Below are 55,240 nucleotides of genomic sequence, written 5' to 3'. Positions count from 1 at the left end.
CTCGGCGGCGGACGCCTCCGGGGCCGGATGCCCCGCGGGAGGCACCTCCCGGAACGGATGCCCGGCGGCGTACTCCCCCTGGGCCGGATGCCCGGCAGGGTCCGCTCCCCGGGGCGGATGGCCCGGGGCGGGTGCCGGTCCGGCGGGGGCCGCCTCCCGGGGCGGGTGTCCGGCGAGGGACAGCGGTCCGGCCGGGGTCGCCTCCCGGGGCGGGCGTCCCGCGGCGAGGGGGCGGCGGGTGGCGCGCCAGGGGGCGGGCGGGCGACGGAGGGCGTGTGCCGGGGTGGCGGGGCGGGCGGGGGTGCGGGAGGGCTCGTGGTCCGGGGAGTCCGTGCTCGTGGTCATCGCGCCTCTCCTCTCGTGACCGCCGGGCGGCGGCGCGGCCCGGCGGCCCAGCTCGGGGTGCGGTCGGCAGGGGGCGTACGGGGGACGGCGCCGCGGCGGCCGGGGAGATGGGTCTCGGCCGGGCGGGCGAAGGGGCGCGGGGTGCCGGGGTCGGGCTCCGGCCGGGCGTGGGCGAGGAGTTCGAGGTAGATGCCGCGGAAGGCGGTGAGGTGGCGGTCGACGGTGAAGAGTTCCAGGGCCCGGGCGCGGGCGGCGCCGCCGAGGCGGACCCGCCGGGCCGGGTCGGCGAGCAGGGCGAGAACGGCGTCGGCGAGGGCGTGCGGGTCGCCGGCGGGGACGACCAGGCCGGTGGAGCCGATGACCTCGCAGACCGCCCCCGCGTCGGCGGCGACCAGGGCCCGGCCGCTGAACATCGCCTCCACCAGGCCGTACGGGAAGCCCTCACCGGCGCCGGAGAGCACCACGACGGCGGCGGTGGCGTAGGCGCCGGCGACGGCGGACGCCCCGGGGGCGGCCGGTTCCTCGAAGCGGACCGGGCCCGGCGTCCCGGGGAAGAGCCGGTCGGCCAGGGCCCGGCAGTGGGCGAGGTAGGCGGCCGCGTCCGGGGCGTCGCCGGGCCGGCCGACGATCCGCAGGACGGCGCCGGGGACGGCGGTCCGGACGTGGGCGAAGGCGCGCAGCAGTCCGGCGAGGTCCTGGGACGGTTCGACGGGGCCGGCCCACACCAGGGTGGCGGCGTCGTCGGCCACGGCGTCGGAGGCTTGCAGGAACGGCCCGGCGGGGACCCCGGGGTGGACGGTGCGCAGCCGCTGCGGCGCCGCCCCGCACCGCTCCTGCCAGCGGCGGGCGTGGGCGGTGCCGGGGGTGATGAGCGTGGCGCGGGCGTACGTCTCGGCGGCCAGGGCCCGTTGGAAGGCGGCGAGGAGGGCGCGGGCGGGGGCGCTCAGCGGGGTGGTGGCGCGGTCGAGGTAGTGGGCGCGCAGCCCCGGGCCGTCCTCGCTGACCAGGAGCGGGGTGCCGAAGAAGCGTTTGGCCAGCACTCCGGCGAGTGCGGTGGGACCGGCGGCCGTGGCGTGGCAGAGGTCGACGGCGTCGAGGCCCGGGGCGCCGTCGCCGTACCAGTCGAGGGAGAGCGGGCGCAGCGCCTCGTCGAGGTGGCCGGCGACCGCGAGGAGGTCCGGGACCCGGACGGCGTGCGCGGCGGCGAGTGCGCCGGGGGCGCGGCAGGCGCGCTCCAGCAGGCGCAGGGCGGCCTCGGAGCGGAGCAGGGCGGGCAGATCGGCGCGGTCGCGGGCGAGTCCGGCGAGGCCGTGGAGACCGGCGGCGAAACGGTCCGCCTGGGGTGCGCCGCCGGCGGGTTCGGCGGTGAGGGCGGCGGCGAGGTCGGTGAAGTGGCGGGCGAAGCGGCGGCGGTCGGCGCGGTCCGGGGTGCGGGCCCGGCGGGCCGGGTCGCCGGACGAGGGGCCCGCGGGGAGGGCGAACTCGGTGAACTCGTGGCCGGGCAGCCCCTGGACGAGCCGGTCGTACCAGCGCGGTGCGCGACGTACCGCGCCGGTGCGGGCACCCTCGGTGAGCAGTCCGATGCGCACGTGTCCACCCCTGTTCTCCGGCCTCGGCGGGTAAGTCGTCCTCCGGCGGTACGGTGCGGGCCGCCGGTTGCGGAACGACGCTACGCAAAAGGCCCGGTGGCGCGGCGGACGGTTGTCCGTCGCGCCACCGGAAGGGGTGAACGGTCGTAACTTTCCGCCCCATGGGGCGTTCTGGTGCGCTATGCAGTGGGTTCGCCCGAGGCGGGTCCGCGGGGCCGCGCCGTCCGCCCCGCGCGGCCGGGGCGCACCGCCCGGCCGTGCGGCACCGGCGCGCGGCGCGCCGCCCGGCTCAGGAGCGGGCGCGCACCGCCCGGCGTTCGGCGGCCAGATGCGGATCGAGGACGGGTACGGCCGCCAGCAGGCCCTGGGTGTACGGGTGCTGCGGGTGGTCGTAGACGGTGTCGACGGGGCCCTCCTCGACGATGCGGCCGGCCCGCATCACGGCGACGCGGTCGCTGGCCGCGCGGACGACGGCGAGGTCGTGGGCGATCAGGACGATCGACAGGCCGAGATCGCGGCGGAGTTCGGCGAGGAGGTCCATCACCTGGGCCTGGGTGGTGACGTCCAGGGCGGAGACGGGTTCGTCGCAGACCAGCAGGCGGGGCCCGGGGGCGAGGGCGCGGGCGATGCCGACGCGCTGGCGCTGGCCGCCGCTGAACTCGTGCGGGTAGCGGTGGTACCAGGCCGGGTCGAGGCCGACGCGTTCGAGGAGTTCGCGGGCGCGCCGGACGACGGTGGCGTCGTCGGTTCCGCCCGCCGCGCGCAGCGGGTCGGCGACCGACTCCCCGATGGTGCGGCGGGGGTTGAGGGCGGAGACCGGGTCCTGGAAGACCATCTGGAGCTCGCCGCGCAGCGGCCGCAGGGCCCGCTCCCCCAGGGCGCCGAGGTCGCGGCCCCGGTAGCGGAGGGTGCCGGCGGTGGGGTCGAGGAGGCGGACCAGCATCCGTCCGACGGTGGTCTTGCCGCTGCCGGACTCGCCGACCAGGCCGAGCGTCTCGCCCTCGGCGACGGTGAGCGAGACGCCGTCGACGGCGACGGTGCGGTCCCGGCCGAGCATCGTCCCCAGGGGCCCGCCGCGGCCGAACTCCCGGCGCAGGCCGTGCGCTTCGAGCAGCGGGATGCCTGTGTCGTCGCCGTCGTCGCCGTCGCCCGTCGCGGGCCGGGGCGCGCGGTCGGTGGCGGTCGCGGCGGCGGTGCGGGCCGCGGGGGCGGCCGGGCGCGCGGGCTCCGTGCTCCCGGAACCGGCCGGGCCTGCGGGCTCGTCCGCGCCCTCGGGGCCGGACGGGCGCCCGGTCGCGGGCCCGCGGCGCGCGGCGCCGGCCCCGCGCCTCTCCCCCTCGTCGGCCGCCCCGGCGCGCGTCACGCCCTCGCGCGCCGTCTCGATCCGGGGGACGGCGGCGAGCAGGGCGCGGGTGTAGGGCTCGCGGGGTGCGCCCAGCACCTCGGTGACGGGGCCGTGTTCGACGGCGCGGCCGCCGCGCATCACGAGGACGTCGTCGACGCTGCCCGCGACGACGCCGAGGTCGTGGGTGACCAGCAGCAGTCCGGTGCCGGTCTCGGTGCGCAGGGTGTGCAGCAGGTCGAGGATCTGGGCCTGGACGGTGACGTCGAGGGCGGTGGTCGGCTCGTCGGCGATGATCAGCCGGGGTTCGCAGGCGAGGGCCATCGCGATCAGGGCGCGCTGGCGCATCCCGCCGCTGAACTCGTGCGGGCGGGAGCGGGCGCGGCGGGCGGCGTCGGGGATGCCGACCCGGTCCAGGACCTCGACGGCGCGGGCGCGGGCCGCGCGCCGGGAGACGCCGGGCCGGTGGACGCGGTGCACCTCGGCGATCTGGTCGCCGAGCGAGTGGTAGGGGTCCAGGGAGGAGAGCGGGTCCTGGAAGATCATCGCGGCGGTGGCGCCGCGCAGGGCGCGCAGCTCGTCCTCGGGCGCCGCGAGGACGTCTCTCCCGGCGACGCGGACGGTGCCCTCGGTCCGGGTGCCGGTGCCGCGGTGCAGGTCGAGGAGGGTGGCGGCGACGGTCGACTTGCCGGAGCCGGACTCCCCCACGATGCCGAGGGCGGCGCCGGGCCGCAGGGTGAACGAGAGTCCGTCGACGGCGCGTACGGGCTCGGCTCCCCCGGTGGCGGGGAAGGTGACCGTGAGGTCGCGGACCTCGGCCAACGGGTCGGCCGGTGCCGGGACCGGAGCCGGTTCCGTGGCCAGGGGGGCGGTCATGTCAGCGTCACCCTTCGGTCGGCGAGTGCGTAGAGGACGTCGGCGACGGCATTGGCCAGGACGACGGCGGCGCCGACGCCCAGGACGGCGCCGACGACGACGGGGAGGTCGACGGTGCGGACCGACTCGACGGTGAGCCGCCCGAGTCCGGGCAGCCCGAAGAGGGTTTCGGTGAGCATCGCGCCGCCGAACATGGTGCCGAGGTCGACGGCGTTGAGCGCGACGACGGGCGGCAGGGCGCCGCGCAGCGCGTGCCGTCCCACGATCCGGCGTTCGCGCAGCCCGTAGGCGCGGAAGGTGCGGATGTGGTCCTCGGCGAGCGTCTCCAGGGTGGCGGAGCGGGTCAGCCGGGCGTACTTGGCGGATTCCAGGAGGGCGAGGGTGGTCCAGGGCAGCAGCAGGTTCCACGCCCACTGCTCGGGGTCCTCGGTCAGCGGGACGTAGGTGGGGAACGGCAGCCACTGGAGGGTGGCGCAGAAGATCATCAGCAGCAGCAGGCCGGTGATGAAGACCGGGGTGGCGGTGCCGGTGAGGGTGAGGACCGTGAGGACGCGTTCGGTGGCGCCGCCGCGGCGCAGCGCGGAGAGCAGCCCGGTGCCGACGCCGAGCAGCAGCCACAGCACCATGGCGCCGATCGCGAGCGAGGCGGTGACCGGCAGCCGGGAGGCGAGCAGCTGGGCGACCGGCTGGTCGTTCTGGTACGAGAGGCCGAAGCAGGGCGCGGGGCAGTGCAGCACGCCGGTGCCGGTGGAGTAGTCCCGGCCGGTCACCAGGCCCTGGAGGAAGTGCAGGTACTGGACGGGCAGCGGTTCGCCGAGCCGGAGCTGGTCGCGGACCTGGGCGATCTGTTCGGCGTTGCAGCGCGGGCCGCAGGCGAGCTTGGCGGGGTCGCCGGGCGCGACGTAGAAGAGCGCGTAGACGGCGACGGAGAGCAGCAGCAGGACGAGGAGGGCGCCGCCGGTCCGGCGCAGGACGTAGGCGGTCATGGGGTGGCGCCCTTCTGCGGTGCGGCGGCGGCGCGGCGGGTGCCGACCGCGAGGCGGGAGCGTTCGCGCGGGTCGAGGGCGGTGCGCACGGCGTCGCCGAGGACGGTGCAGGCCAGCACGGTGACGAGCAGGCAGCCCGAGGGCAGCAGGACGTACAGCGGGTCGGCGCGGAACCAGGTGGTGGCGGTGGAGAGCAGCTGTCCCCAGGAGGAGGTGGGCGGGGTGACGCCGATGCCGAGGAACGACAGGGACGCCTCGACGACGATGTTGGTGGGGACCAGCAGCGCCGCGTAGGTGAGGACGGGCGCGGCGAGGGCGGGCAGCAGTTCGCGGCGGGCGATCTGCACCGGGGTGCGGCCGGCGAGGCGGGCCGCGGCGACGTGGTCGCGCCCGCGCAGCGACAGGGTCTGGGCGCGCACGATGCGGGAGGTGCCGCCCCAGCCCAGCAGCCCGATGACGAGGACCAGCAGCAGCGGGCGGGGGAATCCGTCCGGGACGATCGCGGTCAGCGCGACGGCGAAGACCAGCATCGGCAGGGCGAGCAGCACATCGGTGAAGCGGCTGAGGACGGCGTCGAGGAGGCGGCCGCCGGCGCCCGCGGCGAGGCCGACAGCGACGCCGAGCGCCACCTGGACGACGGTGGCGCCGAGCGCGACGAGCAGCGAGACGCGGGCGCCGTACAGCAGCCGGGCGAAGAGGTCGCGGCCGGTGCCCGGTTCGACGCCGAGCCAGTGGTCGGCGCTGATGCCGCCGAAGGAGCCGTAGGGGACGCCGCCGCGGGCGGAGTCGACGAGTTGGTCGTGGTACGTGGTGGGGTCCTGGCCCTCCAGCGCCGCGAGCAGCGGGGCGCCGAGGGCGAGGAGGGCGAGGGCCGCGAGCACGGCGGCGGCCACGACGGCCGAGGGGCGGGCGCGCAGCCGCCGCCATGCTCCGGTGTCCGGGGTGTCGCTCATGGTTCCGGGGCCTACTTGACCGCGACCTGGGAGATGTCGAGGACGCCGTCCCAGTCGCTGATCACGACGTTGCGGATCGCCTTGCCGTGCAGCCGCTTGTAGACGGGGTGGAACAGCGGGACGGAGAGGGCCTTCTCGCCGATCGTGTCGTCGAGGGCGCCCCAGCGCGCGGCGGCCTTGTGCAGGTCGGTGAGCTGGTTGATGGCGTCGATCTCGTGGTTGACGGCGGGGTCGTCGAGCTGGGCGTGGTTGAAGTTGTAGGCGTCCTTGACGATCTGGCGGCCGTCGAAGATCGGGGCGAGGAACGGTCCGCCGGAGGGCCAGTCGGCGCCCCAGCCGGCGAGGAAGAGGCCCGGTTCGTCCTTGAGGCTGTGGACGGTGTCCTTGTAGTCGTTGTCCTCCAGGCCCTTCAGCTCGACGGTGATCCCGGCCTTCTTCAGCGCGTCCTGGACGGCGGTGGCGACCTCCGGGCTGGTCGCGAAGTTCTTGGCGGTGGAGTGGGTGAGGGTGATCTTCAGGCCGTGCGGATATCCGGCCTTCTTCAGCAACTCCCGGGCCTTTTGGGGATTTCCGGTCCTTCCGGCCGGGAAGGGGTCGGAGCCGGTGTAGCCGAAGGTCTTCTGGTTGGGCAGGAAGGTGGTGGCCGGTTCGGCGAGGGAGGAGCCGCCGGCGGCGTTGACGACGCTGGTGCGGTTGACGGCGTAAGCGACGGCCTGCCGCACCTCGGGCTTGTCGAAGGGCTTCACCTTCGGGTTGAACGCGAGGTAATTGGTGTAGCCGAAGTGGCCGGTGCCGACGCGCTTTTCGAGTTCCTTGTCGCCGGAGATGCGGGCGAGTTCGGCGGGCCCGAGGTTGGTGTCGGTGGTGACGGCGGCGGCGTCCGGACCGGAGCCGGTGGCCAGGCGCTGGTTGATGACGGCGGAGTCGAGACCGGAGCGGACGTCGACGGTGTCCGGGTAGGCGTGCCGCTCCTTGTCACTCGCCTGCGACCAGTGCGGATTCCGCTCCAGCAGCAGGTGTTCGCCGTCCCCGGTGTTCTTGACGACCTTGTACGGGCCGGAGGAGACGGGGTGTTCCTCGTATTTCGTGCCGGTGTCCTTGGCGCGCGGTACGGGCGCGAACTGCGTCTGCGTGGCGAGCAGCGGGAATTCGCCCTCGGGCTTCTTCAGATGGAAGACGAGGGTCTTGTCGTCGGGCGTCTCGATGGACTTCAGCCCGTCCTTGGACTTGTCCTTGTAGGGGCCCTGGTATTTCTCGCCGCCGATCAGCCAGTCCCGCAAATAGGGCGCGCCGCCGGAGAGTTCGGCGGCGAAGGACCGCTCGATGCCGTATTTGATGTCGGCGCTGGTGATGGGCGTCCCGTCCTCGAACTTCAGCCCGCTTTTGAGGGTGTACGTCCACACCGTGGCGTTCTTGCTCGGCCGTCCGGTGTCGGTGGCGAGGTCCGGGACGACCTCGGTGCCGGCGGCGCCGTTGGCGCGCTTGCGGGTGGTGAGGGTGCGGAAGACGAGCGTGGGGACCTTGCCGCCGCCGGAGGTGTAGAGCCGGGCGGGGTCGAAGTCGGTCTGCGGCTCGGAGTTGAGGACGGTGAGGGTGCCGCCCTTGTGCGGTGCGGCGCCGGCGCCCGCGTCCGCGGCGTCCTTCGGGCCGCAGGCGGTGGCGCCGGCGGCGAGGGAGACGCCGATCGCGGCGGCGACGGCGCGGCGCGCGGTCAGCGGCAGCCGTCGGGGGCGGGCGGGGGCGGGGGCCGGTTCGGCCATGACGGGGTCGCCTTTCGCAGCAAGGCCGCGCCCGGCTGCGGGGCGGTGGGCGGGCGCGGTGCGCACGAGGCCACCCCGGCGCGGGCGTGCGGGAGGAAGAGTCACACGGTTCGCGGGGGAAGGAACCCGGCCCGGGGCCGCCGGCCGCGCGGCGGGTGCCGGGGCGAGGGGTCCGTGGCGCGGGCGGGCCTCAGCGACAGTCGATGTCGGCCACGGACTGCACGGACACGCCGATCAGCGCCAGCTCTATGGCGGCGGAGGCGGTGGCGTGACGGTGCGGCATGCGCAGAACTATGGAACGAATGGCCGAATCCTGGCAAAGGTGTCTCGCGATGAGAGACCGCGCGTCTCACACAGGGGGACGGCGCGCACCTGACCCGACGGGCCCGCCGTCCCGCCCGGCTCAGCTGCTTCCGGGATACGGCCAGGAGTTGGGGCGGCAGGTGGCGCCGTCCGTCGTCAGGAACTTCGTCTGCTGCATCATCACCGGCGCGATCGCCCCGGACCGCGAGCAGACCTCGTGGTTGCGGCCGAGCCGGTGGCCGACCTCGTGGTTGATGAGCATCTGGCGGTAGGCGTACATCTTGTCCGGCCCGTACGTCTTCGCGCCCTGCGCCCAGCGGTAGGCGTTGATCATCACGCGCGGGGTCGCCGCCGAGTCGCACGAGACGTTGTCCTCGGAGGTGTCCAGACCCGACTTGGCGCACCACACGTCGGTGGTGCCGGGGCTGGCCAGCGTGATGACGAAGTCGGCGTCACCGGAGGCGACCCGCTCGAAGGTCCGGGTGCCGCCGTGCGCCCAACTCCGGTCGTCGTTGAGGGTCTTGTGCACCGCATCGGCGAACAGCTCGCCGTCCAGCGGCAGCCCGGTCTCCATGTCGACGCGGTAGCGGACGACGTGCCCGCGCCCGGGCGCCTTCGCGGCGCCGCCGACCGGCACGAAGTCCCCGGAGGCGGTCAGCTTCGCATCGAGCGGGAACGGCTCGGCCATCCGCTGCGCGTACGAGGCGGGCTTGGCGTCCTGCGGCCGGTCCCCGGAGCGCGAGGCGCCCTCGCCCAGCGGGTCGGTGCGGTCGGGCCCGCCGCCGGAGTTGGTGGTGGTGTCCGCCCGCTGCTCGGCGACCTGACCGGCCACCACCACGGCGAGCACGGTGGTCACCGCGGCGGCCGCGACACCGGTGAAGGTGCGGCCCAGCCCGCCCTTGCGGGCGGCGGCGGACGCCGCGTCCGGCTCGTCGGGCGACTGCGGACCGGCGGGGCCGCCGCCGTCCGACGGCGCCGCCTCCCGCGCAAGGACCGTGGAAGTGTCGGTGCCCGCCGGCCCGCCGGCCGGAAACGCCCCGGCGCCCGGACCGTCGAGGACGTCCAGCGCGTCGAACGCCTCCAGATACTCCCGCCGGGGCCCGGCGGGAGCGCCGGGGCGGACCTCGGCGGTGGCCGGGTCCGGCAGCCGCAGGTCCGGTTCGGCCGCCGCGCGCGGGCGCGGCACCCGGGGTCCGGCGGCGGACGGCCGGGACGCGGCGCGGCGGACGGCGGGCGGGCCGGGCGCCGAGGCTCCCGGGACCGACGGCGGCAGCCCCCAGCCGCCGCCCGGCTCCCGCTGCTCGGGGTGGCCGCCGCGCACGCCCTCGCGCCCGGGGCCCGGGTGGGCGGCGCCGCGCGGGCGGACGGCGGGCTCCGGGTGCGGCCGTTCGCCGTCGCCCGGCCCGCGCCGGCGGCGGCCGGTGCCCGGCTCGCCGCCGTGCGGCAGCGCCGTCTCCGTCGTGTCGTGCCCGTCCTGTGCCGCGCCTCGGCTGTGCCGTCCCACGCTCCGTCAGCTCCTGCCCGTATCGGCCGCCGCCGTGTCGTCGATCAGTTCCCGGATGGCCCGCGCCACCGTCCGCGGGTACTCCATCATCGCCACGTGCCCGGCCTCGGGCAGCGTTACCAGCCGCGCCCCACGGAAAGCGGCGGCGGCCCGCCGCGCCATCCGGTACGAGACGAGTTGGTCGCGCCCACCGTAGACGAGGAGCGTCGGCGCCAGCACCCGTTCCGCCTGACGCCACAGATTGTGCTGCCCGCCGAGGGTGTACGCATTGACCAGCCCGCGGGCGGAGCGCTCCATCACCTCCCGGAAATACGGGAGTTCGAGCCGCCTGGTGTACTCGTCGACCGCGTCGCGGAAGCCCTCGGGGGTGACGTTGCCCAGGTCGCCGTAGCAGAGCGCCAGCACCCCGCCGGTGCGCTGCTCGGGCGTCCAGTCGCGGGTGAGGCGGGCGAAGAGGCGGCCCGCGCCGGGCACCGCGAGCAGCGCCGTGGGCACCGCCGTCAACTGCGGCCGCAGCTCCGGCAGGGCCGGGGAGATCAGCGTCAGGGTGCGGACGAGATCGGGCCGGGCGGCGGCCACCCGCGTCGCGGCGGCGCCGCCCATGGAGTTGCCGACGAGGTGGACCGGACCGCGCCCGGTCGCGTCCAGATACCGGATGACCGCACGGGCTTGGGCCGCGACCGAGTAGGTGCCGTCGTCGGGCGGCGGCGCCTCGCCGAAGCCGGGCAGGTCGAGCGCCTCGCCGTCGACCCGGTCGGCGAGCAGCGGCATCAGCGCCGACCAGTTCCGCGAGGAGCCGCCGAGCCCGTGGACGTACAGCGCGGGCTCCCGCTCCGCCGCCCCGCCCGGGCCGGCCTCCGGCAGTGGCGCCGGGGTGCGCACGCCGAGCGTCAGACCGGCGAGCGGCACCAGCCGCAGCGTCTCGGCCGCCTCCTGCGGCCCCGGCCGCCCGGGACCACCGGGCGGCACCGGAAGGGCTGCGGTCCTGGTGTCGGGCGACTCGGTCGAAGACATGCCGTCGATGTTACGAGATGATCACGCGCGTACCGATGTGTTCGCCGTCACACACCGCATCGCGCTGCCGCGCCCGCTCTCCTAGGCTCGATACGAAGGGCGCCCCGGCCCGCCCGCGGCCGGAGGATCCGGACCGCCCGGCCCGGGGCGAGGAAGGCACAGCGGCCCGAAAGACTCCTAGAAAGGGAGCACCATGCCGGTCGATCCGAGCGATCCGGACACCTTCGACGACGAGAACGGCACCGCCTTCTCCGACGAGGCCCCGGAGGCCGACGCCCAGGAGCAGCACGCGGACGTCGCACCCCACCGCGACGAGCCGCTGTCCGGCACCGACCCCGACGCCGCGAACGAGGCGGACCGCGCCGAACAGTCCCGCGTCGTGGAACTCAACGAAGACGAATACCGATGACCTGGGGTGTTATGTCACCTTCCCACAAGGGTGCGGACCGGATTTTCTCGGCTCCGACCGCCCACAGCCCGGTTACCCAAAAGTACGATGGCGGGCGCGGTGTGCCACCTTGCGTACGCCGCGTACGGAACGACTTCTGGGAGGCAGCGTGAGCGCCATCGAGCAGACCGAGGCGGCACGCCCGCGGGGCACACGCCTGCCGCGCCGAGCACGGCGCAACCAGCTTCTGGGGGCGGCACAGGAAGTGTTCGTCGCGCAGGGCTACCACTCCGCGGCGATGGACGACATCGCCGAGCGGGCGGGCGTCAGCAAGCCGGTGCTCTACCAGCACTTCCCGGGCAAGCTGGACCTCTACCTCGCCCTCCTCGACCAGCACTGCGAGGCGCTGCTGCACTCGGTGCGCACCGCGCTGGCGTCGACGACCGACAACAAGCAGCGCGTCGCGGCGACGATGGACGCCTACTTCGCCTACGTCGAGGACCCGGGCGGCGCGTTCCGGCTGGTCTTCGAGTCGGACCTGACCAATGAGCCGGCCGTCCGCGAGCGGGTCGACAAGGTCTCGCTGGAGTGCGCCGAGGCGATCTGCGAGGTGATCGCCGAGGACACCGGTCTCTCGCGCGACGAGTCGATGCTGCTGGCCGTGGGCCTCGGCGGCGTCTCGCAGGTGGTGGCGCGCTACTGGCTGGCGGCCGACAGCAAGGTCCCGCGGGACACCGCGGTGGGCCTGCTGACCTCTCTCGCGTGGAAGGGCATCGCGGGTTTCCCGCTGCACGGCATCGATCCGCACTGACCGTGTTCGCTCCCGGCGTGCCCCGGGGCGTCCTGCACCTTCCCGTACCGGGCTAATGTGTGCTGCGTACGGCGCGGCTGGCCGCGCACCCAACTGACCGTCGGAGGGACATCAGCCGTGGAGGTCAAGATCGGCGTGCAGCACGCGCCCCGCGAGATCGTTCTCGAGAGCGCGCAGTCTGCCGAGGAGGTGGAGGGCGCCGTCGCCGACGCCCTGAGCGGCAAGTCGCCGCTGCTGAGCCTGGTGGACGAGCACGGCCGCAAGGTCCTGGTCCCGTCGGACCGGCTCGCCTATGTGGAGATCGGCGAGCAGTCGGTCCGCAAGGTCGGCTTCGGCGCGCTCTGACACCGGGGCGCCCGCGGGCGCCCGCGGCAACCGCCCACGGCGGCCGGGATTTCCTCCCGGCCGCCGTCGGCGTTCTCCGGGCCCTCTTCCCGCTCCCGGCGCCCCGCCCCGGCACCCCGTTTCCGGTCCCTCCGGTTCCTCTTCCGGTTTCCCGCTCTCCCCGGCCACCGCCCGCTCCCCGGCCCGGAACCGCCCGCCCCCTCCGCCCCCCACGTCATCCCCGTTCCCTCCCGTCCGGCCCGGTTCGGCGGAACGGAGGCATGAGGGTTGCTGAGCGTGGCTGATGGGTACCACCGCCTACGACCGATTTGTTCGTCCGGTCGGTCCGGTCGTCAGCCGTTTACGCGGGAGGGAACACGCATGATCTGGGAAGCTCTGGGCGCCGTCGCGATCGGTCTCGCGCTCTCCTTCACCGCCACCCGCCGGCTGCCGGAACGGTTCCCCGTCCGCTCCCTGGCGCTGGCCACCGGCCCGGTCGCCGCCCTCCTCGGCGCGCTGCTGACGCGCTCGATCCTCGGCCCCGGCCACCCCGTCCAGACGCTCGCCGCCGCCGTCGCCGTCGGCGCCGCACTGCTCTCGGTGCTGATCCGCCCGGCCCGCACCACCCTCTCCGGCTCGGCCCCCGCCTGATCCATACGTCCGCTTGCCCCATACGTAACGGCGCGGCCCCGGACCGGTCGGTCCGGGGCCGCGCCGTTACGTCCGCGGTGTGCCGCCTACGCCGCCAGGCCCAGCGCCGCCATCCGCTTGGTGTGCGCCTCGGTGATCCGGGAGAACATCCGGCCGACCTCGGCCAGGTCGAAGCCGTCGGCGACGCCGCCGACCAGCATCGTCGAGAGCGCATCGCGGTCGGCGACCACCCGCTGCGCCTGCGACAGCGCCTCGCCCATCAGCCGCCGCGCCCACAGCGCCAGCCGCCCGCCGACCCGCGGGTCCGCCTCGATCGCGGCACGCACCTTCTCGACCGCGAAGGTCGCATGGCCGGTGTCGTCCAGGACGGTCAGCACCAGGTCCCGGGTGTCGGTGTCCAGCCGGACGGCGACCTCGCGGTAGAAGTCACTGGCGATCGAGTCGCCGACGTACGCCTTGACCAGGCCCTCCAGCCAGTCCGACGGCGCGGTCTGGCGGTGGAACTCGTCCAGCGCGGCGGCGAACGGCTCCATCGCCTCGTTGGGCTCCGCCTCGATGTCGGCGAGGCGCTGGCGCAGCCGCTCGAAGTGGTGGAACTCCGCCGACGCCATCTTGGCCAGTTCGGCCTTGTCGTCCATGGTCGGCGCGAGCTTCGAGTCCTCCGCGAGCCGCTCGAAGGCGGACAGCTCGCCGTAGGCGAGGGCGCCCAGCAGGTCGATCACGGCGGCGCGGTAGTGCGGCTCGGCGGATGCCTCCGACCAGTTCTGGGCGGCGATCCCGGTCGGTTCCGGCGCGTCGGCGGTGGCGGTGTCTGGCGTCTCCATGACCGGCACAATAGCCGCCGGACGGCCCCCGCAGCGCCGGGCCACCGCCTCCCGTGGCGCCCGCCCGGACGGGCCGGGATCTCACCCGGTCGCGCGGCGCGGGCGGCTTGTTCCCTTTCTCACCCGGACAAGCCTTCGGATGTCCCGGTGCATCCGGGGTACAGTGGTAATGCGCCCGCCGAGTATCGGTGGGTCGTTCCACGCATGCGGATGCCCGGTCGGTGGCCCGATCGGCTCCAACCCGACCGCCCTCCCCCGCGGCGCGTACGCGACGTACGCATCAGCAGGAGGGACACCGCTCGCGGCAGGAGTGCCTGAGCGTTGGCAGTGGTCCCGCGCCGCCGGCTTTGCAACCCGGCCCGTACACACCTCGTACGAAGCGCGGTACGACCCCCTTCGCCGCCTCGTGCCGCGTCTCACAGAAGAGGCAAGATTCTGTCTACGTTCCGAGAACTCGGGATTTTCCCCGAGACCGCCGAGGCCCTCGAAGCCGTCGGCATCGTTTCCCCCTTTCCCATCCAGGAGCTGACGCTCCCCGTCGCGCTCTCCGGCAGCGACGTCATCGGCCAGGCGAAGACCGGCACCGGCAAGACGCTGGGCTTCGGCCTGCCGCTGCTGGAGCGCGTCACCGTCCCCGCCGACGTCGAGGCGGGCCGGTCCACCCCCGAGCAGCTGACCGAGGCGCCGCAGGCGCTCGTCGTCGTCCCCACCCGCGAGCTGTGCCAGCAGGTCACCAACGACCTGCTCACCGCCGGCAAGGTGCGTAACGTCCGGGTGCTGGCGATCTACGGCGGCCGGGCGTACGAGCCGCAGGTCGAGGCGTTGCAGAAGGGCGTCGACGTCGTCGTCGGCACCCCGGGCCGCCTGCTCGACCTGGCCGGCCAGCGCAAGCTCGACCTCTCGAAGGTCCGCAGCCTGGTGCTGGACGAGGCCGACGAGATGCTGGACCTCGGCTTCCTGCCGGACGTCGAGCGGATCATCCAGCTGCTGCCGGCCAAGCGGCAGACCATGCTGTTCTCGGCCACTATGCCCGGCCAGGTCATCTCGCTGGCGCGTCGCTACATGTCGCAGCCCACCCACATCCGCGCCACCGCGCCGGACGACGAGGGCCAGACCGTCGCCAACACCACCCAGCACGTCTTCCGGGCGCACTCCCTGGACAAGCCGGAGATGGTCGCGCGGATCCTCCAGGCCGAGGGCCGGGGCCTGGCCATGGTGTTCTGCCGCACGAAGCGGACCGCCGCCGACATCGCCGACCAGCTCGCGCGGCGCGGTTTCGCGTCCGGCGCGGTCCACGGCGACCTCGGCCAGGGCGCCCGCGAGCAGGCGCTGCGCGCCTTCCGCAACGGCAAGGTCGACGTCCTGGTCTGCACCGACGTCGCCGCCCGCGGTATCGACGTCGAGGGCGTGACGCACGTCATCAACTACCAGTCCCCCGAGGACGAGAAGACCTACCTGCACCGCATCGGCCGCACCGGCCGCGCGGGCGCCAAGGGCACCGCGGTCACCCTCGTCGACTGGGACGACATCCCGCGCTGGAAGCTGATCAACAAGGCGCTGGACCTGCCGTTCGACGAGCCGGAGGAGACGTACTCCACCTCCCCGCACCTCTACGAGCAGCTGCACATCCCGGCCGGCACCAAGGGCGTGCTGCCCCGCTCGGAGCGGACCCGCGCCGGGCTCGCCGCCGAGGAGGTCGAGGACCTCGGTGAGACCGGCGGCCGCGGTCGCGGCCGCGGCCAGGCCCCGGCGGCCGCCGAGCGCCCCCAGCGCACCCGTACGCCCCGGCAGCGCCGGCGCACCCGTGGCGGCGCTGCCGTCGACGGCGGCGGCGCCCCGCAGGCGGAGGCCGTGCTGGACGCCGCCGAGGGCGCTCCGGCCGAGGCCACCGAGGCCCGGCAGCCGCGCCGCCGGCGCCGGACCCGTTCGGGCAGCCGCCCGGCCGAGGCCGTGACGCCGGCCGTGGACGCACAGCCCGCGGCTGCCGTCACCCCCGTCGCCGAGGAGGCGGAGGCCGCCCCGGCGAAGCCGCGCCGCCGCCGGACGCGCGCCGCGAAGCCCGCCGAGGCGCAGGCCGTGGTGGAGACCGTCGAGGCGCCCGCCGCGCCGGTCGCCGAGGAGGCCCCGGCCAAGCCGAAGCGGACCCGCAAGACCGCCGCGGCCAAGGCCGCCGAGGCCGTGGACGCCGCCGAGGGCACCGAGGCGCCCGCCAAGCCGAAGCGCACGCGGAAGACCGCCACGGCCAAGGCGGCGGAGGCCGTGGAGAGTGCCGAGGGCACCGAGGCGCCGGCGAAGCCGAAGCGGACGCGGAAGACCGCCGCCAAGGCCGTCGCGCCGGAGGCCGTCGCCGAGGAGGCTCCGGCCAAGCCGAAGCGCACCCGGAAGACCGCCGCGGCCAAGGCCACCGAGGCCGCGGAGTCCGCCGAAGGCGCGGAGGCGCCCGCGAAGCCGGTCCGCCGCCGCACCCGTGCGAAGGCCCCGGCCGCCGAGGCGACGCCGGAGAGCTGATCCGCGGCACACCCGACGGCCCGTTCCCGCCCACCCGGCGGGGGCGGGCCGTCGCCGTGTCCGGAGCCGCCGGGCCCCGCCCACCGGGCGAACGCCGGGCCGCCGCGGGCCGCCGCGCGGCGATCTCCCCGCCGCGGGCGGATAGCCTCGGGGGATGAGCAGGCCGCCGACACTTTCGCTGCCCCCGTGCGCCAGCGCGTACCGCCTCGTCACCGCGCGCGGGGAGTTCGCCGTGCACGACGCCCGGCCCGGGCGGACGCCGCTCGGCACGGCGCTGCTGGTCCCCGGGTTCACCGGCAGCAAGGAGGACTTCATCGCGCTGCTCGCGCCGCTCGCCGCGGCCGGGTTCCGGGTGGTGGCGGTGGACGGCCGCGGCCAGTACGAATCCCCCGGCCCCCGGGACCTCGCCGCCTACGGGCAGGGCGCGCTGGCGCAGGACGTGCTGGCGCAGGCCCGGGCGCTGGGCGGCCGGGTGCATCTGCTGGGGCACTCGTGCGGCGGGCTGGTGAGCCGGGCGGCGGTGCTGACCGACCCGGCGCCGTTCCGCTCGCTGACGGTGCTCAGCTCCGGCCCGGCGGCCATCGACCCGGCGCAGCAGACCCGCGTCCGGATGCTGATCGATGCGCTCGGTTCGCTGGACATGGCGACGGTCTGGCAGGCGATGCGGGCGATGGATCCGCCGGAGGCGGCGGATGCCGGTACGCCGTCGGAGATCGGGGAGTTCCTGCGGCGCCGCTGGCTGGCGACCGTTCCGGAGCAGCTGATCGCCACCGGGCGGCAGATGCTGGAGGAGCCGGACCGGGTCGACGAGCTGGCCGCGGTGCCGCTGCCCAAGCACCTGGTGTCCGGCACGGTGGACTACGCCTGGCCGGTGCCGCTGATCGACAAGATGGCGGCGCGGCTCGCCGCCCGCCGCACGGTCGTCGAGGGCGCGGAGCACTCCCCCAACGCGGAGCGCCCCCGGGAGACGGCCGCCGCGCTGGCCGCCTTCTGGGGCGAGCACTGAGCCGTCCGCCGGGGCGCGCGCCCGGTGGCGGCGCGGGCTGATCGTCTGCCGTACGAAGCGGTGTCCGGCGCGTGGTGACCGGGCCCGGAATCCCCTCCTCACCTGCAAATACTTAGACCATCGAAAAATTTCCTTAGCGTAGGGAATGTTTGCAGGGGGCCAGGACGTTGGACACGTAGAAGCTCGGGCAGCGACGCCCGCGCTCGCCATCCATCAGTTCTCCTGCAGGAGGATCAGACGAAGGGAAGCCGTATGCGCTTCGAGATCATGCGCCTGGACGATGTCGACGGCACCGCCGTGGACAGCACCGTCGTGGACGCCGCCTCCGTCAACCGGATCGTGCAGCAGGCCGCCGCAATCGGCCAGCGCATCTACATCCGCCCGGCCGACACCGTCGCCGCCCGGTAACACCGAAGCCGCCCCGCGCGGTTCGCACGGATGCGCCCCCGTACGGAAGTGCCGTACGGGGGCGCGACTGCGTTTCGGGCCGGACGCGGTCAGGCGCCCTGCACGACCTGGGTGACGCCGTTGATGATCTGCTGCACGGCGAGCGCGGAGAGCATCATCCCGGCGAGCCGAGTCACCAGCACCACACCGCCGTCCTTGATGACCCGGATGATCAGCAGCGAGAACCGCATCGCCAGATAGAGCACGACATGGATCGCCACGATGGCGCTCCACACCGACAGCTGCGCGGTGAAGCCGTGGGCGTGCTGGACGGCGAGGATCACCGACACGATCGCACCGGGCCCGGCCAGCAGCGGCATGCCCAGCGGGACCAGCGCGACGTTGACGTCCTTGGTCTGGGTGGGCTCCTCGGACTTGCCGGTGAGCAGGTTCAGCGCGACCAGCAGCAGGAGCAGACCGCCCGCGATCATCAAGGCGGGGGTGCTGATGTGCAGCCGGCCCAGGATCTGGCGGCCGAAGAGCCCGAAGACGGCGATGACGCAGAACGCGACGGTCGCCGCCTGCCAGGCCATCCGGCGCTGGACCTTGGCGGGCCGTCCCGCGGTCAGCCCGAGAAAGATCGGGGTGATCCCGGGGGGATCCATGATGACAAAAAGGGTGACGAAGAGAGTACTGAAGGCAGCGACGTCGAACACGGTGATGATTGGCCTTGCGGTGGAGGTGGAGCGGGGGAACGGCGCACCGGCAGGGCGGCGCGCGGGCGCACCGCACGGACGCGGGCGCCGGAAGGAAGAAAGAGCCGCCGGACTCCGGCGGCAGGGGCTCAGCCGCCCGCGCCGGGGACGGGGAAGGCGCCGGTGGCCCGGCGCACGATCTCGCCGTAGATCTCCGGGTCGGTGGTGTATTCGCCCAGCTCACAGGTCTTGTGGCTGCCGTGGTAGTCACTGGACCCGGTGGTCAGCAGCCCGGCTTCGGCGGCGAGGGAGCGCAGCCGGGCGCGGGTCGGTGCGTCGTGGTCCATGTGATCGACCTCGATGCCGTCGAGACCGGCCGCGGCCAGCTCGCCGAGGGCGCTCTCGGGCACACAGGCGCCGCGCTTGACGGCGGCGGGGTGCGCGACGACGGCGACGCCGCCCGCGCCCTTGATCAGCCGGAGCGCCTCGAACGGGTCCAGCTCGTGCTTGTCGACGTACGCGCGGCCGTCGTTGGCCAGCCACTGCGCGGTGAACGCGTCGGAGACGGTGGGCACGACGCCCAGGTCGACCATGGCGGTGGCCACGTGCGGCCGCCCCACGGCGCCGTCACCGGCGATGGCGGCGACCTGCTCCCAGGTGATCGGCACGCCCAGCTCGCGGAGCTTGGCGACCATCCCCTGGGCGCGCGGCACCCGGTCGTCGCGGAGCAGCGCCCGCTCACGGGCGAACGCGGGCTCCTCCGGGTCGAAGAGGTAGGCGAGCATGTGCAGCCCGGTGCCCGCGATCCGGCAGGACAGCTCGGCGCCGGTGACCAGCGTCAGCCCCGCGGGCAGCGCGGCGCGCGCCGCGGCGTGCCCGGCGACGGTGTCGTGGTCGGTCAGCGCGACGACGTCCAGCCCGCGGGCGGCGGCATTGGCAACCAGCTCGGCGGGGGTGTCCGTACCGTCGGACGCGGTGGAGTGGGTGTGCAGATCGATGCGCACGACGCTGAACTCCCCCCTGCGCTACGGGACGGTGACCGGACGGCGCCCGGCGCGGGCGCCACGGGCGCGCCACAGGGCGTCGCGCCAAGGATACCGGGCCGCGGAAGAACCCCGGCCGCCTCGGGGAAAATGCCCGGGACCGGTCCGGGCCTTCAGGACAGCAGCCGCGGGGAGAGCGCCCCGCACGGCAGCAGATCGATCTCGGCGCCCGCCTCGCGCAGATCGGTGAGGACCATCTCGTCGTACATCAGCAGACCGGACTGCTCGGGCCAGACGATCGCCCACAGCCAGAGCCCGCGGGCCTCCCCGGCGAAGACCACGCGGTCGGCCGGGGAGCCCTCGACGTGCCACATCGGGGTCGGGCGGCCGGAGGCGAGGATCTTGGTGTGCGGGGCGGTGTCGACGCGCATGCCGGGGCCGGGGTCCGGGCCGTCGATCCCGGCGTAGCGGGCGCCGAGCCCGACGCCCAGCTCCTCGGCGATCAGCAGGAGTTCGCCGGGACCGCCGAGCGGGCCGGGGCCGGAGCAGGCGACGGCGGTGGCGCGGCCGCCGCTGCGGTCGTCACCGGCGCAGGCCACGCCCGTGAAGAGCCAGCCGACCGGCAGCGGCCAGGGCATCCACACCGGGACCTGCGAGCGGTTCACGACGACGCCGAGCGCCTCGACGCTCGGCGGGACGACCGGCTGGAGCGGCTGCACGGTGCCGTGCACGGCGCACTGCCAGGAGTCGGAGAAGAGACCGGGCGCCCGGACGCGGCCACCGCACTTCGGGCAACTGGGTTCACCCCTCATAGGGATCCACGGTCCTCCAGCCGCGCGGCCGCGTCAAGGACGATCACCCGACCGGTCGGAATGTTTCACGCACCGGACCGGGGCCCGGCGCACACCCGGGCACGGCCCGCCGGACGCCGTCCGGGAGCCCGCCACCCGCCGGCCACCGGCCCCGGCGGCGGCTCCCCGGACCGGGCCCCCGGCGCGCCTCACGTCAGGTCCGCACCGCCGCGCAGCGGGTCCCGCAGATCCGTGCCCTGCGCCAGCCACCGCTCCTGGAGCGCCTCCGCGCCGTGCACCCGCTTCCAGGCCGCCTCGTTGGGCGTCATCGGCAGCAGCGGCAGGAAGCGCACCGGGTCCAGCGGCGCGTCCAGCTCCAGATCCTCGACGAGGCCGCCGGACGCGGCGACCAGGACGGAGGTGAATCCGGCGCCGGGCCAGAGCGGTTCGCCGGTGTCCAAGGAGGCACCCGGCGCCACCACCACGCCCTCGACCTGCGGCGACGCGGCGAGCACGGCGAGCGGCCGCAGCACCTTGTCGATGTCGGCGCGGCCCGGCCGCAGCGTGATCAGCAGCTCGGCCCGGGGCCCGGCCACCGGGTCGGCGAAGACCACCGACGGGGGCGCGCCCAGGCCCGGTGCGGCGCCGGCGGGGTCCGTCATCGGGTGGGCGGACATCCCGAGCGTCGCGTAGCGGACCACGCCGTCACCGGCGAAGCGCAGCACCTCGATGCGGTCGGTGCCGAGGAAGGTGACGGCGGCGCGGGCGTCCGGCTCGCCCAGGGCGGTGCGCAGCCGGGCCTCGACCAGAGCGAGAACGTCAGACATGGGGCGAGCATAGAGCGGCCCCGCGGGGCGCCCGGAGGGGCGGTCCGGCGGCGTTGCCGCGCGGCCCGGGGCGCGGCCGCGGACCCGGCTGCGGGCGCGCCGGAAAACAGCATGAATCGGCTTCGTATCGAACAGGCAAAGCGGCGCGGCGGCACCACGGGCGGCTGATAGCCTGCCATCTGGTCAGGGAATGACGCTGTCCCCCAGCGGGGACCGGCCGGAGGAGGTGGGGCTGCGGTGGATCCGAGTCGACCGTGCAGTACCGATAGTTCTCCTGTCATCCCTCTCGCGCAGCGAATCTTCTGACGCCGAAGGCTTCCGTACCCCGCGGCCCAGCGGCGAAACATGTGAAGTTCCTTCGCGTCGGACGGAGATGACGGAAGAGCGCCTTCGCCCCTCTGTTCCGTATCTCTCAGCGAATTCCTCGAATTCTCCGCGCGCCGTCAGTGCCCCGGCACGGAACGCTGCCCGCTTTGCGGACGTACGGCCGATGTCGCCTCGTACGTCCACGTTCCGGGTTGCGTTACGCCCCGCGCACGCCGCTGACGGCCGGCCCGTGAAGGAGCTTGCCATGTCGATGATCCGTGACCTGCGCGCCGCCGTCCGCCCCTCCCGCCGCCGTGATGCCGCCCCCTTCGGCTACGAGAAGTCCGCCCCCGCCTGTGTGAACAGCGCCATCGTCGACTGCGCCGTCTACCGCGAGGGCCGCCGGGCGCAGGAGGCGTGCACCCCCGCCGAGGCGATGGCGGCCGTCCGGACCGAGGGGGGCTTCGCCTGGATCGGGCTGCACGAGCCGTCGGAGGCCGAGTTCGCCGGTATCGCCGCGGAGTTCGGGCTGCACCCGCTCGCGGTCGAGGACGCCGTCCACGCCCACCAGCGGCCGAAGCTGGAGCGGTACGACGACACCCTCTTCACCGTCTTCAAGACCGTCCACTACGTCGAGCACGCCGAGCTGACCTCGACCAGCGAGGTCGTGGAGACCGGCGAGGTGATGTGCTTCACCGGGCGGAACTTCATCGTCACCGTCCGGCACGGCGGCCAGGGCTCGCTGCGGGCGCTGCGCCACCGCCTCCAGGACGACCCGGAGCTGCTGGCCAAGGGCCCGTCGGCGGTGCTGCACGCCATCGCCGACCAGGTCGTCGACGGGTACATCGCGGTCGCCGGCGCCGTCCAGGAGGACATCGACGAGGTGGAGATCGACGTCTTCAGCTCGGGCACCGGCCGGGGCGGGACGCGGGGCGGCGACGCCGGGCGGATCTACCAACTCAAGCGCGAGGTGCTGGAGTTCAAGCGCGCGGTGTCGCCGCTGCTGCGGCCGCTGCAGCTGCTGAGCGAGCGGCCGATGCGGCCGGTCGACTCCGACATCCAGAAGTACTTCCGCGACGTCGCCGACCACCTGGCGCGCGTCAACGAGCAGGTCCTCTCCTTCGACGACCTGCTCAACTCCATCCTCCAGGCCAACCTCGCGCAGGCGGCCGTCGCGCAGAACGAGGACATGCGCAAGATCACCTCGTGGGCCGCGATCTTCGCCGTCCCCACGATGATCGCCGGGATCTACGGCATGAACTTCAACAACATGCCGGAGCTGCACTGGAAGTACGGCTACCCGGCGGTGCTGGTGGCGACGGTCGCGCTCTGCTTCGGCATCCACCGCGGCTTCAAGCGCAACGGCTGGCTCTGACGGCGCCCGGTCCCAACGGACCGGGGCCGATCAGGCCGATTAGGCTGACGGGCATGACATCGACCGCACCGCAGGCGCTCCAGGACCGCGCGCTCATCGAAGAGGCCACGAAGAAGTCCGGTCTGATCTGGGTACGGGGGACGACCGGCCTGTCCCGGGCGCTGTGGCATCTGTGGGTGGACGGCGCGGCGTGCCTGGTCGGCGACGGCGCGGGCGAGCAGCCGCTGGCCGATCTGGGGCTGAGCGACGGCGTCATCACGACGGTCATCGTCCGCAGCAAGGACAAGGGCGGCCGGCTCGTGGCCTGGCCGGCTCGTGTGGTGGAGACCGAGCCGGGCGGTGAGGCGTGGCGCACCGCGGTCGACGAGCTGAAGGGCAAGCGGCTCAACGCGCCGGACGCGGAGTCGATCCCGGAGCGCTGGGCGGCCGAGTGCCGGGTGCTGCGGCTGGAGCCCGTCGGCGACGCCACGCAGCGCCCCGGCCAGATGCCGGACGACTCCCTCGCCGCACCGGCGCTGCCCTCCCCCGCGATCACCCTCCGTCCGATGCCGGCGGCGCTGCCCAAGCTGCTGCGCCGGGGGCGCAAGGGCTGAGAGAGGCGGAAGGGGCGGCCCGGTCCGGCCGGACGCCCCCGCCGGATGCTCCGGCCCCGGCCGGGCGGCCTGCCTGCGCCGGGCCGCCGCTGCGCCTGCGCCGGGCCGCCGCGCCCCTCAGCCCTGCGACGCCGCCGAGACCTGTGTGCCGTAGTCCACGATCTGGTCCTGCGACGGCGGCTTGAGGGAGACGCCCTTGTCCCAGTCGTCGAAGCGGACCGTGCCCGCGTCGCCGCCGCGCTCCAGGCGCAGCGGGTAGGGCGTGCCCTCCAGGGAGACGTCGAGGGTGCCGCCGGAGCCGGCGCCGCCCGCGATACGGATGGTCTTCACCCCGCCGACGGTGGCGTGGTTACCGGTGGCGAGCGTGCCGCGCAGCGCGAGCAGGCTCGCCAGCAGCGTGTCCTTGTCGGTGAAGCCGCTGAAGCGCTTGTAGACCGGGTCGGCGGCGGGCACCTTGACGTACTTGCCGCCGAGCTTGTCCGCGGCCGAGGCGTCGTTCCCGCCGCCGCCCGCCTTCTCCCCGGCCCAGAACGCGGCGTCCGCCTTGAGGTAGAGATCGTCGCCGACCCGCAGCAGCGCGAACGTCGACTTGCGGGTGGTCAGTTGGCCCTTGGCGCCGCCGCCGGTGAGGTGCATGTCCAGCTTGTAGGTGGCGCCCTGGCTGACGAAGCTGCCGGAGAGGCGGACCGTCCCGGCGGTCTTCGCCGCCGCCTGCGCCTTCGCCTCGATCTTCGTGGCGGGCAGCTTGCCCACGCCGTTCGTCCCGGCGTCCGGGTCCTCCGCGCAGCCGGCCAGCGCCACGGCCAGCCCCGCGCACACCGCCCCCCAGAGCGCCGCCCGCCCGGTGCGACGGGTGACGGCCACGGATCGGGGGCCCGGTCCCGAGGGGGTTGCACTCACGTCGGCTCTGCCTCCTGTAGCGGGTGACCTCGACAGCAGTACGGCAGCGTACCGGTCGTGCGGGGGCGGTTCGGCGCCTCGCGGGCCGCTGCCGCGATCCGTCGCCGTACGGGTCGCTCGCCGGGGCGCGGACGAGCCGGGCGCGTTAGCCTGAACCCGGATTGACGCCTTTGTATCGATATCCCCTTGTCCCTGCTCCCGTCCCCCATCCCCCCGGCCCAAGGAACGGAGGCGCGCTGCATGGCGGTGGTGACTCCGCGGGTCTTCGTCTCGCACCTGTCCGGCGTCGCCGTCTTCGACCCCAACGGTGACCAGGTCGGACGCGTCCGCGACCTGGTCGCGATGTTGCGGACGAAGGGCAGCGGCGGCCGCGAGGGCCGCCCGCCCCGGCTGCTGGGGCTGGTCGTCGAGGTCGCCCAGCGGCGCCGCGTCTTCCTGCCGATGACCCGCGTGACGGGCGTGGAGTCCGGTCAGGTCGTCATGACCGGGGTGATCAACATGCGCCGCTTCGAGCAGCGCGCCTCGGAGACGCTGGTCCTCGGCGAACTCCTCGACCGCCGGGTGCGGCTGGTGGAGACCGGCGAGGAGGTCACCGTCCTCGACATCGGCATCACCCAGCTCCCGGCCCGCCGCGACTGGGAGATCCACAAGGTCTTCGTCCGGCGCGGCAAGGGCGGGGCGTTGCGCCGTAAGGGGGAAGCGCTGACCGTCGAGTGGTCGGCGGTCACCGGGTTCTCGCTGGAGGAGCACGGGCAGGGCGCGGAGAATCTGCTGGCCACCTTCGAGCAGCTGCGCCCCGCCGACCTCGCCGGGGTGCTGCACCATCTGTCGGCCAAGCGCCGCGCGGAGGTCGCCGCCGCGCTCGACGACGACCGGCTCGCGGACGTCCTGGAGGAGCTGCCCGAGGACGACCAGGTCGAGATCCTCGGCAAGCTGAAGGAGCAGCGCCGGGCCGTCGTCCTGGAGGCGATGGACCCGGACGACGCCGCCGACCTGCTCTCCGAACTCCCCGAGGAGGAGAAGGAGCGGCTGCTGACGCTGATGCGCCCGGAGGACGCCGCGGACGTCCGGCGCCTGATGGCGTACGAGGAGCGCACCGCGGGCGGTCTGATGACGACGGAGCCGATCGTGCTGCGGCCTGATGCGACGGTCGCCTATGCGCTGGCCCGGGTGCGCGATCCGGACCTCTCCCCCGCGCTCGCCGCCCAGATCTACGTCTGCCGGCCGCCCGACGAGACGCCGACGGGCAAGTTCCTCGGTGTGGTGCACTTCCAGCGGCTGCTGCGCGATCCGCCGTTCACGCTGGTCAGCTCGATCGCCGACACCGATCTGCCGCCGCTGCCGCCGGACGCGACGCTGCCCGAGGTGACCCGCCATCTGGCGACGTACAACCTCGTCTCCGCGCCGGTCGTCGACGACAGCGGCGCGCTGCTGGGCGCCGTCACCGTCGACGACGTCCTCGACCATCTGCTGCCGGACGACTGGCGGGAGACCGAGCTGCACGGCGAGGAGCAGCCCGGCGAGGAGCGGCCCGAGGACGACGGGCGGGCGCCGGAGGTGGACCGTGGGGCCTGAGGAGCGCGAGGGCGTCCGGGCGCGGGCGAACGGTTCGTCGGCGCTGCGGCGCGGGGCGAACGAGCGGCCGCGGGTCCGCCTCGACCAGCCGCGGGTGCCGCGCCGCACGCTGTTCCCGGAGTACGACCCGGACGCGTTCGGGCGGCTGTCGGAGAAGATCGCCCGCTTCCTGGGCACCGGCCGGTTCATCGTCTGGATGACGGTGATCATCATCCTGTGGATCAGCTGGAACGTCACCGTGCCGGTCGCTCTCCGGTTCGACCAGTACCCCTTCATCTTCCTGACCCTGGCGCTCTCCCTCCAGGCGTCCTACGCGGCGCCGCTGATCCTGCTGGCGCAGAACCGGCAGGACGACCGCGACCGCGTCACCCACGAGCAGGACCGCGGGCGCAACGAGCGGTCGATCGCCGACACCGAGTACCTGACGCGGGAGATCGCGGCGCTCCGGCTGGGCCTGGGCGAGGTCGCCACCCGCGACTGGATCCGCTCCGAGCTGGCGGAGCTGATCAGGGAGCTGGAGACCCGGCAGCCGGACGGTGCGGAGCGTGACGAACGCGACCGCTGAACGGGCTTTCCGCCACCCGCCTACCCCGCCGTAATATCGGGGCATGGCTACCGACACGCCCCCAGGCGCCGCGCCGAGCGAGGACGCGATCCGCGAAGCGCTCGCAACGGTGAACGACCCCGAGATCCACCGCCCCATCACCGAACTGGGGATGGTCAAATCGGTGGACATCGCGGCGGACGGCGCGGTGGCGGTCGTCGTCTACCTCACCGTCTCCGGCTGCCCGATGCGCGAGACGATCACCTCCGGCGTCCGCGAGGCGGTCGCCCGCGTCGACGGCGTCACCGGCGTCAGCGTCGAGCTGGACGTGATGAGCGACGAGCAGCGCAAGGAGCTGGCGGCGGCGCTGCGCGGCACGACCGCCGAGCGCGAGGTGCCGTTCGCCAAGCCCGGTTCGCTGACCCGTGTCTACGCGGTCGCCTCCGGCAAGGGCGGCGTCGGCAAGTCCTCGGTGACGGTCAACCTCGCCGCGGCGATGGCCGCGGACGGCCTGAAGGTCGGTGTCGTGGACGCCGACATCTACGGCCACTCCGTCCCGCGGATGCTGGGCGCCGACGGCCGTCCCACCCAGGTCGAGAACATGATCATGCCGCCGTCGGCGAACGGCGTGAAGGTCATCTCGATCGGCATGTTCACGCCCGGCAACGCCCCGGTCGTCTGGCGCGGCCCGATGCTGCACCGCGCCCTCCAGCAGTTCCTCGCCGACGTCTACTGGGGCGACCTCGACGTCCTCCTCCTCGACCTGCCGCCCGGCACCGGCGACATCGCCATCTCGGTCGCGCAGCTCGTCCCCAACGCCGAGATCCTGGTCGTCACCACGCCCCAGCAGGCGGCGGCGGAGGTCGCCGAGCGGGCCGGTTCGATCGCGGTGCAGACCCACCAGAAGATCGTCGGCGTGGTCGAGAACATGTCCGGGCTGCCCTGCCCGCACTGCGACGAGATGGTCGACGTGTTCGGCACCGGCGGCGGCGAGCGGGTCGCCGAGGGCCTGACGAAGACGACCGGCGCGCAGGTGCCGGTGCTCGGCTCCATCCCGATCGACGTCCGGCTGCGCGAGGGCGGCGACGAGGGCAAGCCGGTGGTGCTGAGCGACCCCGACTCCCCCGCCGGCGCCGCGATCCGCGCCATCGCCGGCAAGCTCGGCGGCCGGCAGCGCGGTCTGCAGGGCATGTCGCTGGGGATCACCCCGCGCAACAAGTTCTGAGCCGCTGACCTGCGGCAGAGCGCCCGCCACACCACGGAGGGGGCGGACCGGAAGTCTCCGGTCCGCCCCCTCCGCGCAGCTTTCAGCCCTCGTACGCGGCGAGGTCCTCGATCACCCCGAAGCCGAGGCCGTACGCGCTCATCCCCCGGCCGTACGCGCCGAGGTGCACCCCGCCCTCGCCGCCCGCCGAACCGGCCAGCACCCAGCCGTACGCGGACTCGCGGTAGCGGAACGGCGTCGGGGTGCCGTCGACCGGCAGCAGCAGTTCGCTCCAGCCCTCGCCGTCGAGGTCGTCCGCCAGCTCCCAGGCGAGTGCGGTCTGCTGGTCCAGCCAGTCCTGGCGCAGCGCGCGGTCCATCGTCGTCGGCCAGGTGTGGGCGAGCAGCCCGGAGCCGGCCAGCCAGGCGGCGGTCGAGACGGAGGTGGCGTCCAGCACGCCGGTGCCGTCGCCGCTGCGCCGCACCGGGCGCCCGGGAACCGTCACCACGACCGCGAACCGCTCGTCCTTGGGCGTCTCGGTCTTTATCGTCGGCTCCTCGCCGTGGCCGGTCGCACCGTGTTCGACGGTGCCGTCGGCGGCGGCGCCGACCCGCATCAGCCAGCGGGGGCCGGTGAACGCCTCGTCCAGGCCGTACCAGGGGAAGGCCGCCAGCAGATAGCCGTCGACCTTCCGCCCCGCGTCGGCCGTATCCGACTGGGCCGCAGCCCGACTCACCGTCTCCATCTGCGCGGAGCCTCCTCGTTGCCCTGTGTCGTGGGCGGCCCGCCCCCCTCAGGCGTCCTCACCCCGGACACCGGGAGCATAGCCAGTGACCGGGCGGGACAGAGCGCAAGGGCGTGCGCACGGCATGCGACATCCGCCCGGTGGACGAGCGGGCGCGCGACCGGGCGGAGGGGCAGGGCTCAGGTGGCGTCGATGTCGAAGGGCGGACGCTCGCCCGGGGCCAGACCGCCGGAGGACTTCTTGGTGAGGTCGATCCGGCCGTCGGACGCCGCGCCGTCCTTGGAGAGGTTCAGCCGCCCGCCGCCGGAGGAGGCGTCGTCGTAGCTGCGGACCGCGTCGGTGACGTCGGCCATCTCCTTCTTGAGGTCGAAGCCGTCGCGGATCTCCTGGAGGTCCTTCAGCCCGTACTCGTCCTTCTCCAGGACGTGCTTGCGGACGAAGTTCTTCGGGCGCAGGTCGTCGAACTCGAAGTCCTTGAACTCCGGGCCCAGCTCGCTGCGGATGTCCTCCTTGGCACTGTCCGAGAACGCCCGGACCTTGCGGATGAAGCCCATCACGTCCTGGATGACCTTGGGCAGCTTGTCCGGCCCGAAGATGAGCACACCGAGGATCACGATGGCCACCAGCTCCAGGGGTCCTATGTCGAAGAACACCTTCAGCTCCTTGGTTTTCCGTGGCCGGTCGGCGGCCCGGGGCCAGGCCACCCCTCACGGTACCTGGCCCCACGCATCGCACGGGAGTCACCCGCGCCAACACCGTGCAAACGTCAGCCGGTGCCGGACGACCCGAGCGTGAGATGGACGGTCCGGTCCTTGCCGCCGCGGCGCACGGTGAGCGTCAGTTCGTCGCCCGGCCGGTGGCTGCGGATCTTGACGATCAGCTCGTCGCCGCTGTGGACGGGGGCGCCGTCCAGCCGGGTGATCACATCGCCGCCCTTGATGCCCGCCTTGGCGCCGGGGCCGCCCGGGGTGACCGGGTTGCGGCCGTCCGTGCCGACGCCGCTGACGCGCGCGCCGTCGCCCGGGTACTCCATCTCCAGCGTGACGCCGATGACCGGGTGAGTGGCCCGGCCGGTGTTGATCAGCTCCTCGGCGACCCGCTTGGCCTGGTTGATCGGTATGGCGAAGCCCAGCCCTATGCTGCCGCCCTGGGTCGTGCCGTCGGGGCTGGAGCCGTCGGCCGCGCGGATGGCGCTGTTGATCCCGATCACCCGGGCCCGGCCGTCGACCAGCGGCCCGCCGGAGTTGCCCGGGTTGATCGGCGCGTCCGTCTGGAGCGCGTCCACGTAGGACACATCGCTGCCGTCGCCCTTCTCGCCGCCCGCCGTGATGGGCCGCTGCTTGGCGCTGATGATCCCGGCGGTGACGGTGTTGGCGAGGTCGTACGGTGCGCCGATGGCGACCACCGGGTCGCCGACGCGGACCGCGTCGGAGTCGCCGAGGGTGAGCGGGTGCAGCCCGGAGACGTTGTCGACCTGGACGACGGCGAGGTCGTAGCCGCTGTCCCGGCCCACCACGCGCGCCTTGGCGGTCTGCCCGCCGCTGAACGTCACCGAGATCTCGCCGCCGTCCCCGGCGGGCTCCACGACGTGGTTGTTGGTCAGGATGCGGCCCTGCCGGTCGAGGACGAAGCCGGTGCCGGTGCCCTGCTCGGCGTTGCCCCGGACGTGGAGCGTGACGACGCCGGGCAGCGCGGTCTGCGCGATCCCGGCGACGCTGTGCGGATCGCGGGGCCCGGGCGCCTCGTCGGCCTGCGGCAGGATGATGTCGCCGGGCCCGCCGTGGCGTTCGACGTACACGCCGACGGCGCCGCCGACCCCGCCGGCGAGCAGCGCCAGCAGCACCGCCCCGACGACCAGCGGACCGCGCCGGGAGCGGCGCTTTTGCGACGCCGCCGGACCGCCGCTTCCCGGCGGGCTCCACGGGTCGTACTGCTGCCAGGCGCCGCCCGGGTGCGCCGGGACGGGGTGACCCGGGTCGCCGGAGACCTCGGGGTGCGGGACGGGCCGCTCGGGCGGCAGCGGGGCGTCCGCCGCCGGCAGCGCGGCGGTCCGCGCCACGGCGGACCGCGGCCCGCCGTCCCCCGGCCGCGGCACGAACCCGCCGCCGTCCATGCCGTTCCCGCCCTGCGGATACGGCTGCGGGTGCTCGGCGGGCAGCGGCTGCTCGGCGTACGGCGCGGGCGCCTGCGGCGGCAGCGCGCCCGGCAGCGGCGGCGCGGCGGTGCCGTAGGCGGGCGCCGCGCCGGGCGGCAGGTGGGTGCCGTGCGCCGGGGTGGTCACCGGCCGCTGCACCGGCGGCGCGGGCGCCCACGGCCCGGGGTCACCGTAGGGCGGCGTCCCGTAGGGGTCCTTGGGGTGCCGGGGCCCTTCGGACGCGGCGGGGGCCCCGCCCGCCGCCGCGGACGCCGCGTCGGGCTCGACCTTCGTCAGCTGCAACGTGGCACGGGAGGCGGGCTCGACGGCGGGCGCCTCGGCGGGGAGAGGGGCGGCGGGTGCTCCCGCCGCGGCGGGAGCACCCGGGGCCTCCGAAGCCGCGGGAGCAGTGGAGGCCTCCGTCGCCGAGGCTGTGGGCACCTCCGCCGCCGGGGCCATGGGAGCCTCCGTCGCCGCGGGAGTTGCGGGTGCGCCCGTTGCCGCGGGCGCCGGGGCAGCCGCGGGCACCGGGGCTTCGGCGGCGGTCTTCGTCATCGAGGCCCGCGTGGCCGCCAGCGGCTCCGGCGGCGGCCATTCGTCCACCGGCAGGGGCTGGGCCCCGGGCGGGCCGACCGGCCGAGGGCCGGCAGCGGAAGCGCCCGGCTGCGGGCCGGAGGAGGCCGCACCGGCAGGCTGCGGTACGGCAGGAGCGCCCGGCAGCGGGCCGGCGGGAGCCGCGCCCGCGGGCAGCGGATCGGCGGGAGCCACCTCCGCGGGCTGCGAACCGGACGGCATCGACGCCTCGGGCCGGGCTCCGGACGGTGCGCCGGGCTGCGGGCCGGACGGCTGGGGACCGGCCGCGGAAGCCCCGGGCTGCGGGCCGGAGGGGATCGCACCGGACGGGACCGCACCGGAGGCATCCGCCCGCGGGCCCGTATCGGCGACCGGCAACGGCTGTGCACCGGCCGGGGCCGGGGCGCCGGGCAGGGGGCCGTCCGCGGTGGTCGGCAGCGGGCCGGCGGGAGCCGGGGCGGCCGGCTGCGGGGCCCGATGCGCCGCGGGCTGCGCGTCCGCGGCGGAAGGGGCCGGCTCCGGCGCGGCGCCGCCGCTCGCGGTGGTCACCGGCCGGTGCTGGGGACCCGGTCCGGGGTGGGGCTGCGGGTCGGGGGTGCGCCCCGGCCGGCTCCACCACTTCAGCTTCGGCCCGGTGGCCGTACCGTCGTCCATGCTCTCCCCACCATTCGCCCGCACGCACGCGGGCCACCGCCACCTCGTGGACCGTGCGCGTGTCGACGACACGCACCGCCCCGCAGCGATTCAACCAGCTTCCTGTGACAGAGCGCAGGCGGTGGTCAGCGCGGAGCAGCGGCGGGCGGGTGGAAGGCGGGGGTGGGGGGCGCCGCGGAGCCGACCAGCGGGCGCAGCTCCCCGGTGGCGGGGGTGTACGGGCCCGGGGCGCGGGCGGTGCCGAGGGTCAGGGGTGCGGGCCGCCCGCCGCCGTCCTGATCGGGCGGGGCTATCAACGGGCCGAACCGGCCGCCGGACGGTATCCGTGCCGGAGGCGAGGAGGGCGGCGGGACGGGCGGGCCGTACAGGCCCGTGGCGCCGGGCGTCGCGGCGGCGACCGGACCGGCGACGCCGCCGGAGGTCAGCAGCCCGGCGTCGCGGAGCGGATCGCTGCCGGCGACCGGGGTGGCGCTGAGCGGGACGACGGTGGCGCCGGTGCCGTCCTGACGGCCCGGCGGGTCGATCGCGGCCTCCAGCGGGAGGGTGCCGCCCAGGGCGAGGGCGGCCAGCGAGACGGCTCCGGCCGCGGCGAACGCGAACCGGCGGCGCGGCTGCGCCGGGCGCTCGGTCTCATGGATACGAAAGCCCCGCTGCCGGGGCGCGTGGGCCTCGCCGGCCTGCGCACCGGAGGAGGGCTGATAGCCGAAGCCGCCGCCGTCCCGGTCGAACTCGGCGCGGCCGAAGGCGCCCAGGCCGCCGCCGGGGCCGTCCGGATCTCCTCCGGGCAGCCCCTGCAAGCGCGCCAACAGCCCCTCCGAGGGGCCGGGTGGCGCGGCCTGCGCGAAGAAGCTCTTGAGCCGACGCTGGGCGTCGGCCTCCGCCTTGCACCGTCCGCAGGTCGCCAGGTGTGCGAGCACCCGCTCCCGCGCGTCATGTCCCAACTCGCCGTCGACCAGGGCTGCGAGGCGGTCACCGAGATGCTGCTCGGCGGGGGAAGCACCGCCAATGGGGCTCACGCGATTCCGACCTCCCCGGTGGACACCGCGGCCAGCGAACGCTGCTCGCGCTCCTCGGCGCGCACCTGCGGGGAGCGGTGCTTGAGCGCCTTGCGCAGATGCGAGCGGCCACGGTGGATCCGGCTGCGGACCGTGCCGAGCTTCACGCCGAGCGTCGCGGCGATCTCCTCGTACGACAGGCCCTCGATGTCGCACAGGACGACGGCGGCGCGGAACTCGGGCGCCAGGGTGTCCAGTGCCTGCTGTACATCGGCGTCGAAGTGGGTGTCGTTGAAGTGCTGCTGCGGCGACGGCTCGCGGCTGGGCAGCCGCTCGGCGGCGTCGTCGCCCAGCGCGTCGAAGCGGATGCGCTGGCGGCGGCGGACCATGTCCAGGAAGAGGTTGGTGGTGATCCGGTGCAGCCAGCCCTCGAACGTGCCCGGCGTGTACGTCGACAGCGAACGGAAGACCCGGACGAAGACCTCCTGGGTCAGGTCCTCGGCGTCGTGCTGATTGCCGGTGAGGCGGTAGGCGAGGCGGTAGACCCGGGCACTGTGGGTGCTGACGATCTCCTCCCAGCTGGGGGGAGTCCACGCCTGCTCATCCGCGTCTGCGGCGAAGGTCGCGGTAGGAGCGGAGTGGTGGGTGCGGAGACGGTCAGCGGTGTCGGTCACGGATTTCGGCTCGGCGAACGGCCGTCGCAGGCGTCTGCGCCCTCGGCGGTCACCCGTCGCAGCCGCACCTCCCCTGGTGGCTCTGGTGGTGTCCAGTAGAGCCCCTACCATATCCACCTCGCCCGTTAGCTCCGGATAAGCAGTTTTGACCTGCATTTGGTCCTGCTTCTGTGCTTGCTTCACGTCTCCGTCGGTCTTCACCCGCGCATCCCCCCTGTCCCCCGTTAACGCCCGGTCCCATCTGCGGGTTCCCGCAGACAGCGGATACAGTCACCGTTGCGTCAACTACGGGGACAGGAGAGGGCCATTACCGGCAACCGGCAGACGGGCCTGGCATTCGCCGAGGCGTACGGCGCCGGGACCATCGACGAGGCCACCGACATCGCCCTGCGCTGGTCCCGTACCTGCGCCCGCGACGCCGGGATCCGTACGGTGTCGACCGCCACCGGAGCCGCCCTGCGGATGCTCGCCGCCACCGCCGGCGCCAAGGCCATCGCCGAGATCGGCACCGGCACGGGCGTGTCGGGCATCTACCTCCTGCACGGCATGCGGCCGGACGGCGTGCTCACCACCGTCGACCTCGAACCGCAGCGGCAGACCTTCGCCAAGCAGGCGTTCCGCGAGGCGGGCTTCGCCGGCAACCGCGCGCGGTTCATCCCGGGCCGGGCGCTGGACGTGCTGCCGCGGCTCGCCGACGGCGGCTACGACCTGGTGTTCTGCGACGGCGATCTGGCGGAGTTCACCGACTATCTCGCCGAGGCGCTGCGGCTGCTGCGCCCCGGTGGGCTGGTCTGCTTCGCGGGGGTCTTCGCCGACGGCCGCACCGTCGACTCCGGCGAACAGCCCGACGAGGTGCTGCGCCTGCGCGAGCTGCTGCGCGCCGTCCGGGACAGCTCCGCGCTCGTCCCGTCGCTGCTGCCGGTCGGCGACGGTCTGCTGTGCGCGGTCAAACGCGGCTGAGCCGGACCGCACCGGCCGGGGGCCGCACGCCGCTGCGCCCGTACGACGAAAGGCCCCGGCGGGAGCGCACGAGGCGCGCCCGCCGGGGCCTTGATCATCGGCTGGGGGTACCTGGGGTCAGCGCCCCGGGGAACCGCAGCAGTTCGGGCCGCCCTCTCAGACGGTGACCTTCTCCAGGGCCTCACCCAGGGCCTTTGCTTCGTCGGGTGTCAGCTCGACGACGAGTCGCCCGCCGCCTTCGAGCGGAACGCGCATGACGATGCCCCGCCCCTCCTTGGTCACCTCGAGCGGGCCGTCACCCGTCCGCGGCTTCATGGCCGCCATGCTCGTTCCCCTTCCTGAAACCAGCTCATCCTCAGCCGAAGGCCGACGGCCGCATCTCGGCACGCGTCACCGGCATCGAACACATTGCTTCCAGGCCATTATCCCGCATCGAACGACCCGATGACCAACATCGGACAGCTTCCCTTCGGCAACCCGCTCCCCCAAACCGCCGCAATTCGGTGAGTGGCCTGCGATACTGCGCCGCCCTGCGCACCCCCGGTAACCCTCATTCTTTGACGTACGTCACATGCCGGGGCCGGATGATCTCCGGCATCCTGAGCGCTGACCGCCCCCGACGGGCGGCGCCACCCGCGACGGAGGGACCCCACTCATGGCCGACAGCGTGCTCTACGACGTGACCGACGGACTCGCCACGATCACCCTCAACCGGCCCGATGCGATGAACGCCCTGAACATCGACGCGAAGGTGGCGCTCCGGGACCGGCTGCGGGACGCGGCGGCCGACCCCGCCGTCCGTGCCGTCCTGCTGACCGCCACCGGGCGCGCGTTCTGCGTCGGCCAGGACCTCAAGGAGCACATCGGGCTGCTCGCCGCGGACCGGGAGAGCGGCGACGGCGCCACGATGAGCACCGTGCGCGAGCACTACAACCCCATCGTCACGGCGATCGCCGGGATGCCGAAGCCGGTGGTGGCGGGCGTCAACGGCGTCGCGGCGGGCGCCGGCTTCGGCTTCGCCCTCGCCGCCGACCACCGCGTCGTCGCCGACTCGGCGTCCTTCAACACCTCCTTCGCCGGGGTCGCGCTCACCGCCGACTCCGGGGTGTCCTGGACGCTGCCGCGCGTCGTCGGGCCGGGCCGCGCCGCCGACCTGCTGCTCTTCCCGCGCGGCATCGATGCGCAGGAGGCGTACGCGCTGGGCATCGCGAGCGAGGTGGTGCCCAGCGCGGAGCTGGCGGACCGGGCGGCGGCCGTCGCCCGCAAGCTCGCCGCGGGCCCGACCGTCGCCTACGCCGCGCTCAAGGAGTCGCTGGCCTTCGGCGCCGGCCACACCCTAACCGAGGCGCTCGCCAAGGAGGAGGAGCTCCAGGCGCGGGCCGGCGCCTCCGAGGACCACCACATCGCGGTCGAGGCGTTCGTGAAGAAGGAGAAGCCGGTCTACCTCGGGCGCTGACCCGGGGCGCCCGCCGTCCGGACCGGGCGGCGGGCGCGGCGGGCGGCCCGGGGCTCAGCCCGCGGCCGCCGCCCGCTCCGTCGCCTCCCGGGCGTGGCAGCCGGCGAGGTGGTCGTTGACCAGGCCGCACGCCTGCATCAGCGCGTAGGCGGTGGTCGGGCCGACGAAGCGGAAGCCGCGTTTCTTGAGGTCCCCCGCGAGCGCCGTGGACTCCGGCGTCACCGGCGGGACGTCGGCGAAGGAGCGCGGCACCGGGCGGCCCGCCCGCTCGGGCGCGTACGACCAGATCAGGGCGTCCAGTTCGCCGGGGGCGAGCGCGGCGGCGAGCCGGGCGTTGCCGAGGGTCGCGGCGATCTTGGCGCGGTTGCGGATGATGCCGGGGTCGGCGAGGAGCCGCTCGGCGTCGGCGTCGGTGAACCGCGCGACCTCGGCGATCCGGAAGCCGGCGAACGCGGCGCGGAACGCCTCCCGGCGGCGCAGGATCGTGATCCAGGACAGCCCGGACTGGAACGCCTCCAGGCACATCCGCTCGAAGAGCGCGTCGTCGCCGTGGACCGGACGGCCCCACTCCGTGTCGTGGTAGGCCCGGTAATCGGCCATCTTCTCGGACTCCATGCCCCAGGGGCAGCGCGGAACACCGTCCGGGGCGCTCACCACGCCCGTCATGACCGGCCCTCCGACTCCGGCGCCGCGCCGGCACCGCCCCGCGCGTCCGGCTCCTCGCCGCCCGGCCGGGCCCGCTCCGTCGTCCGCATCGTCTCCCCGCTTCCGTCGTTCCCCTCCGCAGGGCCGGGGCCCTGACCCTCGGGCGGTGCCGCCGCCCCGGTCGGTGCGGCGTCCGCGGGCCCCGCGTCGTCCCTGATCAGGCCCGGCGCCCCCATGGAGGCGGCGTGGACGCCGGCCAGCGCGGCCTCCAGCTCGGCGATCCGGGCGTCCCGCTCGGCCAGCTCGGCGCCGATGCGGTCGAGGGCGTCGTCGACGTCGTTCATGCGGTAGCCGCGGACGGTGACCGCGAAGCGTACGGACTCGATGTCGGCGCGGGTCAGCGGGCGTTCCTGGGGCAGCGGGTCGTACAGCTGCTCCGGCTCGGCGTCGCGCAGCCCGCCGCGCTCGCCGCCCACGACGACAAGAGTGACCACGGCGACCACCACGACCATGGCGATCAGCAGAAACCAGAACACGACCAACTCCCCGGAAGACGCACCTGCCCCGATCGTGCCATGCGGGTGTGACAGTGCGAGGACGTAAGGTCGCTGGCGGACCATCGAGAAGGAGTGGGAATGCTGCGGCTGGGGAAACGCGAGTTCGACGCGCACGAGCCGGTGATCATGGCGATCGTGAACCGGACCCCGGACTCCTTCTACGACCAGGGGGCGACGTTCCAGGACGAGGCGGCGCTCATCCGCGTCGAGCAGGCCGTTGCCGAGGGCGCCGCGATCATCGACATCGGCGGCGTCAAGGCCGGTCCCGGCGAGGAAGTCACCGCCGAGGAGGAGGCGCGGCGCACCGTCGGCTTCGTCGCGGAGGTGCGGCGACGTCACCCGGACGTGGTCATCAGCGTCGACACCTGGCGCCACGATGTCGGCGAGGCGGTCTGCGCGGCGGGCGCCGATGTCCTCAACGACGCCTGGGGCGGCGTCGACCCGAAGCTCGCGGAGGTCGCCGCCCGGCACGGCGCGGGCCTGGTCTGCACCCACGCCGGGGGCGCCGAGCCGCGGACCCGGCCGCACCGGGTGGCGTACGACGATGTGATGGCCGACATCCTGCGCGTCACGCTGGGCCTGGCCGAGCGCGCCGTGGAGCTGGGCGTCCGGCGCGACGGCATCATGATCGACCCGGGGCACGACTTCGGGAAGAACACCCGGCACAGCCTGGAGGCGACCCGGCGGCTCGGCGAGATGACGGCAACGGGCTGGCCCGTCCTCGTCTCCCTCTCCAACAAGGACTTCGTCGGCGAGACGCTCGACAAGCCGGTCAAGGAACGTGTCCTCGGGACGCTCGCGACCACCGCCGTCTCCGCCTGGCTGGGGGCGCAGGTCTACCGCGTCCACGAGGTCGCCGAGACCCGGCAGGTGCTGGACATGGTCGCCTCGATCGCCGGGCACCGGGCGCCGGCGGTGGCCCGGCGCGGGCTGGCCTGAGCCGCCGGGCGGTGGCGGGGCCGCACGCCGGCGGCCCCGCGGGCGGTGTCACCGCACGCCCGGCCCGACTTCCTTCGTCACCAGCGCGACCGCTTCCTCCACGTCGTCGCTGAGGTGGAACAGCTCCAGGTCGCGCGGGGACGCCTTGCCCTCGGCGATCAGCGTCTCGCGCACCCAGTCGACCAGACCGCTCCAGTAGGCGGTGCCGAAGAGGACGATCGGGAAGCGGGTCACCTTCCGGGTCTGGACGAGGGTCAGCGCCTCGAACAGCTCGTCCAGGGTGCCCAGCCCGCCGGGCAGCACGACGAAGCCGCGGGCGTACTTCACGAAGCAGGTCTTCCGGACGAAGAAGTACCGGAAATCGACGCCGAGGTTCACGTACTCGTTCATGCCCTGCTCGAAGGGCAGCTCGATGCCGAGCCCCACGGAGGTGCCGCCGGCCTCGTGCGCGCCCCGGTTGGCCGCCTCCATGGCGCCGGGGCCACCGCCGGTGATCACCGAGAATCCGGCCTCCACCAGCGCGCGGCCGAGCTTCACCCCGGTCGCGTACTCGGCGGAGTCGCGGGAGGTGCGCGCGGAGCCGAAGACGCTGACCGCGGGGCCGAGTTCGGCGAGCGCGCCGAAGCCCTCGACGAACTCCGACTGGATGCGCATCACCCGCCACGGATCGGTGTGCACCCACTCGGAGGAGCCCTCGGAATCCAGCAGCCGCTGGTCCGTGGTGCTGTGCTGCACCTGGTCGTGACGGCGCAGTACGGGACCCAGCCGCTGCTCCTCGGGGGCCGCTGCTCCTTCGGGACTGGCCATGTCGTGCTCCCTCCGCTGACAGATCGTTGCGGCTTCAGCGTAGATCCCGCGGCGGGCGGTGCGGACCGGTGCGCCCGCCGGGGCCGCGCCCCGCCCGGGGCCGGGTCAGCTGGTCAGCCAGGCGCGCAGCCGCTCCTCGCAGTGGCCGATGCGCTCGGCGAGGACGCGCTCGTCCCGCTTGTGGGCGAGCAGCGGGTTGCCGGGGCCGTAGTTCACCGCGGGGACGCCGAGGGCGCTGAAGCGGGAGACGTCGGTCCAGCCGAACTTGGGGCGCGCGGTGCCGCCGACGGCGTCCATGAACGCCTTGGCCGCCGGGTGCGAGAGGCCCGGCAGGGCGCCCGGGGAGTGGTCGTCGACGGTGAACTCGTCCACCGGGCAGTCCGCGAAGACCTCCCGGACGTGCGCCAGCGCCTCTTCGGGGGTGCGGTCCGGGGCGTAGCGGAAGTTGACGGTGACGGTGCAGGCGTCCGGGATGACGTTGTTGGCGACGCCGCCCTCGACGCGGACGGCGTTCAGGCCCTCGCGGTACTCCAGGCCGTCGATCACGGCGCGGCGCGGCTGGTACGCGGCGAGCTTTTCGAGGATCGGGGCGGCGGCGTGGATCGCGTTGGCGCCCATCCAGCTGCGGGCGGAGTGCGAGCGCTCACCGGTGGTGTGCAGCAGGACGCGCAGCGTGCCCTGGCAGCCGCCCTCGACCTCGCCGTCGGAGGACTCCAGCAGGACCGCGAAGTCGCCGGCGAGCCAGTCCGGGTGGGCGTCGGCGACGTGGCCGAGGCCGTTGAGGTGCGCGGCGACCTCTTCCTGGTCGTAGAAGACGAAGGTGAGGTCGCGGTTGGGCTCGGGGACGGTGGCGGCGACCTTGAGCTGGACGGCGACGCCGGACTTCATGTCGCAGGAGCCGCAGCCCCACAGATAGCCCTCGTCGTCGAGGCGGGAGGGGACGTTGCCGGCGATCGGCACGGTGTCGAGGTGACCGGCGAGCACCACCCGCTCGGCGCGGCCCAGGTGCGTGCGGGCGACGATGTTGTTGCCGTGGCGGTCGACCGTGAGGTGGTCCAGCGCGCGCAGGGCGTGCTCGACGGCGTCGGCGAGGTCCTTCTCGTTGCCGCTCTCGGAGGGGAAGTCGACGAGGCGCGCGGTCAGCTCCGCGGCGTCGAGCGAGAGGTCGAGGGCGGGGTGGTCTGTGGAGCGGTCCATACGGTCAACCCTATGGCCTGCCGCCGGGCTGCTGTCGTCCCCCCGGGGACGGACGGCAGGCCGGCGGCGGGACCCGGCCCGCCGGGCTTCGCTACGGTGGGCCGCGTGCAGGCCGACTCTCCTTCCGCAGCCCCCGCCCGCCGGCGGCGTCCGTGGCGTACCGCCGTGGCCGTGGCCGCGCTGCTGGGCGCGGGGGCGTATCTCGCGGTGCAGCAGCTGGGCGCCGGGCCCGGGGAGCCGCGGTGCACGGTGGCGGCGGCGGACGGCGGGGCGGCGCTGGAGCTGACCCCGGAGCGGGCGGCGAACGCGGCGACGATCTCGGCGGTGGCGTCCGCGCGGGGGCTGAAGCCGCGGGCGGTGACGATCGCGCTGGCGACGGCGATGCAGGAGTCCGGGCTGCGCAACCTCGACCACGGCGACAAGGACTCCCTCGGCCTCTTCCAGCAGCGCCCCTCGCAGGACTGGGGCACCACCCGGCAGATCATGGACCCGGTCTACGCCGCCGGGGAGTTCTACGCGCACCTGGTGAAGGTGCCCGGCTACGAACGGTTGCCGGTGACGGAGGCGGCGCAGCGGGTGCAGCGCAGCGGCTATCCGCTGGCGTACGCGAAGCACGAGGCGGATGCGGAGCTGCTGGCGGACGCGTTGTCCGGGCGCCGGGGCGCGGCGCTGTCCTGCGTGGTGCCCCGCCCGGCGAAGGGCGCGGACACCGGCGGCGCCGCGGGCGCGGAGGCGGCGGACGCCACCGGCGCCGCGCGGGTGCGGGAGCGGCTGGTGCGGGAGTTCGGCGCCGGGGTGCTGCCCGGCGTGGGCACCAAGGGCACCGCCGGTGCCAAGGGCGCGCACGGGCGGACGGTGACGGTGCCGGTGGCGCGCTCCGGGGACGACGCGGTGCGGCGCGGCTGGCAGGTGGCGCTCTGGTCGGTGGCCCACTCCGCCGAGCTGGGCGTCGAACAGATCTCTTACGCCGGGCGGACCTGGCAGGCGTCCGACGCCCCGGAGGGCTGGCGGCGCACCGCGGACGCCGGCGGCTCCGGGGCGGCGGGCGCCGTGCGGATCACCACCGGGCAGTAGTCCGGCGCTTCCCCCCATCGGGGCACGGCGGTCAATTCCTGTGGCCGCCGGGGTCGTTGTTCCGTCGCGGCCGGTGGCCGGCGGGCCCCTTCCCTTACGGGACAAGGGATGCGGCCGCTTCACACAAGGCGGCGGAATGCACATATTGCCCGCCTTTCGACACGGCGGATTATGTGACGCGTTATCAATTCTTTACCGCACTTCACCGCAACCTTCGGAGGGCTGACGCGGTAGTCAGGGCGTCCGTCCGCCCGGCGGACTCGGCACCTCGGTGCCCAGTTGTCAGAAGTACGCGCCCCCTCTCCGTCGAAGGAGCACCATGTCCCTCCCCGTTACGCGCCGGATCGCCCGAGCCGCCCTGCTGGTCGCGGCGAGCGCGGCACCCGTGGTCGCCGTGGCCGGTTCCGCGACCGCCGCGCCCCTGCCGAGCGCGCCCGAGCTGGGCGGACTGACCAGCATGGACTCGCAGCGCACCGGCGAGACCCTCGACACGGTCGCGCGCGAAGGCGTCGGCGTGGTCAACGAGTCCGGTGGCGCGGCGGCGCAGGAGCTCGCCCCGGCGCTGGCGGACACCGCGGCTCCGGTGCTCCAGCGTGCCGCGCCGACCACCCAGCGCACCGCCGACTCCCTCGGCAACGTCCTGAGCAAGACCGGCAAGAACGGCCTGTCGACCGACACGCTGCCCACCGACGCGGTGAAGGGCGCGGCCGGCGCGGGCAAGGGCCTGCTCGGCGGCCGCCCCCTCGGCGGCTGACGGCAGGCGCACCGGCGCCGGCATCACGAAGGGGCCCGGGGAGTTCACGCTCCCCGGGCCCCTTCGCGTATCCGCTAGGCGAGACGGCGGACGGCCGCCTCGACGCGTTCGTCGGTCGCGGTGAAGGCGATCCGTACGAACCGGTCGCCGGCCGGTCCGTAGAAGTCACCGGGGGCGACGAGGATGCCGCGGTCGGCGAGGTGGCCGACCGTGTCCCAGCAGGGCTCGTCGCGGGTGGCCCAGAGGTAGAGCGACGCCTCGCTGTGCTCGATGCGGAACCCGGCCGCCTCGAATGCGCAGCGCAGCGCGGCGCGGCGGCGGGCGTAGCGTTCGCGCTGCTCGGAGACGTGCGCGGTGTCGCCGAGGGCGGCGACGGTGGCCGCCTGGACGGGGGCTGCGACCATCATCCCGCCGTGCTTGCGGATCTGCAGCAGCTCGCCGAGGACGGCGGCGTCGCCGACGAGGAACGCGGCGCGGTAGCCGGCGAGGTTGGAACGCTTGGAGAGCGAGTGCACGGCGACCAGGCCGTCGTGGGAGTCGCCGCAGACGTCCGGGTGCAGCACGGAGACCGGGTCGGCCTCCCAGCCCAGTTCGAGGTAGCACTCGTCGCTGACGACCAGGACGCCGTGCTCGCGGGCCCAGGCGACGATCCGGCGCAGCTCGTCGGCGGTGAGGACGCGGCCGGTCGGGTTGGACGGCGAGTTGAGCCAGAGCAGCTTCAGCCCGGCCGGGTCGAGGTCGGTCGGGTCGTCGTAGGCGACCGGTTCGGCGCGGGCGAGGCGGGCGCCGACCTCGTACGTCGGGTAGGCCAGGCGCGGGTAGGCGACCTTGTCGCCGGGGCCGAGGCCGAGCTGGGTGGGGAGCCAGGCGACGAGTTCCTTGGAGCCGACGACCGGCAGGACGTTGGTGTGGCCCAGACCGCGGGCGCCGAGGCGGTCGGTGGCCCAGCCGGTGAGGGCGTCGCGGAGCGCGGGGGTGCCCCAGACCGTGGGATAGCCGTGGCTGTCGGCCGCGTCGGTGAGCGCCGCGCGGATCAGCTCGGGCACCGGGTCGACGGGGGTGCCGACGGAGAGGTCGACGATGCCGTCGGGGTGTGCGGCGGCCGTGGCCTTGTAGGGCTCCAGGCGGTCCCACGGGAAGACCGGAAGGAGGGAGGAGACTGCGCCCACGATGCTCTCTTTCTGGTGCGGGGTGACGTCGGGGACGTCGGCGCTGGGGGGGCGTTCCGGCTCTTCGCGGATCGGGCGTCGGGCCCGGCGAAGCGCGGAAAGGCACCCCCGGGGGCCGGGTCCGGCCACGGTATGCGCGCCGGGCCCGGAAATGCGCGAAGGCCCCGTACGGCGTCGGTGCCGTACGAGACCTTCGGGGCGCCGCGGTGGACCGCTTACTGGTTCTGCGGCGGCAGCGCGGCGATGAAGGGGTGGTCGCGCTCGATCAGGCCGAGCTTGCTGGCACCACCGGGCGAGCCCAGCTCGTCGAAGAACTCCACATTCGCCTTGTAGTAGTCCTTCCACTCGTCAGGGGTGTCGTCCTCGTAGAAGATCGCCTCGACCGGGCAGACCGGCTCGCAGGCCCCGCAGTCGACGCATTCGTCCGGGTGGATGTACAAGGACCGGGAGCCCTCGTAGATGCAGTCGACGGGGCACTCCTCGATGCATGCCTTGTCCTTGACGTCGACACAAGGCTGCGCGATGACGTAGGTCACGCTGTCGTTCCTCCTCGGTAGGGCCGGCGGACCGATTGGCAGGCCGCCGCAGGGCGCGCGGGAGCGCGGCGTCGTCGATGCCCGCACCTAGTATCTCCGTTCCCGGGCACGAGACGAACAAGAGGGGCGGGAAGAGCGGTGGAATTCATGACCGACGGTCGTGCTGAAGTTCGCATCACCCATGCTGACGTGGGCAAAAGGGTATCTGTCCGGCGCCGCAGAGACGACAGCGCAGGTCAGTGGGCGTTCACGGACGCGGTCGGCGTGCTCACGTCCTGGACCGAGGGTGTGCTCATCATCACACGCAGGAACGGCGAGCAGGTGAGGATCGGGGAAGAACTGCTGGTCGCGGCCAAGGTGGTGCCGCAGACGCCGGCCCGGCGGCGGGGACCGGCCGCCGACGTGCGGGAGCTGGCGGAGGTCGGCGCCCGCGGCTGGCCGGCGGTCGAGACCGAGCGGCTCGGCGGGTGGCTGCTGCGGGCGTCCGGCGGCTTCACCCGGCGGGCCAACTCGGCGTTGCCGCTCGGCGATCCCGGCGTCCCGCTGGACGAGGCGCTGGCGCACACCGTCCGCTGGTACGCGGCGCGCGCCCTGCCGCCGGTCGTCGCCGTCACCACCGGCCGCCCGGACGCCGCCGAGGAGCTGGCGGCGGAGCTGGAGCGGCGCGGCTGGACGGCGTCCGGCCACACCCGGGTGCGGACCGCCGCGCTGGCGCCGCTGGCCGACACCGGCGCCGACCTGACCCGGGTGCGGCTGACCCGGGAGCCGGACGCCGCCTGGCTGGCGCGCTACCACCGGGCGGCCGGCCCGGTGCCCGAGGCGCGGGCGGTGCTGACCGGCGGCCCGTCGGTGTGGTTCGCGACGGTGGCCGGCGCGGACGGCGGTGCGGAGGCGATCGGGCGCTGTGTGGTGGACGGCCGGTGGGCCGGGTTCGCGGCGGTCGAGGTGGCGCCCGCGGCGCGGCGCCGGGGGCTGGCGCGGCTGGTGATGGCGGCGCTCGCCGCCCGTGCCCTGGACGAGGGGGCGTCGGCCGCGCATCTCCAGGTCGAGGCGGACAACGCGGCGGCGCTCGCGCTCTACGACGGGCTCGGGTTCACCGACCACCACGGCTACCACTACCGGACCGCGCCCGCGGCGGTGGCGCCCTGAGCGGCGGCGGGCCCGGCGGGTCCGGGGAGGCGGACGAGGCGCGCCGGGCGCGGCGGCGGCGGTTCGCCGAGGAGGCGCGCGCCGAGCGGCCCGATCTGGCACTGCTCTGTCTGCTGATCGCGGCGGAGGGCGATCCGGCGCTGGACGAGGCGGGCGCGGACGCCGTGCAGATCGCGCTGGACGACCTGGCCGGGCAGCTGCCGTACGCGCCGGAGGGCGGCCCGGCGGCATGGGCCCGTAACGTCGGCGAACTGCTGGGCCGCCGCCTCGGCTTCGGCGGGACGCCCGCCGACTACCGGCGGCTGGAGTCGTCGCTGCTGCACGAGGTGGTGCGGCGGCGGCGCGGGCTGCCGATCCTGCTGTCGGTGGTGTGGACGGAGGTCGCCCGGCGGGCCGGGGCGCCGGTGTACGGGGTGGCGCTGCCGGGCCGTTTCGTCGTCGGGTTCGGCGATCCGCACGGGGCGCATGTGCTGGCCGATCCGTTCGACGGGGGCCGGTCGCTCTCCGACGCGGACGCGGCGGAGCTGGTGGCGGGCGCCGGGGCTTCGCTCGATCCGGCGACGCTGCTGCCCGCCGGTCCGCCGGAGGTCGTGGCGCGGATCCTGAACAACATCCGCGCCTGGGCGCAGGCGCGCCCCGAGCACGGCCCGGTGGGCCTGTGGGCGGTCGAGCTGGCCCTGCTGCTCCCCAGCCATCCGGCCCGGCTCCGCCACGAACGCGCCCAACTACTGGTGAACTGCGGCCGCTTCCTGGAGGGCGCGGCCGAGATGGAGGAGTACGCGCGGGTGGTCGAGACGGTGGACCCGGCGACGGCCAAGACGGTGCGCGGGCGCGCGGCGGAGGTCCGGGCGATGCTCAACTGAGGCTCCGGGCGCGGGGGTTCGGAGGGTTTCCTTACGGGCGCGAGGCGCAGCCGGGCGCGAGGCCCGGCGTGCGGCCGGGCGCGAGGCTCGGCCGCACACGGCGTGCGACAGGGCGCGCCCGCGCTCAGAGCCATCCCTTCTCCCGCGCCGTGCGGACCGCCTCGGCGCGGTTGCGGGCGCCGGTCTTGCGGATGGCGTTGGAGAGGTGGTTGCGGACGGTGCCCTGCGAGAGGTGGAAGTGGCGGGCCAGTTCGGCCTGGGTGCCGCCCTCGTCCGCGCGGATCAGGATCTCGCGTTCGCGGTCGGTGAGCGGGCTGACGCCGTCGGCGAGGGCGGCGGCCGCGAGCGCCGGGTCGATGACCCGCTCGCCGCCCAGCACCCGCCGGACGGCCTCGGCGAGGCGGGCCGCGGGGGCGTCCTTGACCAGGAACGCGGCGGCGCCCGCCTCCATGGCGCGGCGCAGATAGCCGGGCCGCCCGAAGGTGGTGAGGATGACGATCCGCACACCGGGCAGCGCGGCGTGCAGGGCTGCCGCCGCGTCCAGACCGCTCATGCCGGGCATCTCGATGTCGAGCAGCGCGACGTCGACGGCGTGCTCCCGGGCCAGCGCCACGACCTCGTCGCCCCGGGACGCCTGGGCGACGACGCGGAGATCGTCCTCCAGCTCCAGCAGCGCGGCCAGCGCCTCCCGGACCATGGACTGGTCCTCGGCGAGCAGCAGACGGATCATGCGATCAGCTTACGGGGAACCCGGCGGCGGGCCGGTGACCGGCCGGAACGGCGAGGACCACACGGCACGCAGCACACGGCACGCGCCGGGCGCCCCGGCCGCCGGGCCCGCCCCGCCGCGGCGCGGACTACCGCGCCGCCCCCGGTGCGGACGGCGCCGCCGGGGCCGCGTCCGCCGGGCCGTCCCCACCCCCGTCGGGGACGGCCTCCCCTTCCTCCGCCGGCACCGGCACGACCGCCGCGAGCCGGAAGCCGCGGCCCTCCCCCGGCCCCGTCTCCAGCCGGCCGCCGCTCAGCGCGAGGCGTTCGCGCAGACCGCCGAGGCCGTTGCCGTCGGCGGTGCCGCGTGCCGCGCCGACGCCGTCGTCCGCGACCGTCAGCCGCAGCGCGGGCGAGCCGTCCGGGCCGGTCTCCCCGGTGAGCCGCAGCGTGCAGCGCCGGGCCCCGCTGTGCCGGACGACGTTGGTGACGGCCTCCCGCAGCGCCCAGGCCAGTGCGGACTCGACCGCCTCCGGCAGCGGGCGGTCCCGCTCCAGGGCCGGGTCGGCGTCCACCGCGATCCGGGCGGTGCGCAACGCGGCGCGCGCCCCGGCCAGTTCGACGGCGAGGCGGGGCCTGCGGTAGCCGGTGACGGCCTCGCGCACGTCCACCAGGGCCTGGCGGCTGACCCGTTCGATGTCGGCGACCTGCGCCGCGGCGTCCGCGGGGCGGGCGGGCAGCATCCGGCCCGCCAGCTCGCTCTTGAGCGTGATCAGCGAGAGCGAGTGGCCCAGCAGATCGTGCAGGTCACGGGCCATCCGCAGCCGTTCGTCGTTGGCGGCGAGGCGGGCGACCTCCTCCCGTGCGGCGCGCAGTTCCTTCGTCGTACGGATCAGGTACTGCACGCCGATCATCGTGTAACCGATCCCGAGCGCCGGGAGGCCGTACGCCAGGAGGTAGTAGGCGCGGACCTCCGGGAAACGGAGGCCGACGGTCAGCAGGACGACGGTGACGAACGGGACCGACCAGCGGGCGTGCTCCCACGGCAGGACGACGCCGGTGGCCACCGAGGTGAAGATGAACAGCACCAGCCAGTTCGGGCCGAGATGCCAGGTGAGGACGGTCGCGAGCGTCAGCAGCGCGGCGAGCACCGGGTAGATCGCCCGCGGGGTGACGCCCCGCCACATGTGCCGGAAGACCAGCGCGAAGTAGAGCACCACGTACCCCGCGAGGCCGACGGCGCCCAGGACGCGGGTGGTGGGCGGGGCGGGGCTGGTGAAGAGGTCGGCGACCGGGCCCGCGAGGTAGAGCATCCAGACACAGATCCACAGCGCCTTGGAGACCGCCTGCCGCCAGGTGCGGGGCGCCTGCCCCATCCGGATCGGGTTGTGGTCCTCCGCCCCGCGCTCCGTCGTCACGTCGTCATGCCTTCCGGGTGTCCTTGCGGTACAGCCAGGCCGCGCCGCTCACGAAGAGCGCCAGGTATACCAGGAGGACGGCGACGTCCTTCGGGTGCGGTCCGCCGCCGCCCTCGACGGCGGTGCCCAGCGCGGCGTACGCATGGGTGGGGACGTAGTCGGCGAGGCTCTGCACCCACTGCGGCAGGATCGTCAGCGGCATCCACAGACCGCCGAGGAAGGCCAGGCCGAAGTAGCAGAGCATGCTGATCGGGCGGACCGCGTCGCCGGTGGCGAGGTAGCCGATGGCGACGCCGAGGGCGGCGAAGACGAAGCTGCCGAGCCAGAGGGAGACGGCGATGGCGGCCCACTGCCAGGTGTCGAGGCGGACGCCCTTGACCACCGCGCCGGCCAGCAGCACCAGCACGATCGACGGCAGGCTGACGGTGGCCGCCGCGGCGATCTTGGCGGTGACGTAGCCGCGGCCGGGCAGCGCGGTCAGCCGCAGCTGGCGCACCCAGCCCAGCTCGCGCTCCTTGGCGATCTGCTCGGCGTTGCCGAGGAGGACGGCGGTCATGGCGCCGAACGCGGCCATGGCGACCATGTAGTACATCCCGGTGTCGACCTGCATCCCGGGCATCCGGCTGCCGCCCGCGCCGCCCGCGATGATCAGGTAGAGCCCCGGCGGATAGATCACCGAGAAGAACATGAACTTCTTGTTCCGCAGCGCGCGGCGGATCTCCAGCGTGATCAGGGTGGTCATCGTCCCGCCTCCCCGGCGGTGGTGGTGTCGTCGGTGGCGGCGGTCAGCGCGAGGAACGCCTGCTCCAGGCCGAGCCCGGCGACCTCCAGGTTCCGCGGGTAGAGACCGAGGCCGTAGACCGCGTGGACGGTCGCGTCGGCGTCGTTCGACCGGATGCGGACGGTCCGGCCGGAGACCTCCAGTGCGGTGAGGGCGGGCAGTGCGCGCAGCGCCTCGCGGTCGGCGGCGGTGTCCAGGTCGAAGGCGATCCGGCGGGCGCCGGCGCGGGCCTTGATCTCGGCGGCGGTGCCGTCGGCGAGGACGGTGCCGCGGTGCAGCACGATCACCCGGTCGGCGATGGCGTCGGCCTCTTCGAGGTAGTGGGTGGCGAAGAGGACGGTGCGGCCCTGCTCGGCCTGGGCGCGCATGGTGCCCCAGAACGCCTGCCGGGCGGAGACGTCCATACCGGTGGTCGGCTCGTCCAGCACGATCAGGTCACTGGCCCCGGCGGTGGCGAGGGCGAAGCGGACCCGCTGCTGCTGGCCGCCGGAGAGCTTGCCGATCATGCGGTCGGCGATGCCGGTGAGGTCGGCGGCGCGCAGGATCTGATCGAGCGGGTACGCGCGGGGGTGCAGGTCCCGGGCGAGGCCGACCAGTTCGCGGACGGTGACGCCCTGCATCAGGCCGCCGCTCTGCAGCATCGCGCCGACCCGGCCCTGGGCGATGGCCCGTTGCGGGGTGGTGCCGAAGAGGCCGACGGTGCCGGAGTCGGGGGTGCGCAGCCCGAGGAGCAGATCGAGGGTGGAGGACTTGCCGGCGCCGTTGGGGCCGAGCAGGGCGACCGTCTCGCCCGGGTGCAGCTCCAGGTCGATGCCGTCCACGGCGCGCACCGCGCCGTACCGCTTGGTGACCTGGCGGAAGCTGACCACGGGCGCCGGATCCGTCCGGCGCGCCGGGGCCGGGACCGCGGTGGGGGTTGTCGTCATGCCCTCAAGCCTCGCGGCAGGAGGGGGGCCGGCGGCAGTGTCGGCCGTCCGCAATCCGCCATGACATCTGTCATGGGCGAGGCCCCCGGGCCGGCTCCGTCCGGAGCCGCCGCGGGGGCCTCGTCGCCAGGGGTGCGGGCCGGTCAGCCCGCGCCGATGGTCTGCACCCGGTCGGCGGGCGTGGTGCCCTGGAGCGCCAGCTGCACCGCGCTGGCCACCTCGGCGGGGGTCACCGGCTTCTTGCTGCCGTCGCCCTTGGTCAGCAGGACGCCGTTGAAGGTGTCGCCGTAGAGCGCCTGGAGGGCGGCCTTGTCGTAGAACGGGACGAGGCTGCCGTCGGGCGCCGGCCGGAAGGAGAGGAACTTCGGGATGGACTTCTCCGGGCTGAACGACACGGTGTGCGCGGCGTCCGTGCGGACGGTGATCAGGCCGGACATCGCGGGCTCGGCGAACTGCTTGAGCGCCTTGTCCACCGCCTCCTTGGAGACCTTGGGCTCCTGCGTGGAGGCGGCCAGCGTCAGCGTCGGCTGGGTGCCGGTGGCGACGCGCTCGCGGTAGGCGTCGGCGACCTTCTTCTTGGACGCGGCGACGTCGACGGCCTTGTGCGGCTTGCCGTAGTGCGGGACGGCCTTGCCGCCCTCGAAGGTGATGCCGCCCTCGCCCGGCTGCGCCCCGCCGGAGCCGCCGGCGACCTGCCGCAGCGCGATCTCCAGCTTCTCGTCGTCGGTGGTCATCGCGGGCTGCGCGGTGCGCGCGACACCGAAGAGCGAACCGATGACGGAGACCGGGTTGTAGTCCCGGCCGGAGGCGCCTCGCACGGTGGACTGCACATCGACGCCCAGGCCCGCCCTGACCGGGTCGAGGCTCCGCTCGGCGCCGTCGACGGTGAGCTTCAGCGGCTGGCCGGTGCGGTCCTTGAGCGCCGTCTCCAGCTTCTTGACGGCCTCGTCCTTGGCCTGGCCGCCGATGTCCACGCCGAGCGCGGTGGTGTTGTTGGGCACGTCGGCGTGGTCGAGGAGCAGCCCGGCGCCGTAGGCGACCGCGGCGAGGACGACGACTCCGGCGCCCGCCAGGACCAGCTTGTTGCGGCCCTTCTTCTTCGGCGGGTTGATCGGCTCGGGGATCTTGGGCAGCGGCGCCGGGGCCTCGCCGTCCTTGCCGGGACCGGACGGACCGTCGGTGGCCGGGACCTTCGGGATGCCGCCGACGAGCGTGTCGCCGGCGCCCCGGCCGCCGGCGTGGGGCCCGGAACCCTTGGGTCCCTTGGCGCCCTTGGCCGACGGCTTCGGGCCGGCGGCGAGACCGCCGGTGATGCCGGCCGGGGCGCCGGTGCCCGGCCCACTCGGCGCGGTGTCGCCCGCGCCCGGGTCGCTGAAGCCGGGCGGCAGGGTGACCGTGCTCCGGCCGCGGGCGGGCCCGGTCGTGGGGCCGCTGGGCGCCTTGGCCGCGGGGGTGTCGAACGGGCTCAGGTCGCCGGCGGGCGCGTCGAACGGCGAGGCGGCGCCGGGCGCCGGGGCGTCGAACGGCGAGGTCTCGCGGGCCGGGCTGCCGCCGCCGTCGAACGGCGAGAGACCGAGCGGGTCGCCGCCGGACGGCTCGGCGCCACCGGCCGGGGCGTCCGAGAAGTACGGCAGGTCGGGGCGGGACGGCGCGGCGCCGCCCGCGTCGCCCGCACCGGGCGCGCGGTGCGAGCCGGTGGTGGACGAGGCGCCGGGCGCCGGGTGCGAACCGGTCGTCGAGGACGCGTCGGGCGCGGGGTGCGAGCCCGTCGTCGAGGAGGCGCCCGGCGCCGGGTGCGAGCCCGTCGTCGAGGACGCGCTCTGGCCCTTGCGGGGCGCGAACCAGGAGCTGGTGGGCTCGCCGGAGCCGGACGGGGCGCTGCCGGGCCGGGCCGCCGCGCCGCCGGGGCGCTGAGCTGCGGGCGAGCGGCGCGGGAGCCGGGGCTGGGTGCCGGCCGGGTCCGCCGCCGCGTCGGGAGCGGGCGCGGCGGCCTCTCCTGACGTGCCGTTCGCTCCGGTCGACCCGTTCGCTGCGCTCATGCCGGACTCCTCACCCACGGGCTTGCGCACGACGACGGGCGGGATGGGCCGCGAGCCCGGAATGTTGATTTTGATCCGCGTCGTCAGCGTGGTCTCGGTCTTCTGCTCCTCCGGCTGCGCGGCGGCACCGGTCGCCGCCTCGCCTTCTCCCCTGGGCGTGCCGTACGGCGGCGTTCCCGAGGGGTAGACGGCGTTGCCCCGGCCCTGGGGGCCGGAGGACGAACTGTCAGATTCACGACTCAAAGCAGGTTCTCCCGGTTGGCTCCGCCGCTCGTCAGAGGTGATCTCGGGTCTCGTCCCGGGGGGCGCCCGAGGGCGGCGCGGCGGCGCGCACCACCATACTGGCCGCCGCGCAGGGGTACCCGAGGAGCACGGGAAGACCACGACGACGGGGGAACCCCCGGCGCGCGGCCAACTCCCCCCGTGCGCTGCGGCTTGTGTACAGGTTTGGGGCCGGTGATCAGGCGGCCCGGCCGGGCGGTGCACCCAGTGCACGGCGCTGCGCCGCGGTGGCACAGATCACAGCCACCAGGATCCCGCCCAGCAGGAAGAGGTACGAGCCGAGCCCGGCGCCGAAGAGGAAGTCACCCTCCGGACGAGTGGTTCCCAGCAGCAGGAAGACGGTGACCAGCCACGCGGCGCCCGGCACCAGCACCCCGGCGACGGTCTCGGTGGCCCGCCCGCCGCCGTACAGCAGTCCGGTGAGCCCGGCCAGCGCCAGCAGCAGTCCGCCGGGGAACCACGCGGCCTGCAGCAGCGCCCCGGCGGGCGCGACCAGCACCCCGCCGATCAGCAGCAGGACGTACAGCGCGATCCGGCCCGGCGTCACCGGGCGGGCCATCGCCGCCGCGGCGCCGCCGCCCTGGGGGCGCGCCCCGGAGGTGCCCGCGCGGGCCCGCGGGGTGCCGTTCTTCTTCTCCTCGCTCATGCGCCCGCCTCCTGGTGGCCGTCGGTGGCGTGGGTGGCCGCGAGGTCGCCGGAGGTCCCCGCGAAGAGGTCGTGCTCGCGGCCGCCGGCCGCCGGGACGGCCCTGCCGCGCGCGAGCCGGTAGTACTCGGTGCCGAAGAGCGGCTGCCCGAGGTCGTTGGAGAGGGCGAAGAACGGGCCGTCGACCGCGATCTGGGTGGCGTGCGCCCGCATCGCGGCGCTCTTCGCCGCGCGGTGCGCCGCCTCGCCCGCGATCTCCGCGGTGACCTCGGCGTCCGCCACGACGCCGGGAACGTCCTCGACGGCGGCGATGCCGGGGAAGGAACGGCCCGCACCGCGCAGGGCCGCGAAGCCCTTCTCGACCTCAGAGCGGGGGCTGCAGTTCCAGTAGATCTTTTCGATCGCACACGATGCGCCGAGGTCCGGCCGGAACGCGGCGTCGGCGGCCAGCTCCGCGGCGCGCATCGCGACGCGGTGCGCCTGGATGTGGTCGGGGTGGCCGTAGCCGCCGTCCGGGTCGTAGGTGACCAGGACCTGCGGGCGGATCTCGCGGACGACGGCGACCAGATGGGCGGCCGCCTCGTCGACCGGCGTCGCCCAGAAGGCGCCGGGGCGGTCGTTCTGCGGGGCGCCCAGCATCCCGGAGTCGCGGTAGCGTCCCGCGCCGCCCAGGAAGCGGTGGTCGGCGACGCCGAGCGCGGCCATCGCGTCGGCCAGCTCCTTGACGCGGTACGGGCCGAGCGCGTCGTCCCGGTCGGGCGCCAGATGCGCCAGCTCGGGCGGGATGACCTCGCCCTCCTCGCCGCGGGTGCAGGTCACGAGCGTGACGTGGGCGCCCTCGGCGGCGTACCTGGCCATCGTGACGCCGTTGTTGATGGACTCGTCGTCCGGGTGCGCGTGCACCAGCAGCAGACGGCGGGGCCGGTCGGCGCCGGGGGGCGCGGGCGGGGTGGGGGCGGGCTCCGTCATGGGAACAGCCTACGAGCCCGGGGCCCGCGCCCGGCACACGCGCCCCGCGGCCGCGCCCCGCGCCCGCGGCGGGCCGCCCGCCCGGGTGCGGACATGCCGCCGCCCGGCCCCGGGGCGTGGTCCGGTGGCCGGGCGGGCGACGCGGGCGTGATCGCGCAGGCCCTACGCGCTGTACGTCAGAATTTGATACCCCCGAGCATCCCGGCGACGTTCGTCGTCAGCTGCTTGATCGTCGGGGCCACGGACGAGCTGGCGAGATAGAAGCCCAGCAGCATGCACACAAACGCATGCCCGCCCTTCAGCCCGGCCTTCTTGACCAGCAAGAAGACGATGATCGCCAGCAGCACCACCGCCGAAATCGAGAGTGCCACGGCGGTTCACCTCCAAGTACGCACGGACCTGACAGATAGGAGGGAGCAAAGCCGTCGTCACGGCTCAACTCCCGCGTGTGCAAAGGGCTCTTTACCCCGTACCCACTACGCGCAAGGGATCATAACTTTCCGCGCGCGCGCATATGTCGGTGCACGGGAGCAGACGAGGGGCGCACGCCGGATTCGCTGCTGCGACGGCCGTCGCCGCGACCGCCGGACGGGCGGTGTCCGGAGTTCCGTACGCGGGGCGGGGGTACGCCATAGGGTCGGCCCATGACCGGACAGTCTGGCTCCGTGCCCTTCCCCCGTCAGCACGCCCGCACGCAGCGCTTCACGCTGGGCGCGCCACGCGGCTACACCGTCTCGCCGGACGGCGCCCGGGTCGTCTTCCTCCGCTCCGGCTCCGGCACCGACCGCACCCATCAGCTCCGCGTCCTCGACACCGCCGAGGGCCGGGAGTTCACCGCCGCCGATCCGCTCGCCCTGCTGTCCGGCGCCGAGGAGGAGCTGTCGGCGACCGAGCGGGCCCGCCGGGAGCGGACCCGGGACGGCTCGGCGGGCATCGTCGGCTACGCGGTCGACGCGGCGGTCGAGGTGGCGGCGTTCGCGCTGTCGGGCCGGCTGTTCACCGCCGAGCTGCGGGCCGGCACCGCCCGCGAACTCCCCGCCACGGGCACGGTCGTGGACCCGCGCCCCTCCCCCGACGGCCGGTACGTGGCGTACGCGGCGGACGGCGCGCTGCGGGTGGTCCGGGCCGACGGGGAGGGCGACGGCGGCGACCGGGCGCTGGCCACCCCGGAGGGGCCCGAGGTGACCTGGGGGCTCGCGGAGTTCGTCGCGGCCGAGGAGATGGGCCGCCACCGCGGCTTCTGGTGGTCGCCGGGGAGCGACCGGCTGCTGGCCGCCCGGGTCGACACCGCGCCGGTGCACCGCTGGTGGATCACCGACCCGGCGCACCCGGACCGGCGGCCCGCCGCGGTGCCGTACCCGGCGGCGGGCACCCCCAACGCCGAGGTGACCCTGGCCTTCCTGGGCCTCGACGGCTCCCGTACGGACGTGACGTGGGACCGCGAACGCTTCCCCTATCTCGCGCGGGTGCACTGGTCGGCCGCGGGCCCGCCGCTGCTGCTCGTCCAGAGCCGCGACCAGCGCACCCAGCGGTATCTGGCGGTCGACGAGGGGAGCGGCGCGACGCGCACGGTGCACGAGGACACCGATCCGGAGTGGAACGAACTGATCGCCGGCTCCCCCGCGTGGACGCCGGACGGCCGGCTCGTCCGGGTCGCGGACACCCCCGGCGGCGCGGAGCCGGGCGCGCGGCGGCTGTTCGCCGGGGACCGGGCGCTGACCGCGGCGCCGCTGCACGTCCGCGCGGTGCTGGACGTCGGCGAGGACGACATCCTCTTCGCGGCGAGCGGCCCGGAGCTGCACGACATCGGCGTCTTCCGGGTACGCCACCGCGGCGACGGCCCGGCGGCGGTGACGCGGCTCGGCGCCCGGCCGTACCCGACGGTGACGTCGGCGGTGCGCGGCGGCGACGTGGTCGTGCTGTCGCAGGCGAGCCTGGAGCGGCCGGGCCCCCGGGTCGAGGTGGTGCGGCTGGGCGCGGACGGCGCCGAGGAGAGCCTCGCGGTGATCGGCTCGTATGCCCAGCAGCCGGTGCTGACGGCCCGGCCGCGGCTGGTTCTCGCCGGGGAGCGGGACATTCCGTGCGCGGTGCTGCTCCCGGAGGGCTACACGGAGGGCGACGGTCCGCTGCCGGTGCTGATGGATCCGTACGGCGGGCCGCACGGACAGCGGGTGGTCGCGGCGCACCACGCCCATCTGACGTCGCAGTGGTTCGCCGACCAGGGCTT

The 55,240-nt window shown here is 74.8% G+C and carries 55 protein-coding genes (2 of these 55 only partly in view); 20 read left to right on the top strand and 35 right to left on the bottom strand.

The window, feature by feature from the left end; genetic code table 11:
• From ABT345_RS10705 to ABT345_RS10665, 9 genes are all read right to left on the bottom strand, one after another.
• Positions 1-345: the 5' end (the start) of a hypothetical protein gene (locus ABT345_RS10705; protein WP_345086460.1), read on the bottom strand. Its footprint begins 1,257 nt before the window's first position; the window shows 345 of its 1,602 coding nt (coding positions 1-345); the start codon lies at positions 343-345; its stop codon lies off the left edge, out of view.
• Positions 342-1,934, bottom strand: a complete 1,593-nt coding sequence (locus tag ABT345_RS10700; protein WP_345086462.1) for a glycosyltransferase — start codon at positions 1,932-1,934, stop codon at positions 342-344. Before ABT345_RS10700 ends, ABT345_RS10705 begins: the two co-directional genes overlap by 4 nt.
• A gap of 289 nt (positions 1,935-2,223) precedes the next feature.
• Positions 2,224-4,152 carry a dipeptide ABC transporter ATP-binding protein gene (locus ABT345_RS10695; protein WP_345086464.1) on the bottom strand — a complete coding sequence of 643 codons (1,929 nt, stop codon included), beginning with the start codon at positions 4,150-4,152 and terminating at the stop codon, positions 2,224-2,226.
• Entirely contained in the window at positions 4,149-5,138 is a 990-nt protein-coding gene (locus ABT345_RS10690) for an ABC transporter permease (protein WP_345086466.1), read from the bottom strand. Before ABT345_RS10690 ends, ABT345_RS10695 begins: the two co-directional genes overlap by 4 nt.
• Positions 5,135-6,091, bottom strand: coding sequence for an ABC transporter permease (locus ABT345_RS10685; RefSeq protein ID WP_345086468.1), 957 nt, complete (start codon positions 6,089-6,091; stop codon positions 5,135-5,137). Before ABT345_RS10685 ends, ABT345_RS10690 begins: the two co-directional genes overlap by 4 nt.
• An 11-nt stretch (positions 6,092-6,102) precedes the next feature.
• Positions 6,103-7,851, bottom strand: coding sequence for an ABC transporter substrate-binding protein (locus tag ABT345_RS10680; RefSeq protein ID WP_345086470.1), 1,749 nt, complete (start codon positions 7,849-7,851; stop codon positions 6,103-6,105).
• 190 nt (positions 7,852-8,041) lie between these two features.
• Positions 8,042-8,134 carry an Ms4533A family Cys-rich leader peptide gene (locus tag ABT345_RS10675; RefSeq protein ID WP_342667934.1) on the bottom strand — a complete coding sequence of 31 codons (93 nt, stop codon included), beginning with the start codon at positions 8,132-8,134 and terminating at the stop codon, positions 8,042-8,044.
• Positions 8,135-8,254: 120 nt separating this feature from the next.
• Positions 8,255-9,658, bottom strand: coding sequence for a DUF3152 domain-containing protein (locus ABT345_RS10670; RefSeq protein ID WP_425584428.1), 1,404 nt, complete (start codon positions 9,656-9,658; stop codon positions 8,255-8,257).
• A 6-nt stretch (positions 9,659-9,664) separates the two neighbouring features.
• Positions 9,665-10,672, bottom strand: coding sequence for an alpha/beta fold hydrolase (locus ABT345_RS10665; protein ID WP_345086473.1), 1,008 nt, complete (start codon positions 10,670-10,672; stop codon positions 9,665-9,667).
• 193 nt (positions 10,673-10,865) lie between these two features.
• Here ABT345_RS10665 and ABT345_RS10660 point away from each other — a divergent pair, with 193 nt between their 5' ends.
• The 4 genes from ABT345_RS10660 (at position 10,866) to ABT345_RS10645 (ending at position 12,846) form a co-directional block, all read left to right on the top strand.
• Positions 10,866-11,081, top strand: coding sequence for an Rv3202a family protein (locus ABT345_RS10660; RefSeq protein ID WP_345086475.1), 216 nt, complete (start codon positions 10,866-10,868; stop codon positions 11,079-11,081).
• Positions 11,082-11,229: 148 nt separating this feature from the next.
• The gene (locus ABT345_RS10655) at positions 11,230-11,871 is read left to right on the top strand and encodes a TetR/AcrR family transcriptional regulator (protein ID WP_345086477.1); all 642 of its coding nucleotides are present in this window, start codon (positions 11,230-11,232) and stop codon (positions 11,869-11,871) included.
• Between the two features lie 117 nt (positions 11,872-11,988).
• Positions 11,989-12,216, top strand: a complete 228-nt coding sequence (locus ABT345_RS10650; protein WP_345086479.1) for a DUF3107 domain-containing protein — start codon at positions 11,989-11,991, stop codon at positions 12,214-12,216.
• 360 nt (positions 12,217-12,576) lie between these two features.
• Positions 12,577-12,846 (top strand): hypothetical protein, encoded by a 270-nt coding sequence (locus ABT345_RS10645; RefSeq protein WP_345086481.1) that lies wholly within the window; start codon positions 12,577-12,579, stop codon positions 12,844-12,846.
• Between the two features lie 86 nt (positions 12,847-12,932).
• On the opposite strand, the gene ABT345_RS10640 is transcribed toward ABT345_RS10645, so the two are convergent.
• Complete coding sequence (locus ABT345_RS10640) at positions 12,933-13,670, bottom strand: ferritin-like fold-containing protein (RefSeq protein WP_345086483.1); 738 nt, start codon at positions 13,668-13,670, stop codon at positions 12,933-12,935.
• Positions 13,671-13,997: 327 nt separating this feature from the next.
• Between ABT345_RS10640 and ABT345_RS10635 the strand changes: the two genes are divergently transcribed.
• The 3 genes from ABT345_RS10635 (at position 13,998) to ABT345_RS10625 (ending at position 17,592) form a co-directional block, all read left to right on the top strand.
• Complete coding sequence (locus tag ABT345_RS10635; RefSeq protein WP_386459358.1) at positions 13,998-16,178, top strand: DEAD/DEAH box helicase; 2,181 nt, start codon at positions 13,998-14,000, stop codon at positions 16,176-16,178.
• A gap of 154 nt (positions 16,179-16,332) precedes the next feature.
• On the top strand, positions 16,333-17,184 hold the full coding sequence (locus ABT345_RS10630) for an alpha/beta fold hydrolase (protein WP_345086485.1): 852 nt from the start codon (positions 16,333-16,335) through the stop codon (positions 17,182-17,184).
• Between the two features lie 252 nt (positions 17,185-17,436).
• Positions 17,437-17,592 carry a DUF8834 family protein gene (locus tag ABT345_RS10625; RefSeq protein ID WP_169750032.1) on the top strand — a complete coding sequence of 52 codons (156 nt, stop codon included), beginning with the start codon at positions 17,437-17,439 and terminating at the stop codon, positions 17,590-17,592.
• A gap of 89 nt (positions 17,593-17,681) precedes the next feature.
• Here the strand turns inward: ABT345_RS10625 and ABT345_RS10620 are convergent, their stop codons facing one another.
• The 4 genes from ABT345_RS10620 to ABT345_RS10605 all read right to left on the bottom strand — a co-directional run bounded on the left by ABT345_RS10620 (position 17,682) and on the right by ABT345_RS10605 (position 20,867).
• Positions 17,682-18,287 (bottom strand): MarC family protein, encoded by a 606-nt coding sequence (locus ABT345_RS10620; RefSeq protein WP_345086491.1) that lies wholly within the window; start codon positions 18,285-18,287, stop codon positions 17,682-17,684.
• Between the two features lie 128 nt (positions 18,288-18,415).
• Positions 18,416-19,270 carry a PHP domain-containing protein gene (locus ABT345_RS10615; protein WP_345086493.1) on the bottom strand — a complete coding sequence of 285 codons (855 nt, stop codon included), beginning with the start codon at positions 19,268-19,270 and terminating at the stop codon, positions 18,416-18,418.
• 152 nt (positions 19,271-19,422) lie between these two features.
• Positions 19,423-20,061, bottom strand: coding sequence for a DUF6758 family protein (locus tag ABT345_RS10610; protein WP_345086495.1), 639 nt, complete (start codon positions 20,059-20,061; stop codon positions 19,423-19,425).
• 188 nt (positions 20,062-20,249) lie between these two features.
• Positions 20,250-20,867, bottom strand: coding sequence for a suppressor of fused domain protein (locus ABT345_RS10605; RefSeq protein WP_345086497.1), 618 nt, complete (start codon positions 20,865-20,867; stop codon positions 20,250-20,252).
• 571 nt (positions 20,868-21,438) lie between these two features.
• On the opposite strand from ABT345_RS10605, the gene ABT345_RS10600 reads away from it, so the two are divergent.
• Together ABT345_RS10600 and ABT345_RS10595 are read left to right on the top strand one after the other, a co-directional pair.
• Complete coding sequence (locus ABT345_RS10600; RefSeq protein ID WP_345086499.1) at positions 21,439-22,548, top strand: magnesium and cobalt transport protein CorA; 1,110 nt, start codon at positions 21,439-21,441, stop codon at positions 22,546-22,548.
• A 53-nt stretch (positions 22,549-22,601) separates the two neighbouring features.
• A complete protein-coding gene (locus tag ABT345_RS10595) occupies positions 22,602-23,141 on the top strand; it encodes a hypothetical protein (RefSeq protein WP_345086501.1) in 540 nt (179 codons plus the stop codon).
• Positions 23,142-23,258: 117 nt separating this feature from the next.
• On the opposite strand, the gene ABT345_RS10590 is transcribed toward ABT345_RS10595, so the two are convergent.
• On the bottom strand, positions 23,259-24,041 hold the full coding sequence (locus ABT345_RS10590) for a hypothetical protein (RefSeq protein WP_345086503.1): 783 nt from the start codon (positions 24,039-24,041) through the stop codon (positions 23,259-23,261).
• A 240-nt stretch (positions 24,042-24,281) separates the two neighbouring features.
• On the opposite strand from ABT345_RS10590, the gene ABT345_RS10585 reads away from it, so the two are divergent.
• Genes ABT345_RS10585 through ABT345_RS10575 form a run of 3 tightly spaced genes read left to right on the top strand, consistent with a single transcriptional unit; the run spans position 24,282 to position 27,385 of the window.
• The gene (locus tag ABT345_RS10585) at positions 24,282-25,616 is read left to right on the top strand and encodes a magnesium transporter MgtE N-terminal domain-containing protein (RefSeq protein ID WP_345086505.1); all 1,335 of its coding nucleotides are present in this window, start codon (positions 24,282-24,284) and stop codon (positions 25,614-25,616) included.
• Positions 25,606-26,181: a DUF1003 domain-containing protein gene (locus ABT345_RS10580; protein WP_345086507.1), complete on the top strand. Its 576-nt coding sequence runs from the start codon at positions 25,606-25,608 to the stop codon at positions 26,179-26,181. Before ABT345_RS10585 ends, ABT345_RS10580 begins: the two co-directional genes overlap by 11 nt.
• A gap of 43 nt (positions 26,182-26,224) precedes the next feature.
• Complete coding sequence (locus ABT345_RS10575) at positions 26,225-27,385, top strand: Mrp/NBP35 family ATP-binding protein (protein ID WP_345086509.1); 1,161 nt, start codon at positions 26,225-26,227, stop codon at positions 27,383-27,385.
• 82 nt (positions 27,386-27,467) lie between these two features.
• Here ABT345_RS10575 and ABT345_RS10570 read toward each other — a convergent pair whose 3' ends face one another.
• The 5 genes from ABT345_RS10570 to sigE form a co-directional block, all read right to left on the bottom strand.
• A complete protein-coding gene (locus ABT345_RS10570) occupies positions 27,468-28,109 on the bottom strand; it encodes a hypothetical protein (RefSeq protein ID WP_345086511.1) in 642 nt (213 codons plus the stop codon).
• Between the two features lie 179 nt (positions 28,110-28,288).
• Positions 28,289-28,762 (bottom strand): sec-independent translocase, encoded by a 474-nt coding sequence (locus ABT345_RS10565; RefSeq protein WP_345086513.1) that lies wholly within the window; start codon positions 28,760-28,762, stop codon positions 28,289-28,291.
• 113 nt (positions 28,763-28,875) lie between these two features.
• Positions 28,876-30,702 (bottom strand): S1C family serine protease, encoded by a 1,827-nt coding sequence (locus ABT345_RS10560; RefSeq protein ID WP_345086693.1) that lies wholly within the window; start codon positions 30,700-30,702, stop codon positions 28,876-28,878.
• A gap of 893 nt (positions 30,703-31,595) precedes the next feature.
• A complete protein-coding gene (locus ABT345_RS10555; protein ID WP_345086515.1) occupies positions 31,596-32,486 on the bottom strand; it encodes an anti-sigma factor family protein in 891 nt (296 codons plus the stop codon).
• Positions 32,483-33,250 carry an RNA polymerase sigma factor SigE gene (gene sigE, locus ABT345_RS10550; RefSeq protein WP_345086517.1) on the bottom strand — a complete coding sequence of 256 codons (768 nt, stop codon included), beginning with the start codon at positions 33,248-33,250 and terminating at the stop codon, positions 32,483-32,485. The genes ABT345_RS10555 and sigE overlap by 4 nt, the downstream gene beginning before the upstream one ends.
• A gap of 165 nt (positions 33,251-33,415) precedes the next feature.
• Between sigE and ABT345_RS10545 the strand changes: the two genes are divergently transcribed.
• Entirely contained in the window at positions 33,416-34,099 is a 684-nt protein-coding gene (locus ABT345_RS10545; protein ID WP_345086519.1) for an O-methyltransferase, read from the top strand.
• 156 nt (positions 34,100-34,255) lie between these two features.
• Here the strand turns inward: ABT345_RS10545 and ABT345_RS10540 are convergent, their stop codons facing one another.
• Positions 34,256-34,423: a DUF3117 domain-containing protein gene (locus tag ABT345_RS10540; RefSeq protein ID WP_003985072.1), complete on the bottom strand. Its 168-nt coding sequence runs from the start codon at positions 34,421-34,423 to the stop codon at positions 34,256-34,258.
• A 331-nt stretch (positions 34,424-34,754) separates the two neighbouring features.
• On the opposite strand from ABT345_RS10540, the gene chcB reads away from it, so the two are divergent.
• Entirely contained in the window at positions 34,755-35,555 is an 801-nt protein-coding gene (chcB, locus tag ABT345_RS10535) for a 2-cyclohexenylcarbonyl CoA isomerase (protein ID WP_345086522.1), read from the top strand.
• A gap of 54 nt (positions 35,556-35,609) precedes the next feature.
• Here the strand turns inward: chcB and ABT345_RS10530 are convergent, their stop codons facing one another.
• Entirely contained in the window at positions 35,610-36,221 is a 612-nt protein-coding gene (locus ABT345_RS10530; protein WP_345086524.1) for a DNA-3-methyladenine glycosylase I, read from the bottom strand.
• Entirely contained in the window at positions 36,218-36,736 is a 519-nt protein-coding gene (locus tag ABT345_RS10525) for a DivIVA domain-containing protein (RefSeq protein WP_345086526.1), read from the bottom strand. Before ABT345_RS10525 ends, ABT345_RS10530 begins: the two co-directional genes overlap by 4 nt.
• Before the next feature lie 99 nt (positions 36,737-36,835).
• Between ABT345_RS10525 and folP the strand changes: the two genes are divergently transcribed.
• On the top strand, positions 36,836-37,696 hold the full coding sequence (gene folP, locus ABT345_RS10520; protein WP_345086528.1) for a dihydropteroate synthase: 861 nt from the start codon (positions 36,836-36,838) through the stop codon (positions 37,694-37,696).
• Between the two features lie 48 nt (positions 37,697-37,744).
• On the opposite strand, the gene ABT345_RS10515 is transcribed toward folP, so the two are convergent.
• Positions 37,745-38,503 carry an LOG family protein gene (locus tag ABT345_RS10515; protein WP_345086530.1) on the bottom strand — a complete coding sequence of 253 codons (759 nt, stop codon included), beginning with the start codon at positions 38,501-38,503 and terminating at the stop codon, positions 37,745-37,747.
• Positions 38,504-38,608: 105 nt separating this feature from the next.
• Complete coding sequence (dapE, locus tag ABT345_RS10510; RefSeq protein ID WP_345086533.1) at positions 38,609-39,700, bottom strand: succinyl-diaminopimelate desuccinylase; 1,092 nt, start codon at positions 39,698-39,700, stop codon at positions 38,609-38,611.
• 105 nt (positions 39,701-39,805) lie between these two features.
• Here dapE and ABT345_RS10505 point away from each other — a divergent pair, with 105 nt between their 5' ends.
• The gene (locus ABT345_RS10505) at positions 39,806-40,774 is read left to right on the top strand and encodes a VldE C-terminal domain-containing protein (RefSeq protein WP_417833085.1); all 969 of its coding nucleotides are present in this window, start codon (positions 39,806-39,808) and stop codon (positions 40,772-40,774) included.
• Positions 40,775-41,093: 319 nt separating this feature from the next.
• Entirely contained in the window at positions 41,094-41,528 is a 435-nt protein-coding gene (locus ABT345_RS10500; RefSeq protein WP_345086537.1) for an ATP-binding protein, read from the top strand.
• A 74-nt stretch (positions 41,529-41,602) separates the two neighbouring features.
• Here ABT345_RS10500 and dapC read toward each other — a convergent pair whose 3' ends face one another.
• Positions 41,603-42,697 carry a succinyldiaminopimelate transaminase gene (gene dapC / locus ABT345_RS10495; RefSeq protein ID WP_345086539.1) on the bottom strand — a complete coding sequence of 365 codons (1,095 nt, stop codon included), beginning with the start codon at positions 42,695-42,697 and terminating at the stop codon, positions 41,603-41,605.
• Between the two features lie 215 nt (positions 42,698-42,912).
• Entirely contained in the window at positions 42,913-43,233 is a 321-nt protein-coding gene (gene fdxA / locus ABT345_RS10490) for a ferredoxin (protein WP_004950253.1), read from the bottom strand.
• A gap of 138 nt (positions 43,234-43,371) precedes the next feature.
• Between fdxA and ABT345_RS10485 the strand changes: the two genes are divergently transcribed.
• Positions 43,372-44,382 carry a GNAT family N-acetyltransferase gene (locus ABT345_RS10485; RefSeq protein ID WP_345086542.1) on the top strand — a complete coding sequence of 337 codons (1,011 nt, stop codon included), beginning with the start codon at positions 43,372-43,374 and terminating at the stop codon, positions 44,380-44,382.
• Positions 44,379-45,245: a transglutaminase-like and tetratricopeptide repeat-containing protein gene (locus tag ABT345_RS10480; protein WP_345086695.1), complete on the top strand. Its 867-nt coding sequence runs from the start codon at positions 44,379-44,381 to the stop codon at positions 45,243-45,245. Before ABT345_RS10485 ends, ABT345_RS10480 begins: the two co-directional genes overlap by 4 nt.
• A 124-nt stretch (positions 45,246-45,369) precedes the next feature.
• On the opposite strand, the gene ABT345_RS10475 is transcribed toward ABT345_RS10480, so the two are convergent.
• From ABT345_RS10475 to ABT345_RS10440, 8 genes are all read right to left on the bottom strand, one after another.
• A complete protein-coding gene (locus tag ABT345_RS10475; protein ID WP_345086545.1) occupies positions 45,370-45,975 on the bottom strand; it encodes a response regulator transcription factor in 606 nt (201 codons plus the stop codon).
• Between the two features lie 127 nt (positions 45,976-46,102).
• Complete coding sequence (locus ABT345_RS10470; RefSeq protein ID WP_345086697.1) at positions 46,103-47,329, bottom strand: sensor histidine kinase; 1,227 nt, start codon at positions 47,327-47,329, stop codon at positions 46,103-46,105.
• 46 nt (positions 47,330-47,375) lie between these two features.
• Complete coding sequence (locus ABT345_RS10465) at positions 47,376-48,113, bottom strand: ABC transporter permease (RefSeq protein WP_345086547.1); 738 nt, start codon at positions 48,111-48,113, stop codon at positions 47,376-47,378.
• Complete coding sequence (locus ABT345_RS10460) at positions 48,110-49,078, bottom strand: ABC transporter ATP-binding protein (protein WP_345086549.1); 969 nt, start codon at positions 49,076-49,078, stop codon at positions 48,110-48,112. Before ABT345_RS10460 ends, ABT345_RS10465 begins: the two co-directional genes overlap by 4 nt.
• Before the next feature lie 143 nt (positions 49,079-49,221).
• On the bottom strand, positions 49,222-51,360 hold the full coding sequence (locus ABT345_RS10455; protein WP_345086551.1) for a hypothetical protein: 2,139 nt from the start codon (positions 51,358-51,360) through the stop codon (positions 49,222-49,224).
• A gap of 217 nt (positions 51,361-51,577) precedes the next feature.
• The gene (locus tag ABT345_RS10450; RefSeq protein ID WP_386459315.1) at positions 51,578-52,045 is read right to left on the bottom strand and encodes a DUF6113 family protein; all 468 of its coding nucleotides are present in this window, start codon (positions 52,043-52,045) and stop codon (positions 51,578-51,580) included.
• Positions 52,042-53,013: an N-acetyl-1-D-myo-inositol-2-amino-2-deoxy-alpha-D-glucopyranoside deacetylase gene (mshB, locus tag ABT345_RS10445; RefSeq protein WP_345086553.1), complete on the bottom strand. Its 972-nt coding sequence runs from the start codon at positions 53,011-53,013 to the stop codon at positions 52,042-52,044. Before mshB ends, ABT345_RS10450 begins: the two co-directional genes overlap by 4 nt.
• Before the next feature lie 176 nt (positions 53,014-53,189).
• Positions 53,190-53,384: a hypothetical protein gene (locus tag ABT345_RS10440; protein ID WP_030287173.1), complete on the bottom strand. Its 195-nt coding sequence runs from the start codon at positions 53,382-53,384 to the stop codon at positions 53,190-53,192.
• 273 nt (positions 53,385-53,657) lie between these two features.
• On the opposite strand from ABT345_RS10440, the gene ABT345_RS10435 reads away from it, so the two are divergent.
• Positions 53,658-55,240 carry the 5' portion of a prolyl oligopeptidase family serine peptidase gene (locus ABT345_RS10435; protein WP_345086555.1) on the top strand. The gene runs 598 nt beyond the window's last position, so 1,583 of the gene's 2,181 nt are visible here — the first part of the coding sequence; its start codon is at positions 53,658-53,660; the stop codon falls past the right edge of the window.

Origin of the sequence: Streptomyces sp. NPDC000404, from assembly GCF_040300365.1 — a bacterium.
In the GTDB taxonomy this organism is placed as follows: Bacteria; Actinomycetota; Actinomycetes; order Streptomycetales; family Streptomycetaceae; genus Streptomyces; species Streptomyces ramulosus.
This window is presented reverse-complemented; position numbering and strand designations above follow the sequence as displayed.

Coding starts and splice junctions, on each gene's coding strand:
- ABT345_RS10575 (WP_345086509.1), top strand. CDS start 26,225: ATGGCTACCGACACGCCCCCAGGCGCCGCGCCGAGCGAGGACGCGATC.
- ABT345_RS10530 (WP_345086524.1), bottom strand. CDS start 36,221: ATGACGGGCGTGGTGAGCGCCCCGGACGGTGTTCCGCGCTGCCCCTGG.
- ABT345_RS10695 (WP_345086464.1), bottom strand. CDS start 4,152: ATGACCGCCCCCCTGGCCACGGAACCGGCTCCGGTCCCGGCACCGGCC.
- ABT345_RS10660 (WP_345086475.1), top strand. CDS start 10,866: ATGCCGGTCGATCCGAGCGATCCGGACACCTTCGACGACGAGAACGGC.
- ABT345_RS10450 (WP_386459315.1), bottom strand. CDS start 52,045: ATGAGCGAGGAGAAGAAGAACGGCACCCCGCGGGCCCGCGCGGGCACC.
- ABT345_RS10640 (WP_345086483.1), bottom strand. CDS start 13,670: ATGGAGACGCCAGACACCGCCACCGCCGACGCGCCGGAACCGACCGGG.
- ABT345_RS10645 (WP_345086481.1), top strand. CDS start 12,577: ATGATCTGGGAAGCTCTGGGCGCCGTCGCGATCGGTCTCGCGCTCTCC.
- ABT345_RS10665 (WP_345086473.1), bottom strand. CDS start 10,672: ATGTCTTCGACCGAGTCGCCCGACACCAGGACCGCAGCCCTTCCGGTG.
- ABT345_RS10680 (WP_345086470.1), bottom strand. CDS start 7,851: ATGGCCGAACCGGCCCCCGCCCCCGCCCGCCCCCGACGGCTGCCGCTG.
- ABT345_RS10540 (WP_003985072.1), bottom strand. CDS start 34,423: ATGGCGGCCATGAAGCCGCGGACGGGTGACGGCCCGCTCGAGGTGACC.
- ABT345_RS10675 (WP_342667934.1), bottom strand. CDS start 8,134: ATGCCGCACCGTCACGCCACCGCCTCCGCCGCCATAGAGCTGGCGCTG.
- ABT345_RS10570 (WP_345086511.1), bottom strand. CDS start 28,109: ATGGAGACGGTGAGTCGGGCTGCGGCCCAGTCGGATACGGCCGACGCG.
- ABT345_RS10630 (WP_345086485.1), top strand. CDS start 16,333: ATGAGCAGGCCGCCGACACTTTCGCTGCCCCCGTGCGCCAGCGCGTAC.
- ABT345_RS10515 (WP_345086530.1), bottom strand. CDS start 38,503: ATGGCCAGTCCCGAAGGAGCAGCGGCCCCCGAGGAGCAGCGGCTGGGT.
- ABT345_RS10685 (WP_345086468.1), bottom strand. CDS start 6,091: ATGAGCGACACCCCGGACACCGGAGCATGGCGGCGGCTGCGCGCCCGC.
- ABT345_RS10625 (WP_169750032.1), top strand. CDS start 17,437: ATGCGCTTCGAGATCATGCGCCTGGACGATGTCGACGGCACCGCCGTG.
- ABT345_RS10605 (WP_345086497.1), bottom strand. CDS start 20,867: ATGTCTGACGTTCTCGCTCTGGTCGAGGCCCGGCTGCGCACCGCCCTG.
- ABT345_RS10475 (WP_345086545.1), bottom strand. CDS start 45,975: ATGATCCGTCTGCTGCTCGCCGAGGACCAGTCCATGGTCCGGGAGGCG.
- ABT345_RS10600 (WP_345086499.1), top strand. CDS start 21,439: ATGTCGATGATCCGTGACCTGCGCGCCGCCGTCCGCCCCTCCCGCCGC.
- ABT345_RS10500 (WP_345086537.1), top strand. CDS start 41,094: ATGTCCCTCCCCGTTACGCGCCGGATCGCCCGAGCCGCCCTGCTGGTC.
- ABT345_RS10690 (WP_345086466.1), bottom strand. CDS start 5,138: ATGACCGCCTACGTCCTGCGCCGGACCGGCGGCGCCCTCCTCGTCCTG.
- ABT345_RS10595 (WP_345086501.1), top strand. CDS start 22,602: ATGACATCGACCGCACCGCAGGCGCTCCAGGACCGCGCGCTCATCGAA.
- folP (WP_345086528.1), top strand. CDS start 36,836: ATGCTGCGGCTGGGGAAACGCGAGTTCGACGCGCACGAGCCGGTGATC.
- ABT345_RS10460 (WP_345086549.1), bottom strand. CDS start 49,078: ATGACGACAACCCCCACCGCGGTCCCGGCCCCGGCGCGCCGGACGGAT.
- dapE (WP_345086533.1), bottom strand. CDS start 39,700: ATGGACCGCTCCACAGACCACCCCGCCCTCGACCTCTCGCTCGACGCC.
- ABT345_RS10470 (WP_345086697.1), bottom strand. CDS start 47,329: ATGGGGCAGGCGCCCCGCACCTGGCGGCAGGCGGTCTCCAAGGCGCTG.
- mshB (WP_345086553.1), bottom strand. CDS start 53,013: ATGACGGAGCCCGCCCCCACCCCGCCCGCGCCCCCCGGCGCCGACCGG.
- sigE (WP_345086517.1), bottom strand. CDS start 33,250: ATGGTAGGGGCTCTACTGGACACCACCAGAGCCACCAGGGGAGGTGCG.
- ABT345_RS10465 (WP_345086547.1), bottom strand. CDS start 48,113: ATGACCACCCTGATCACGCTGGAGATCCGCCGCGCGCTGCGGAACAAG.
- chcB (WP_345086522.1), top strand. CDS start 34,755: ATGGCCGACAGCGTGCTCTACGACGTGACCGACGGACTCGCCACGATC.
- ABT345_RS10560 (WP_345086693.1), bottom strand. CDS start 30,702: ATGGCCCCGGCGGCGGAGGTGCCCACAGCCTCGGCGACGGAGGCCTCC.
- ABT345_RS10610 (WP_345086495.1), bottom strand. CDS start 20,061: ATGAGGGGTGAACCCAGTTGCCCGAAGTGCGGTGGCCGCGTCCGGGCG.
- ABT345_RS10585 (WP_345086505.1), top strand. CDS start 24,282: ATGGCGGTGGTGACTCCGCGGGTCTTCGTCTCGCACCTGTCCGGCGTC.